The sequence below is a fragment of the Brevundimonas sp. genome (assembly GCF_024711105.1).
Taxonomy (GTDB): Bacteria; Pseudomonadota; Alphaproteobacteria; order Caulobacterales; family Caulobacteraceae; genus Brevundimonas.
Map to the genome: position 1 here is coordinate 1 of NZ_JANJTL010000032.1, position 41602 is coordinate 41602.

Annotated in this window: 51 protein-coding genes, 1 other RNA gene and 1 riboswitch; of the genes, 32 read left to right on the forward strand and 20 right to left on the reverse strand. The window is 69.1% G+C overall.

From position 1 onward, the window contains the following. The 5 genes from Q0M60_RS01965 to ssrS all read right to left on the reverse strand — a co-directional run. Window positions 1–261 (reverse strand): YmdB family metallophosphoesterase (locus tag Q0M60_RS01965; protein ID WP_296815260.1); only part of this gene is annotated, 261 nt, incomplete at its 3' end. Beyond that, window positions 262–864: a 5-formyltetrahydrofolate cyclo-ligase gene (locus Q0M60_RS01970; RefSeq protein WP_296815263.1), complete on the reverse strand. Its 603-nt coding sequence runs from the start codon at window positions 862–864 to the stop codon at window positions 262–264. 92 nt (window positions 865–956) lie between these two features. Beyond that, entirely contained in the window at window positions 957–1481 is a 525-nt protein-coding gene (locus Q0M60_RS01975; RefSeq protein ID WP_296815265.1) for a hypothetical protein, read from the reverse strand. A gap of 113 nt (window positions 1482–1594) precedes the next feature. Beyond that, window positions 1595–2776, reverse strand: a complete 1182-nt coding sequence (locus Q0M60_RS01980; protein ID WP_296815267.1) for a hypothetical protein — start codon at window positions 2774–2776, stop codon at window positions 1595–1597. Window positions 2777–2820: 44 nt separating this feature from the next. After that, window positions 2821–2978: non-coding RNA, 6S RNA (gene ssrS, locus Q0M60_RS01985), on the reverse strand. A 107-nt stretch (window positions 2979–3085) separates the two neighbouring features. Between ssrS and mnmA the strand changes: the two genes are divergently transcribed. The 5 genes from mnmA to Q0M60_RS02010 all read left to right on the forward strand — a co-directional run bounded on the left by mnmA (window position 3086) and on the right by Q0M60_RS02010 (window position 9445). Beyond that, entirely contained in the window at window positions 3086–4249 is a 1164-nt protein-coding gene (gene mnmA, locus Q0M60_RS01990) for a tRNA 2-thiouridine(34) synthase MnmA (protein WP_296815388.1), read from the forward strand. Between the two features lie 40 nt (window positions 4250–4289). Then, window positions 4290–4808: a hemerythrin domain-containing protein gene (locus tag Q0M60_RS01995; RefSeq protein WP_296815269.1), complete on the forward strand. Its 519-nt coding sequence runs from the start codon at window positions 4290–4292 to the stop codon at window positions 4806–4808. 912 nt (window positions 4809–5720) lie between these two features. Then, complete coding sequence (locus Q0M60_RS02000; protein ID WP_296815272.1) at window positions 5721–6722, forward strand: SDR family oxidoreductase; 1002 nt, start codon at window positions 5721–5723, stop codon at window positions 6720–6722. Between the two features lie 83 nt (window positions 6723–6805). Continuing rightward, window positions 6806–7444 (forward strand): DedA family protein, encoded by a 639-nt coding sequence (locus Q0M60_RS02005; protein WP_296815275.1) that lies wholly within the window; start codon window positions 6806–6808, stop codon window positions 7442–7444. A gap of 72 nt (window positions 7445–7516) precedes the next feature. Beyond that, window positions 7517–9445, forward strand: coding sequence for a S9 family peptidase (locus Q0M60_RS02010; protein WP_296815276.1), 1929 nt, complete (start codon window positions 7517–7519; stop codon window positions 9443–9445). On the opposite strand, the gene Q0M60_RS02015 is transcribed toward Q0M60_RS02010, so the two are convergent. Together Q0M60_RS02015 and Q0M60_RS02020 are read right to left on the reverse strand one after the other, a co-directional pair. Beyond that, window positions 9442–10308, reverse strand: a complete 867-nt coding sequence (locus tag Q0M60_RS02015; RefSeq protein WP_296815390.1) for a glutathione S-transferase family protein — start codon at window positions 10306–10308, stop codon at window positions 9442–9444. The genes Q0M60_RS02010 and Q0M60_RS02015 overlap by 4 nt on opposite strands. Continuing rightward, window positions 10191–10682 (reverse strand): helix-turn-helix domain-containing protein, encoded by a 492-nt coding sequence (locus Q0M60_RS02020; protein ID WP_296815279.1) that lies wholly within the window; start codon window positions 10680–10682, stop codon window positions 10191–10193. The genes Q0M60_RS02015 and Q0M60_RS02020 overlap by 118 nt, the downstream gene beginning before the upstream one ends. 177 nt (window positions 10683–10859) lie before the next feature. On the opposite strand from Q0M60_RS02020, the gene Q0M60_RS02025 reads away from it, so the two are divergent. From Q0M60_RS02025 to Q0M60_RS02040, 4 genes are read left to right on the forward strand one after another with little or no spacing between them, the layout of a single operon-like run. After that, window positions 10860–11684, forward strand: coding sequence for a thioesterase family protein (locus Q0M60_RS02025; protein ID WP_296815282.1), 825 nt, complete (start codon window positions 10860–10862; stop codon window positions 11682–11684). Window positions 11685–11732: 48 nt separating this feature from the next. Continuing rightward, on the forward strand, window positions 11733–12926 hold the full coding sequence (locus Q0M60_RS02030; protein ID WP_296815284.1) for an acetyl-CoA C-acyltransferase: 1194 nt from the start codon (window positions 11733–11735) through the stop codon (window positions 12924–12926). A 50-nt stretch (window positions 12927–12976) separates the two neighbouring features. Next, window positions 12977–13204, forward strand: coding sequence for a hypothetical protein (locus Q0M60_RS02035; protein ID WP_296815287.1), 228 nt, complete (start codon window positions 12977–12979; stop codon window positions 13202–13204). Window positions 13205–13206: 2 nt separating this feature from the next. Beyond that, on the forward strand, window positions 13207–14253 hold the full coding sequence (locus Q0M60_RS02040; RefSeq protein ID WP_296815290.1) for an SPFH domain-containing protein: 1047 nt from the start codon (window positions 13207–13209) through the stop codon (window positions 14251–14253). Here Q0M60_RS02040 and greA read toward each other — a convergent pair. The 4 genes from greA to Q0M60_RS02060 are packed head-to-tail and all read right to left on the reverse strand — an operon-like array spanning window position 14250 to window position 16306. Beyond that, window positions 14250–14726, reverse strand: a complete 477-nt coding sequence (gene greA / locus Q0M60_RS02045; RefSeq protein ID WP_296815293.1) for a transcription elongation factor GreA — start codon at window positions 14724–14726, stop codon at window positions 14250–14252. The two genes, Q0M60_RS02040 and greA, sit on opposite strands and share 4 nt — an antisense overlap. Window positions 14727–14764: 38 nt before the next feature. Further along, complete coding sequence (locus Q0M60_RS02050) at window positions 14765–15700, reverse strand: alpha/beta hydrolase (RefSeq protein ID WP_296815296.1); 936 nt, start codon at window positions 15698–15700, stop codon at window positions 14765–14767. A gap of 28 nt (window positions 15701–15728) precedes the next feature. Next, on the reverse strand, window positions 15729–15926 hold the full coding sequence (locus tag Q0M60_RS02055; RefSeq protein ID WP_296815298.1) for a helix-turn-helix transcriptional regulator: 198 nt from the start codon (window positions 15924–15926) through the stop codon (window positions 15729–15731). Next, window positions 15923–16306 carry a hypothetical protein gene (locus Q0M60_RS02060; protein ID WP_296815300.1) on the reverse strand — a complete coding sequence of 128 codons (384 nt, stop codon included), beginning with the start codon at window positions 16304–16306 and terminating at the stop codon, window positions 15923–15925. The genes Q0M60_RS02055 and Q0M60_RS02060 overlap by 4 nt, the downstream gene beginning before the upstream one ends. Before the next feature lie 175 nt (window positions 16307–16481). Here Q0M60_RS02060 and Q0M60_RS02065 point away from each other — a divergent pair, with 175 nt between their 5' ends. Further along, window positions 16482–16640, forward strand: coding sequence for a hypothetical protein (locus tag Q0M60_RS02065; RefSeq protein WP_296815303.1), 159 nt, complete (start codon window positions 16482–16484; stop codon window positions 16638–16640). 26 nt (window positions 16641–16666) lie between these two features. On the opposite strand, the gene Q0M60_RS02070 is transcribed toward Q0M60_RS02065, so the two are convergent. Further along, window positions 16667–16858: a hypothetical protein gene (locus Q0M60_RS02070; RefSeq protein ID WP_296815305.1), complete on the reverse strand. Its 192-nt coding sequence runs from the start codon at window positions 16856–16858 to the stop codon at window positions 16667–16669. Window positions 16859–17057: 199 nt separating this feature from the next. On the opposite strand from Q0M60_RS02070, the gene Q0M60_RS02075 reads away from it, so the two are divergent. The 16 genes from Q0M60_RS02075 to folP all read left to right on the forward strand — a co-directional run bounded on the left by Q0M60_RS02075 (window position 17058) and on the right by folP (window position 30863). Beyond that, the gene (locus Q0M60_RS02075; protein ID WP_296815307.1) at window positions 17058–17381 is read left to right on the forward strand and encodes a hypothetical protein; all 324 of its coding nucleotides are present in this window, start codon (window positions 17058–17060) and stop codon (window positions 17379–17381) included. 41 nt (window positions 17382–17422) lie between these two features. Next, the gene (locus Q0M60_RS02080; protein WP_296815309.1) at window positions 17423–17809 is read left to right on the forward strand and encodes a hypothetical protein; all 387 of its coding nucleotides are present in this window, start codon (window positions 17423–17425) and stop codon (window positions 17807–17809) included. Window positions 17810–17877: 68 nt separating this feature from the next. Further along, window positions 17878–18741 (forward strand): neutral zinc metallopeptidase, encoded by an 864-nt coding sequence (locus Q0M60_RS02085; protein ID WP_296815312.1) that lies wholly within the window; start codon window positions 17878–17880, stop codon window positions 18739–18741. A gap of 3 nt (window positions 18742–18744) precedes the next feature. Next, window positions 18745–19197: a tol-pal system-associated acyl-CoA thioesterase gene (gene ybgC, locus Q0M60_RS02090; protein WP_296815315.1), complete on the forward strand. Its 453-nt coding sequence runs from the start codon at window positions 18745–18747 to the stop codon at window positions 19195–19197. A gap of 123 nt (window positions 19198–19320) precedes the next feature. Then, on the forward strand, window positions 19321–20058 hold the full coding sequence (tolQ, locus tag Q0M60_RS02095; RefSeq protein WP_296815318.1) for a protein TolQ: 738 nt from the start codon (window positions 19321–19323) through the stop codon (window positions 20056–20058). Next, a complete protein-coding gene (locus tag Q0M60_RS02100; RefSeq protein WP_296815320.1) occupies window positions 20058–20546 on the forward strand; it encodes an ExbD/TolR family protein in 489 nt (162 codons plus the stop codon). Before tolQ ends, Q0M60_RS02100 begins: the two co-directional genes overlap by 1 nt. A 1-nt stretch (window position 20547) precedes the next feature. Beyond that, the gene (locus tag Q0M60_RS02105) at window positions 20548–21327 is read left to right on the forward strand and encodes a hypothetical protein (RefSeq protein WP_296815322.1); all 780 of its coding nucleotides are present in this window, start codon (window positions 20548–20550) and stop codon (window positions 21325–21327) included. A 120-nt stretch (window positions 21328–21447) separates the two neighbouring features. Then, entirely contained in the window at window positions 21448–22803 is a 1356-nt protein-coding gene (gene tolB, locus Q0M60_RS02110; RefSeq protein ID WP_296815325.1) for a Tol-Pal system beta propeller repeat protein TolB, read from the forward strand. Window positions 22804–22919: 116 nt separating this feature from the next. Then, on the forward strand, window positions 22920–23480 hold the full coding sequence (pal, locus tag Q0M60_RS02115; protein ID WP_296815328.1) for a peptidoglycan-associated lipoprotein Pal: 561 nt from the start codon (window positions 22920–22922) through the stop codon (window positions 23478–23480). A gap of 101 nt (window positions 23481–23581) precedes the next feature. Next, the gene (locus Q0M60_RS02120) at window positions 23582–24436 is read left to right on the forward strand and encodes a tol-pal system protein (RefSeq protein ID WP_296815331.1); all 855 of its coding nucleotides are present in this window, start codon (window positions 23582–23584) and stop codon (window positions 24434–24436) included. Window positions 24437–24457: 21 nt separating this feature from the next. Next, a complete protein-coding gene (gene tilS / locus Q0M60_RS02125; RefSeq protein ID WP_296815334.1) occupies window positions 24458–25663 on the forward strand; it encodes a tRNA lysidine(34) synthetase TilS in 1206 nt (401 codons plus the stop codon). Window positions 25664–25727: 64 nt separating this feature from the next. Further along, window positions 25728–27653, forward strand: a complete 1926-nt coding sequence (ftsH, locus tag Q0M60_RS02130) for an ATP-dependent zinc metalloprotease FtsH (protein ID WP_296815336.1) — start codon at window positions 25728–25730, stop codon at window positions 27651–27653. A 113-nt stretch (window positions 27654–27766) separates the two neighbouring features. After that, a complete protein-coding gene (locus Q0M60_RS02135; RefSeq protein ID WP_296815339.1) occupies window positions 27767–28978 on the forward strand; it encodes an acyltransferase family protein in 1212 nt (403 codons plus the stop codon). Window positions 28979–29040: 62 nt separating this feature from the next. Further along, entirely contained in the window at window positions 29041–29685 is a 645-nt protein-coding gene (locus Q0M60_RS02140) for a hypothetical protein (RefSeq protein WP_296815342.1), read from the forward strand. Window positions 29686–29688: 3 nt separating this feature from the next. Then, complete coding sequence (locus tag Q0M60_RS02145) at window positions 29689–29991, forward strand: transcriptional regulator (RefSeq protein WP_296815345.1); 303 nt, start codon at window positions 29689–29691, stop codon at window positions 29989–29991. A 59-nt stretch (window positions 29992–30050) separates the two neighbouring features. Next, a complete protein-coding gene (gene folP / locus Q0M60_RS02150; protein ID WP_296815348.1) occupies window positions 30051–30863 on the forward strand; it encodes a dihydropteroate synthase in 813 nt (270 codons plus the stop codon). Here folP and Q0M60_RS02155 read toward each other — a convergent pair. From Q0M60_RS02155 to Q0M60_RS02185, 7 genes are all read right to left on the reverse strand, one after another. Further along, on the reverse strand, window positions 30860–31339 hold the full coding sequence (locus Q0M60_RS02155; RefSeq protein WP_296815351.1) for a DUF1579 domain-containing protein: 480 nt from the start codon (window positions 31337–31339) through the stop codon (window positions 30860–30862). The genes folP and Q0M60_RS02155 overlap by 4 nt on opposite strands. An 11-nt stretch (window positions 31340–31350) precedes the next feature. Then, entirely contained in the window at window positions 31351–31779 is a 429-nt protein-coding gene (locus Q0M60_RS02160; RefSeq protein WP_296815354.1) for an SRPBCC domain-containing protein, read from the reverse strand. Then, window positions 31776–32240: an SRPBCC family protein gene (locus Q0M60_RS02165; protein WP_296815357.1), complete on the reverse strand. Its 465-nt coding sequence runs from the start codon at window positions 32238–32240 to the stop codon at window positions 31776–31778. Before Q0M60_RS02165 ends, Q0M60_RS02160 begins: the two co-directional genes overlap by 4 nt. Next, complete coding sequence (locus Q0M60_RS02170) at window positions 32237–32827, reverse strand: SRPBCC family protein (protein WP_296815360.1); 591 nt, start codon at window positions 32825–32827, stop codon at window positions 32237–32239. The genes Q0M60_RS02165 and Q0M60_RS02170 overlap by 4 nt, the downstream gene beginning before the upstream one ends. Next, complete coding sequence (locus Q0M60_RS02175) at window positions 32824–33135, reverse strand: metalloregulator ArsR/SmtB family transcription factor (RefSeq protein WP_296815363.1); 312 nt, start codon at window positions 33133–33135, stop codon at window positions 32824–32826. Before Q0M60_RS02175 ends, Q0M60_RS02170 begins: the two co-directional genes overlap by 4 nt. Window positions 33136–33197: 62 nt before the next feature. Then, a complete protein-coding gene (locus Q0M60_RS02180) occupies window positions 33198–33560 on the reverse strand; it encodes a TonB family protein (RefSeq protein ID WP_296815366.1) in 363 nt (120 codons plus the stop codon). Then, complete coding sequence (locus tag Q0M60_RS02185) at window positions 33560–34945, reverse strand: dicarboxylate/amino acid:cation symporter (RefSeq protein WP_296815368.1); 1386 nt, start codon at window positions 34943–34945, stop codon at window positions 33560–33562. The genes Q0M60_RS02180 and Q0M60_RS02185 overlap by 1 nt, the downstream gene beginning before the upstream one ends. 44 nt (window positions 34946–34989) lie before the next feature. Here Q0M60_RS02185 and Q0M60_RS02190 point away from each other — a divergent pair, with 44 nt between their 5' ends. The 6 genes from Q0M60_RS02190 (at window position 34990) to Q0M60_RS02215 (ending at window position 41318) form a co-directional block, all read left to right on the forward strand. Continuing rightward, entirely contained in the window at window positions 34990–35862 is an 873-nt protein-coding gene (locus Q0M60_RS02190) for a TIGR02587 family membrane protein (RefSeq protein WP_296815371.1), read from the forward strand. A 2-nt stretch (window positions 35863–35864) separates the two neighbouring features. After that, complete coding sequence (locus Q0M60_RS02195; RefSeq protein WP_296815373.1) at window positions 35865–36263, forward strand: hypothetical protein; 399 nt, start codon at window positions 35865–35867, stop codon at window positions 36261–36263. A gap of 32 nt (window positions 36264–36295) precedes the next feature. After that, a riboswitch (TPP riboswitch) is annotated at window positions 36296–36403 on the forward strand. Between the two features lie 58 nt (window positions 36404–36461). Beyond that, window positions 36462–36869: a hypothetical protein gene (locus tag Q0M60_RS02200; protein WP_296815375.1), complete on the forward strand. Its 408-nt coding sequence runs from the start codon at window positions 36462–36464 to the stop codon at window positions 36867–36869. Then, window positions 36866–38734 (forward strand): phosphomethylpyrimidine synthase ThiC, encoded by a 1869-nt coding sequence (thiC, locus tag Q0M60_RS02205; RefSeq protein WP_296815377.1) that lies wholly within the window; start codon window positions 36866–36868, stop codon window positions 38732–38734. The genes Q0M60_RS02200 and thiC overlap by 4 nt, the downstream gene beginning before the upstream one ends. A gap of 635 nt (window positions 38735–39369) precedes the next feature. Then, complete coding sequence (locus Q0M60_RS02210) at window positions 39370–40179, forward strand: hypothetical protein (RefSeq protein ID WP_296815380.1); 810 nt, start codon at window positions 39370–39372, stop codon at window positions 40177–40179. Beyond that, window positions 40176–41318 (forward strand): hypothetical protein, encoded by a 1143-nt coding sequence (locus tag Q0M60_RS02215; RefSeq protein WP_296815382.1) that lies wholly within the window; start codon window positions 40176–40178, stop codon window positions 41316–41318. The genes Q0M60_RS02210 and Q0M60_RS02215 overlap by 4 nt, the downstream gene beginning before the upstream one ends. A 60-nt stretch (window positions 41319–41378) precedes the next feature. On the opposite strand, the gene Q0M60_RS02220 is transcribed toward Q0M60_RS02215, so the two are convergent. Beyond that, a partial coding sequence (locus Q0M60_RS02220; RefSeq protein WP_296815384.1) for a DsbA family protein occupies window positions 41379–41602 on the reverse strand: 224 nt, incomplete at its 5' end.

Here is a 41602-nt window from a genome sequence, read left to right on the forward strand (position 1 = left end):
GCGCAGCAGGCGCGGCTCGCGCACGATGTAGGTCAGGGCCTCGCGCTGGTCCCAGCTGTGGTTGCCCAGCGTCAGGCAGTCGGCCCCCGCGGCGAACAGCTCGCGCGCGGTGTTCTCGGTGATGCCGAAGCCGCCGGCGGCGTTCTCGGCGTTGACCACCACGAAGTCGAGGCGCAGCCGCTGGCGCAGGTCGGGCAGGTGATCCGAGAGCCCGTCGCGGCCCGACTTGCCCACCACATCGCCAAAGAAACCCAGTCGCATTCAGTCCGCCTTTCCGGCGGGCATATAGCCGCTCTCTGTCAGAACGCCATGCAGCGGCATGTCGTGCCCTTCGGCGGGCAGGCGCTCGACCTGCTGGGCCGCCCAGGCCAGGCCGACGCGGACAGCGTCCGGACGAGCGGCGAAGGTGCGGTCGTAGTAGCCGCCGCCTTGCCCCAGCCGGTGGCCGAAGGCGTCGAAGGCGAGAAGCGGCGCGATGATAAGGTCGGGATTGACCTGCGGCGCATCCGGCAGGGGCGCCGCCGAGCCCACCAGGTCGGGCCGCAGCGCCTGACCGGTCGTCCAGGCGCGAAAGACGAGCGGGGCGTCCAGCCGTTCGACGACCGGCAGGCACAGATCGCAGGACAGGCCAATCAGCGCGCGGGCAAGCGGAGCGGGGTCAATCTCCGAACCCATGGGACGATAGAGGGCGACGGTCAGGCGGCGGCCGCGGCGGACTTCCTCCGGCCAGCCGCCCATCGTTCCGAACAGGGCGTCGAGCATTGTCTCGGCGTGGCAGGCGGCCCGCCCGGCGGCCCCGGGATCGGCGACGGCCAGCGCCTTGCGGCGCGCCCGGGCGGCGGAGCGGAGGTCGGCCTTCGACATGGTCCGGACTGCATAGGCCCTGACGCCCGGAAAAGCGAAGGCGCCGCCCGGGGCCGGACGGCGCCTCTCACCCCTGGGAGGGGACCCGCGGCCTAGTGGCCAGAGCGCCGGCTGTTGCGCAGTAGGCTCGGCACGGCGACGGCCGCGCCCTGGCCGGACTGGCCCTGGACCTGCGACGGCGCGCCCGGCTCGGCCTGCGACTGGGACGCCGCGGCCTCACGCACGCGCTGGACGGCCGGGAGCAGCAGGCCGGCCGTTTCGCCGTGATCAGGCCGCTCGATGTCGCGCGGACCGGCCTGACGGCCGTCAGCGCGGCCGTCGCCGTTCACATCGCCGGCGGCGACAAAGACGCCGCCCTGGTAGTCGTCCGAAGACTCGCCGCGCACGCCGTCGATCTCGAGCAGATAGTCGGTGGAGGCGGCCTGTTCCTCGTGATCGTCGCGGTCACGCGAGCCGAGCAGCCGGGCGCCCAGATCGATCAGGGCGACGACTTCGCCGACGCTGACCCCGTCGCGGCCGCGATCACGGTCGCGGCCGCGGCTCTGGGCCTGGGCGGCCTCGGCGGCGAAGCCGAGGGCGAGAGCGGCCACGGCCGCGGTGGTGATGAACTTGTTCATGTCTGTCTTCCTCTGTTGCGACACGGGTGCGTCAGGCAGCCGCGTTCGTGAGAGGGGTATGAGGCCCGCAAGGACCGGCCGCCTCCTCCGTTCGGAGGAGGAGAAAACAATGTTCAGGAAAGCGCGCGCAGCGCCGGATCGGTGACGATCGTGCGGACCAGATCAGCCTGCCGGTTGGTCCCCAGCTTGGCGAACAGGCCGTTCAGGTGCGTTTTGGCGGTGGTCACGGAGACGCCGGCGGACTCGGCGTAGGCCGCCAGGTTCTCGCCGGCGCAGAGCGCCACCGCCAGCCGCGCCTCGGCGGGGGTGGCGTCGAAGCGGGCGCGCAGCCCTTCTTCGGAGATGGCCTGCTGCTCGGCCGGATCGTGCACCAGGATGATGGCGAGCGGCCGGATCGCCGCGAAGATCGAGCGGCGGGGATCCGACGGCACGACCGAGACCGACAGGGGCGTTCGCCCGCCGCCGCGCGGTATGGCCAGCGAACTGGCGACCGGTCGTGGCCGGGTGGCGCGCTCGATCGCGGCCTTCAGTCGGGCGTCAGCCTCCGCGCGGACCGCCAGGAGCCTGCCGCCCTGATCGGTCAGGGTCCCGCCGCGCGCGAGCAGGCGCTGGGCCGCCCGGTTCGAGAACACGAGCTTACACCGGTCGTCGACGGTCAGCACGGCCGCGGCGAGGCGTTCGAACACCGCCAAGCTGGAGCGCGACTGGGCGTGCAGCAGGTCAAGCCGCTCGGCCATGTCGAAGGCCTGGCGCAGGTGTGGGACCAGCCGGTTGAGCACCTGGTTCTCGATGCCGTCGTAGGAGCCGAAGCGCTGGCCACGCATCAGCGCAAGGCTGACCCGGTGCCGGCCGCCGGTGACCAGGTTTAGGTTGACGGCGTGGTGAAGGCTCTGCGGCCGCATGTATTCGTTGAAGAACTCGCTGGCCTCGAGGGCGTCGCGCGCGACGACGTCCTCGGCGAGCAGCACCGGCGCGGTGTGACGCGCCGCGTTGAGGATCAGGACATTCCGGGGGTGCAGCTCCTCGCGATAGAGAGCCGCGTATTTGGGATCGAGCCCGCGGTGCAGCAGCGTCCGGTTGCGCCACGGCTCGTCGGTCGGATGGGCGTAGACGGCCACGGCCGACGACAGACGCCGCTCGCACATTTCGCCGAAGACCGGCCACAGCTCCGGGTCACCGGCCGCGGCGTAGGCGGCCTCGATCAGCTCGAGCGTGATCTCCGCCGCGGAGGGCGCGCCAAGAGGCTTGCGCGGGGCCAGGGTCGAGCTCCGTGCTGCGAAGCTGGACCGTAGCACAACCTGCAGACGAGGCCGAATCCGGATGACGTGTGGGGAAGGTGGCGGCGCCGCGAGGACCGGTCAGGACTGTTTATCCCCTCGACCTGGATAACCAGGTGGGCGCCGTGTGCCTGGGCCCTCGAGCCCTGACAGGGACAGCTCCCTTCGAGACGATTAAGGTCGCTGGGATAGATCGCCTTCGCGAGAACCGCAGCAGCCGCCGGGATTGAAGATAGGCGCGGCGCCTCGAAAATTCCACCTCAATGGACTACATGCGCGGCCATGACGCTGGCGGAAACCATCTGCCCGATCCCGGCCATCGCGCCCATGTCCGACGGGGACCTGGACGGCGCGGTCGCGGCCGCGCGCGCGGCCGTCGGCCTGCCGGTCGGCGCACGCGTCGTGGCGGCCATGTCCGGGGGGGTGGATTCCACCGTGGTGGCGGCCCTGCTGAAGAAGGCGGGCTATGACGTCGTCGGGGTCACGCTGCAGCTCTATGACCACGGCCAGGCGCTGAAGAAGAAGGGCGCCTGCTGCGCCGGCCAGGATATCCACGACGCCCGGCTGGCGGCCGAGACCATCGGCATCCCCCACTATGTGCTCGACTACGAAAGCCGCTTTCGCGACGCGGTGATCGACCAGTTCGCCGACAGCTATCTGCGCGGCGAGACGCCGGTGCCCTGCATCCGCTGCAATCAGACCGTGAAGTTCCGCGACCTGCTGGACGTCGCCCGCGACCTGGGCGCCGAGGCCATGGCGACGGGACACTATGTGCGCCGGGCGGTCACGGACGGACGGCCGCAGATGAGGAAGGCGATCGATCACTCTCGCGACCAGTCCTATTTCCTGTTCGCCACCACGGCCGAGCAGCTGGACTTCCTGCGCTTCCCGCTGGCCGATCTGGCAAAGCCGCAGGTGCGCGGTGTGGCCGCCGAGCTTGGATTGCGCATCGCCGCCAAGCCGGATAGCCAGGACATCTGCTTCGTGCCGTCGGGCGACTATCGGACCCTGATCGACCGGCTGCGTCCGCAGGGCCGCGAAGCGGGCGAGATCGTGCACCTGGACGGCCGGGTTCTGGGGACCCACGGCGGCATCACCGACTACACCATCGGCCAGCGCCGCGGCCTGAACGTCGCGGTCGGAGAGCCCCTGTTCGTCGTGCGGCTGGAGCCCGAGGCGCGCCGCGTTGTGGTCGGCCCGCGCGAGGCGCTGCTGACCGGATCGCTGACCCTGGACGAAACCAACTGGCTCGGCGACGAGCCGACCATAGAGGCGGCGGCGGACGCCGGTCGCCCGGTGCTGGCGCGCGTCCGTTCGACGCGGGATCCGTCGGCCGCGCGGCTGGCGATGCAGGATGGCGTGGTCTCGGTCGTGTTCGACTCGGGCGAGGAGGGCGTCGCCCCCGGCCAGGCCTGCGCCCTCTACGATCCTGCCGACCCCGACCGCCTGCTGGGCGGCGGCTTCATCAAGGCGACGACCGCTGTCGTCTGATCCCCGGTCGCTGGAGAGCCGCACCGGGCTGCCCGACGCCATGCGCTGTCTCCTGGCGGAGTTCCCGCGCGAGCACTGGGGCGCCGGCCTGCCCCAGACGGCGGCCTTCTGGCTCCAGATGCACGCGGGTTTCCGGGGCGCCCAGGCGCGGATGGCCGGGCTGGTCGCCGGCTGGCGGGCCGGCGAGACGGACGTGCGCGGCCTGCATGGGCGGCTGATCCCGGAGCTGCAGGCCTTCCTGCAGCACCTTGACGGCCACCACCGCATCGAGAGCGGCCATTACTTCCCGCAATTCCGGACGCTCGAACCGCGCATCGGCGAGGGCCTGGACCTGCTCGACCGCGACCACGACACCATCCACGCGCACCTGGAGGCGCTCTATCGATCCGGAATGGCGCTGCATCAGGCGGTCAGCGCAAATGCGCCGGATCAGTCCGAGGCGGCCGCGCGGCTAGCCGAGGCTCTGGACCGCGCCGGCGCACCGCTGACGCGCCATCTCGACGACGAGGAAGAGGTGGTCATCCCGCTCATGGCGCTGCGCGCGGCGGCGATCGACTGACCCGATCCGGGTCGCTTCGGTCTGGTCTCGGCGGCGCAAGGCTTTATAGGGCGCCCTCCCCGAAACAGCCGGACCATCTCGATGCCGCCGATGACCCTGGAAGCCGTCGCCGCCGACTTGACCGCGCTCGAAGCCGTGGTGCGGGCGATGGCGAGCGCACAGGCGCGCAAGTCCCCCACCGCGCTGGGCGACCTGTTGCAGGCGCTGGCTGCCGAAGCTGAGCAGATGACCGCCCAGGCCGAACTCATGGGCGACGAAGCCCGCGCCGAGGCCGGATCCGCCCGCGCCGTGGTCGAAGCCTGGATGGAAGACCTCAAGGACAGGGCGATGGCCGCCCAGAGGCCGTCGAACCGCGCCAGCTTGCCGGGCGCGGCGCTCAGCTCCTGGATCAGGGCATGGGAGAACGCGCGGTTCTTGCCGACGTGCATGGTGCCCTCCACCGAGCGAACTCCGCGTCCGTCCCGCACCAGCCACCCCCGGGCCACCAGCGCGTCGATCCGTCGACGCACGGACTCGCGCGGCAGGCCGGTCGATTCAGCGATCGCGCGACCGCTCGTGGGCCGAATGAACTGCTCGGGCAGGTCGTTCTCACCGAGAGACGCCAGGAGTTCGGGATCCCGCACGTGCGCGCCCACGCTGGCGCACACGACCGTCAGATAGACGATCACCGTCTCCAGGTCGTCATCGGGAAAGCAATCCCGCGCGTGCCGGACCAGCCGCAGCAGAACCTCGACGGCGACGAGGGCGCGGGCCCGCTCGCCGCCGGTGACAGGCTGATCCTTGTCCGGGACGGGGTTCATGCCGGTTCCGAATGTTGGCTAGCCAACATGAGGGATTTGGGTCGCCGCGGCCAGCGTCCGGAACAGGCGGTCGCGCGATCGTGTTGAGACGGCGAACCCGCAGGAGCACGCCATGGACCGCGCCGCCGACACCGCCTCGCCCACCTCCGACGCCCGCGCGGCGGCGCGCGAGGAGCGCGACATCCAGAAGGGCATCGACGCCAAGGACACGGCCAGCGCCGGCGATGAGAAGGATGGTGGCGCCATGCAGGCGGGCGCCCGCAGGTATCCCGAGCCTCCTTTCCCTAAACAGCACCCGTCCAAGCCGGGCGACGAGGCGGCGCTCGATCCCGCGCCCATGTACGACGCGCCCTACTGGAGGGGCTCCGGCAAGCTGGAGGGGTTCGCCGCCCTGATCACGGGCGCGGATTCCGGCATCGGCCGGGCGGTGGCGGTGCTGTTCGCGCGCGAGGGCTGCGACGTGGCCGTGGCCTATCTGACCGAGAAGAAGGACGCCGAGGAGACCAAGCGGGCGGTCGAGGCCGAGGGCCGGAGCTGCATCCTCATCTCCGGCGACGTCGCCGAGCCGGACTATGCGTCCAAGGCGGTCAAGGCGACGCTGGACGCCTTCGGCCGGCTCGACGTGCTGGTCAACAACGCCGCCTTCCAGGAGCACGCCTACAGGCTCGAGGACATCACCGACGAGCACCTGGACCGGACGCTGAAGACCAACCTCTACGGCATGGTCCGGCTGTGCCGCGAGGCGATCCCGCACATGAAGCCGGGGTCCTCGATCATCAACACGGGATCGGTCACGGGCATCGAGGGCCAGAAGATGCTCCTCGACTATTCACTGACGAAAGGCGGCATCCACGCCTTTTCCATGTCGCTGGCGGGCGCCCTGATCGAGAAGGGCATCCGGGTGAACGTGGTCGCGCCCGGCCCTGTCTGGACGCCGCTCAATCCCGCCGACCGCGACGCCGAGGGCGTCTCGGAGTTCGGCTCCAGCGTCGCGATGAAGCGCCCGGCCCAGCCCGAAGAGATTGCGCCTGCCTTCGTCTTCCTCGCTTCTCCGCAGATGTCGTCCTACATATCGGGCGAGATCCTGCCGGTCGTCGGCGGGCCAAATAGCTGACGCCACATAATTTCCACGAAGCGGCTGCATCCGGGGCGGGTGCGCATCGCCTCTGGTGAAGAGCGGCTTCATCGAGGACGGACGTGGACTCCTGGCTTAACGATCTCGGCGACTTCATCTCGCGCAACGCCTTCTGGGCGGGGCCGGTGCTGGGGCTGATCACCTTCGGCGAGTCCATGGTGCTGATCGGGGCCTTCTTCCCGGCCACGGCGCTGATGCTCGTCGCGGGCGGCCTGGCGGCGGCCGGGGTGGTGAACCTCTTCGAGGTCATCGCCTGGTGCGTGGCGGGCGCCTTCCTGGGCGACGCCGTGTCCTACTGGCTGGGCCGCAAGCTGGGGCCCAAGGCCTGGCGCCATCCGATCCTGAAGGGCCAGCGCCGCATCGCCTCGCGCTCGCGCCTGTTCTTCCGCAAGTACGGCGTGCTTTCGATCTACCTGTGCCGGTTCATGGGACCGGTGCGCGCCTTCGTGCCCCTGATCGCGGGCATCACCACCATGCCGCACCTGAGATTCCAGCTGGCCAACCTGGGCTCGGCGCTCATCTGGGTTCCCGTCATGCTGGCGCCGGGCTATCTCGCGGGCATCGGGGTGACCCTGCTGGGCGAGAACGAGCACGCCCTGGAGTGGATCGCCGGCGGCGTGGCCGTCTTCGTCCTGACCTATGTCGGCCTGCGCGCCTTCCTGAAGTCGCGGAAGGCCAGGCTCGCGGAAGCGCGGCATTAAATTCACGACAGGTTGCGTCCGTCGTGGTGAGGTGCGGCCTCTAGGGTACGTCACCCCCGCACGAGGAACACGATGCGCCGCACTGCCTGCCTGGTTTCCGCCTTCGCCCTTCTCGCCGGCCTGCCGGCCGCGCCCGCCCTGGCCCAGGAGGCGACGTCGGCCTCCGCCGAGCAACATCGCACCTACTCGGCGGCCCAGTTCTTCCAGACGACCAGCTACGGCCTGGCGGCGGCCGGCGGCCACGCCTTCTCGCCGGACGGCTCGCACGTCCTGATCTCGTCGGATCGCTCGGGCGTCTTCAACGCCTACGCCCTGCCGGTGGCCGGCGGCGAGCCGGTTCCGCTGACCAGCTCGACCGACAACGCCACCTTCGCGGTGTCCTACTTCCCGAACGACGGCCGGGTGCTGTTCACCGCCGACCGCGGTGGGGACGAACTCAATCACGTCTATGTCCGCAACGAGGACGGCTCGGTCACCGACCTGACGCCCGGCAACAATCTGAAGGCGGGCTTCCTCGGCTGGTCGGGCGACGGCTCGACCTTCTACCTGACCTCCAACGCCCGCAATCCGCAGGCCTTCGACATCGTCGCCTTTGACGCTTCGACCCTCGAGAGCCGGATCCTGTTCGAGAACTCCGGCGAGTTCTTCCCCTCGGCGGTGTCGCCTGACGGGCGCTGGATCGTCATCGACAAGGCCAACACCTCGGCCGACAGCGACATCTATCTGGTCGACCTGCTGGGCTCTGGCGAGCCGGAGCTGATCACCGAGCACGAGGGCGACGTCGCCTATGGCTCCTATGAGTTCACGCCGGATAGCGCGGCCCTCATCTACGGCACCGACGAGAACGGCGAGTGGAACCAGGCCTGGCGGCGGGACCTTTCGACCGGCGCTGTCACACCCTTGGTCCAGGCCGACTGGGACGTGATGTTCGTCACCTACAGCCCGTCGGGCCGGTATCAGGTCTCGGCGCTGAACGCCGACGCCTCGACCGACCTGACCATCACCGACACCACGACCGGCCGTGCGGTGACGCTGGACGGCGTGCCGGACGGCGACCTTTCCAGCATCCGCTTCAACGACGACGAGAGCCGCATCGCCTTCGCGGTCGTCTCGGACACCTCGCCGGCTGATGTCTTTGTCGCCGACCTCGCGACCGGCCAGGCCCAGCGCCTGACCCAGGCCCTGAACCCCGAGATCAACGAAAGCGACCTCGTGGAAGCCACCATCGTCCGCTACGAGGGCGAAGGCGGCGTGATGATCCCGGGCGTGCTGTACCGGCCGCGCGGCGCCTCCGCGGAGACTCCGGTCCCGGCCATTGTTCTGGTCCACGGCGGGCCGGGCGGCCAAAGCCGGCGCGGCTATTCGGCCATGATCCAGCACCTGGTGAACCACGGCTATGCGGTGCTGGCGGCCAACAACCGGGGCTCGTCGGGCTACGGCAAGACCTTCTTCCACATGGACGACCGGGCCCACGGCGAGGCGGACCTGCGCGACATCGTCGCTGGCGGGCAGTGGCTGCGCGATCAGGACTGGGTGGCCGACGATCAGGTTGCGGTCATGGGCGGCTCCTACGGCGGCTACATCACCGCCGCGGCTTTGGCCTTCCACCCGGAGGCCTTCGAGGCCGGGATCAACATCTTCGGCGTCACCAACTGGGTTCGGACCTTGGAATCGATCCCGGCCTGGTGGGGCGCCCAGCGTGACGCCCTGTTCGACGAGATGGGCGATCCGGCCACCGACGCCGAACGGCACCGCCGCATCTCGCCCCTGTTCCACGCGGACAACATCGTGCGGCCGCTGCTGGTCGTGCAGGGCGCCAACGATCCGCGCGTGCTACAGGTGGAGAGCGACGAGCTCGTCGCCGCAGTGCGGGCCAACGGCACGCCGGTCGAATATGTGATCTTCCCCGACGAGGGTCACGGCTTCCGTGGGCGCCAGAACCGGATCACGGCGCAGGAGGCCTATCTGGCCTTCCTCAACGAGCACGTGCGGGGGAACTAACCCCAGCTCATCGGGCCGCGCCTGGGGCGACCGCCGCCCCAGGACCGGTCCGAGGCCTCGTAGCCGAACGCGCGCATCCTGTCGGCCAGTTCGGCTGGCGGGGCGGCGAGCATGGCCCAGGCCATCTCGTTCAGCCGGCCAAGCAGCGTCTCCGCCTCCATCCGCTCAAGCCAGGCGACCAGCTTCGGCCAGGTGTCGCGCTTGGGCTTGCAGCGGGCGGCGCGGGCGTTGAGGAAGGCCGGGGCCATGGCGTAGTCGGCGCCGCAGGCCTGGTTTCCGCACAGGAACGGGCCGTCCCCCAGCTGCCGTTCCAGATAGCCGAAGACCTCGGGCGCCAGGGTTTCGGACCCGCGCTTCGCCCGCTCCAGATCGCCTTCCTCGCCCAGCACGTGGGGACGGACGATGCGCTCGAAGAAGACGTGGCCCAGGAGCACGTCGGCTAGGCGGGTGTCGGCGTACTCTTCGAGCCAGCGGGCCCGCGCCCTCTGCGCCAGGTCCACCGGCCAGATCGAGGGTTCGGGCCAGCGCTCTTCGAGGTACTGCAGGATCACGCTGGAATCCGCCAGCGTCACCTCGTCATCCATCCAGACCGGGATGCGCCGGAGCGGGTTGAGGTCGCTGAACGCGTCATTGCTGACGAAGGCCACGATCGGGTCGATGCGGACCTCGACGCCCTTCAGCGCGCACGGCGCCAGGATCTTGCGCACGAAGGGCGAGATCGGCGTGCCGATCAGAAGCGGCGGGCTCAGGCGGCTTCGTCCTTGGCCAGCACCTCGGCCACAGTCGGCCGGTCGGCGGTGAAGGTCGCCTCGATGTCGCGGCGCTGGACGATCTCGCCGCAGCAGGCGCAGGCCATGCGCGATTGCAGTTCGGAGCCGCAGGTCTTGTGGGTGAACACCACGCCCGCGTCCATGTCGCCGTAGAGGTGCTTGGAGCCCCAGCCGTGCAGGGTCAGCAGGACGTCGGACAGGTCCTTGCCCTTCTGGGTCAGGACGTATTCGTTCCGGGGCGGCCGCTCTGAATAGAGGCGCGGCTCCAGCACGCCGTGGGCGACCAGGGTCTTGAGCCGGGCGGCCAGAACGTTGCGGGCGACGCCGAGCCGCTCCTGCCACTGTTCGAAGCGGCTGACGCCCTGGAAGGCGTCACGGATGACGAGCAGGGTCCAGGGGTCGCCGATCACTTCGAGCGTGGCGGCGATCGAACAGCTCTGGCGTGAATAGTCGGCGGTGCGTCCCATGCGGATGAAAGTGACCTCGCGTCAGCGTTTTGACAAGTGGGTTGCGATTCGGAACGCAGCCGACTAGGTTTCTTTTCGCAACGATCTTCGGCCTACCCCGGTCGGACGTCTTGCGCCAACCTGCGAACTGGGGCGGAAGGGGCGGACCTTTCCGCCCTCTCTTTCGAAGGTTACCCGATGCCCCAGAGCCTGGACGACGCCCTTCGCCTGACGCCAGACGGCGCGCTGCTGACGGCGGAGCTGACCGGCGACTTCTCGAACGGACCGCAGAGCCAGCCGCCGGAGAAGGGCTTTCCCTTCGGAGGTCTGCTCGCCGCCCTGGCTGCGGGCGCGATGCGGCAGGGCCTCGGCCTGACCGCCCCCTTGCGCACCCTGACCGTCCAGTACCTCGCCGCCGCCCGCTTCGAACGCTCCGTCGGGTTCCGTCCGCGTCTGGTCCGGGGCGGTCGGACGGTGGCCTACGCCGCGGTCGAGGCCGGCCAGGGCGAGCGCCACACGCTCCACGCCATGGCGACCTATGGTGGGGACTCCGAGACGGTGCAGCTGCGTCCCCTGACCGCCGTCCCGCCCGCCTTCGACGGCCTCGATCCGTCCAAGCAGATTCGCGGCCCCATGGCGCCCTGGTTCACCCAGTACGTCGACTACCGCTTCGAAACCGGCCCCAACATCCTCGGCGGCAACGAAGGCAAGGACGCCGTCGAGCGCCTGTGGATGCGTACGAAGGACGGCAAGCCCCTCGACGAGGCGCGGCTTTGCTACCTGCTGGACGCGCTCTATCCGCCCGCCTGGACCGCCTTCCGGCGGCCGCCGATGATGACCTCGGTCGATCTGCGCTACGACATCCTGACCGATCCGACGCCCGAGACGGCGCCCGACGGATGGGCCTTCTTCGAGTACCGCATGCACGAGATCGGCGCGGGCTGGACCGTCGACGACGTCATCTGCTGGGGCGCGGACGGCACGCCGCTCGCTCTTGGTCGCCAGCGCCGCAAGCTGCTATGACGCACCGCAACATCGCCTGACTTCGTTCCTCCCCAAGGACATTAGACCATGACCCAGCCTTCCGATCCCGTCGTCATCTGCTCCTTCGCCCGCACGCCCATGGGCGGCTTCCAGGGCGCGCTGTCCAACGTGAAGGCGACCGAACTGGGCGCCACCGCCGTCAAGGCCGCGATCGAACGCGCCAAGGTCGATCCGGAGAAGGTCGAGCAGATCTTCATGGGCTGCGTGCTGCCCGCCGGCCTCGGCCAGGCCCCGGCGCGTCAGGCCGGCATGGGCGCGGGCCTGCCGCAGCATGTCGAAGCGACCACCGTGAACAAGATGTGCGGTTCGGGCCTGCAGGCCGCCGTCATGGCGCACGACGCCCTGCTGGCCGGCACCGCCGAGGTGATCGTCGCCGGCGGCATGGAATCCATGACCGGCGCCCCCTACGTCATGGCCAAGCACCGTGGCGGCGCCCGCATCGGCCACGACGTCATCTCGGACTCCATGTATCTGGACGGCCTCGAGGACGCCTATACGCCCGGCAAGCTGATGGGCGCCTTCGCCGAGGACACCGCCCGCAAGTATCAGTTCACCCGCGAGGCCCAGGACGCCTACGCCATCGAAAGCCTGAAGCGCGCCAACGCCGCCATTACCTCGGGCGCCTTCGAAGCCGAGATCGTGCCGGTGGCCGTGACCACCCGAGCCGGGACCGAGACCATCTCCACAGACGAACAGCCGGGCAAGGCGCGGCCCGAGAAGATCCCGACGCTCAAGCCCGCCTTCGCCAAGGACGGCACCATCACCGCCGCCAACGCCTCGTCCATCTCGGACGGCGCCGCCGCCCTGGTCATGACCCGCGAGAGCACCGCCAAAGCCATGGGCCTGAACATCGTCGCCCGCGTCGTCAGCCACGCCGCCCACGCCCACGACCCGGCCGAGTTCACCACCGCGCCGGTCCCGGCCATGCAGAAGGCCCTTCAGAAGGCCGGATGGTCGGTCGAGGACGTCGACCTGTGGGAGGTCAACGAAGCCTTCGCCGTCGTCCCCATGGTCGCCATGCAGGAGATGGGCATCCCGCACGAGAAGCTGAACGTGAACGGCGGCGCCTGCGCGCTCGGTCACCCCATCGGCGCCTCGGGCGCCCGGGTCATGGCCACCCTGCTCTCGGCGCTGCAGCAGCAGGGCAAGTCCAAGGGCGTCGCCTCGCTCTGCATCGGGGGCGGCGAAGCCGTGGCCATGGCGGTGGAGCTGGCGGCCTGATCATCATTGCGCCGGTCCCCTTTGCCGCCTTAAATCAAGGCGGAGGGGACATGGACCGCGAATTCCGCATCGCCATCGCGCTAACCGGCCTCGTCGCGGCCTGGTTCGTCGGGCTGGTCCTGCTCATCCGATACGCCGTGCCGATGGTGCTTGAGGCGCGCTTCACCGGCGCGATGTTCGTGGCCGTCGTGATCGGCGTCGCCGGCGTCCTGGGCCTCGCCTGGGCCGCCCTCCTCATCTACCGCTGGGCGCGCCGCGCCCTTGGCCGCCAGGGATAGACATGACGAGCACGGGCAACGGCTGGAACACCCGGCTTCCCATCGGACCGGCGCCGTCGATCGGCCGCACGCTGGGGCTGGTTATTGGCCTCGTCGCCCTGCTGGTTATCTCGGCCGTCACCGTGACCTCGTGCAGCGTCACGGTCGAGAGCGGCTACATGGGCATCAAGACGACCCGGTTCGGGGCCAACCCCGGGGTGCAGCGCGAGGAGTTGGGGCCGGGCTTCCACTGGGAAGGCATCGGCGAGAAGATCCGCACCTATCCGACCCTGCAGCGCACCTACAGCTACACACGCGAACCTAACGAATACGGCAGCGAGAACGAGGAGATCACCTTCTCGGACATCCTCGGCCTGCCCATGTCGGCTGACGTGGCGCTCACCTTCCGGGTCCGAGAGGACCGCGCCGCCGATCTGTTCGCGACCTGGCGGCAGGAATTCGACGCCTTCATCGACGGCCCCCTGCGCACCTCCGTCCGCGCCGCCATCGCGCGTGAAACGGAGAAGCTGCCGGTGGCCTGCAACGCGCAAGCGTCCGCCTCTCCGACGATCCAGCCCATCGCCCCGGCTCAGGGCGAGTCCCCCGCGACTGCGCCGACCGGAGACGATCCTGACTGCCCCGGCCAGCTCATCGGTCCCGGTCGGCAGGTGGCGCTCGGCGCCGCCATGCGGGCGCTGCAACGGGAGTGGGGGCCGCAAGGGCTCGAGATCATCCGGATGGAGTGGGTGGGGTCGATCCGCTATCCCGAGAGTGTGGTTCAGGCGATCCAGGCAAGAACCACCGCCGAACAGAACACGCGGGCCGCGCTGGAACGGGTCAATCTCGAGCGGGCCAATGCAGAGGCTCGCATCGCGCAGGCCCGGGGACAGGCCGAGGCCAACAGGCTCCTGGCGGAATCGATCCGGTCCAATCCGGAGGTCGTCCGCCTGCGCGAAATCGAGCGAACCCTGGGCATCTGCCCGCTCAGCGCCGACACCTGCGTCGTCGGTTCGGATGTGAATATCTCTGCGCTGATCGCGTCGCGGGACGGAGCCGCCGGCGACCGCTAGGTGACGTCTGTCACCTCGACCTCCTGGCCGTTGACCACGGCCGCATCCCCCGCCCGCTTGCCCAGCAGCGCCCGCGCCAGGGGCGAGACGTGGCTGACCGAGCCCTGCGCCGGATCGGCCTCGTCCTCGCCGACGATGCGCCAAGTCTGGACCCGGCCGTCCTCGCGTTCGATCGTGACCGAGCCGCCGAAGCGGACGCGGCCGTCCGGCTCGACCTCGGTCAGCTGGGCCGAGGCACGTCTGGCCGACCAGTAGCGCAGATCTCGCGTGGCCCGCGCCATGGCGGTGCGGTCCTTCTCGATGCTCCCCGCCGCCTGGGCCGCCGTATAGGCCGCCTTGGCCTCGGCCAGCTCGCGCTCGATGGCGTCAAGGCCCTCGCGGGTGACGAGGTTCGGATGCGGCGAGACCGGCCGGTCAGGCAGATCCGCCGCCGTGGCCTCGAGATCCTCTTCGCGAGTGAAGGCGACGCTCATGGGGCGTCAGCGTACGGGCGCCGCCTTCGTTCCGCCAGTCAGCGCCCCTCGGCCAGGAAGGCGTCGACCAGCTCGTTCAGCCGCTCCGGCTGGTCGGCCATGATGAAGTGGCGGCTGCCGTCCACCCGCTCCAGCCGGACGCCCGGCAGCCCGGCGTATTCGCGCGACCACATGGCGTCGGCCATGGCGGCGGGCGCGCCGCCGTCGGCGTCCGAGGCGTAGACGGCCCAGACCGGCGTGGTCATGGTCGAGAGCCGCGGCTTGGCGTCCGTGAGCATCACGTCGCGAATGGCCGACGCCAGGGCGCGGCGGTCCGAGGTGACGGACCATTCGACCATGGCGGCACGCGTGGCTTCATCGCGGGCCATGCCAATGGCGACCTGCTGCTGCCCGGCGCGGAAGGCGGCCTCGTCCAGGGCCAGCATGCCGCGCGCGGTCTGTTCGGCGTAGAGCCGGGCCGTCTCGACCGTCACCTGCGGCCCGTAGAGCACCGAAAAGAACGGCAGGCTGTCGACGCTCATCACCCGCGAGATGAGCTCCGGACGCTGCTGGGCCAGCATCAGGCCCGAAAGGCCGCCCATGGAGTGGCCGATCACGGCGGGCCGATCCAGCGTCGCCGCATACCGGGCCAGCTCGTCCAGCGCCGGCTGCAGGAAGGGGCCGTCGCCGTGGCGCCACGGCTCACCCGCGAACCCCGCCAGCTGGACCAGGTGCACTCGGTGCGTGGCCGACAGCCGCTCGGCCAGCGGCCGCCAGACCTCACGCGAGGAGGCGAAGCCGGGGATGAGGATGACGTCGGGGCCGGCGCCGATGACCTCGACGGACAGCCGGTCCGAGGCGAAGGCGGTCGCCGCGGGCTGGGCCCGGGCCTCGGTGGCGATCAGCAGGCCCACCCCGGCGATGAGGCCCACCAGGGCGGCGATGAACAGGGCGCGCAGCTGCGGCCCCGACAGGCGTCGGGCGATGTGGATCATGGTCGTGTCTCCGATTGGGTGCGCGGCCTCAGCCGTGCGGGTTCTCGAACAGGTCCTCGACCTTCAGGCCGAAGGTGGAGGCGAGGCGGAAGGCGAGGTCAAGCGAGGGATCGTGCTTGTCGCTTTCGAGCGCGATGATGGCCTGGCGCGAAACCCCGACCGCCCGGCCCAGGTCTTCCTGCGTCCAGCCGCGCTCGGCCCGCAGGACGCGGAGCCGGTTCTTCATCGCGCCGAGCTCCGCACGAACAGCGGCATCGGGCCCATCAGCGCCCAGAAGACGACATAAGCCCACCAGCCTTCCAGATGGGGCGCTCCGGCCAGCCGCTCGCCGAAGCCCCAGAAGACCGCGAGCGCCAGGGTCAGGCCCGCCGCGATGATGAAGCGCTTGGCGGTGACGCCCGCCACGAACTCGTCGCTGTCGCGGATGAAGGCGAGCGTCGCCCAGATCTGGCCTGCGACCGGCGCGGAAACGGCTGCGGCCAGCAGCCAACCGCTGACGCCGCCGATGGCGTCCAACGCCCCGCCGAGAGCGAGCATCAGCGCCACGACATAGCCGAGCATGAAGATGAAGGTTCGAAGGCTGTAGGCCTTGGCGGCGGACGTCATGTCAGCTCCTCCTGACGAAATGTCAGGTCAACATGACATGCGCGAAGTGTAAGGTCAACATGACATTTGGGGACGCGGAACGTGCAGCGCTCGGTTTCCGCCCAACGTTCTGTATTAAAACGGACTTATGTACGATCTCCGACAATTCTGCCCTGCGCGTGTGTTCTCGGGGCGGATGTTCGTCGAAACCTGCGAAGAGCGCGCCCGCGACTGCGAGGCGCGGGCGAAGGCCGACCCTGGTCAGCGGGAGATGTGGCTGAAGATGGCGGAGGACTGGCGCCGCGCCGCCCTGAATCCGGCGGCCAATGATCCTCAACTCCCGCCCGAAGCCTAGCTGTCGGGCCCGCCTGACGCGCGCGCCTAGGCCGCCGCGTCGCGCTCGATGCGCTCGATAAGGTCGTCACCTGCGTAAATCTCCGCGCTGACAGCCAGGGGCCGGTCGGCCAGCATCGCGTGAGCGAAGGCGCGCGCCTTGCTCAGATCCTCCTGCGGGAGGACCTCCATATGGTCGACGTCAGAACTTCGTGTTCGGACGTAGCAGATGTAAGTCATGGCGAGCTCCTTCAAGCCACACAGGCGGGGAGCATGAGCCGTCAGGCTGTCTCTCAGTCGCTGGGCGCCCCGGATAATGTCCCAGCAATGCGGTCAACTTAGCTCGACCTCGCCGGAGAAGCGAATCCTTGCCGATCACAGAATCGGGAGCGCGGAACCGCACATTGCGCGTCGCGTTCCGGCGCGTCACAAGACGTGCATGACCTCACAGTCTCCGGCCCGTGGCCGCTCCCTCTCGGATCCCGACGCCACCGCCTATCGCATGGAGCTGATGTCGCTCGATGCGAAGTTGCCCGTCACCGTCCTGACCGCCGCCGAGGACCCGGAAGCCGAGGCCTTCGGGGCGGAGGTCGCCGACTTCCTGCGCGACGCGGGACGCCAGGTGCAGGTCCAGGCCGTACGCTGCGACCCGCCGTTCCGTGGCCTTCAGCTCTATGCCGGCGAGGACAAGGTCCAGGTCGTGATCGGCCACAGCATGCGGCACGGCCCGTCCTTCCTGTGGCCGCTGGCGCCCAAGGCATAGCCACGCTTGGCGCCGGGCCGCGCTCGGCCCATCTTGATGGGATGAAGATCGTCCTCCTCTCGATCGCCGTGCTGGCGGCCGCGGGCGCGGCAGAGGCCCAATCCTGGCCCGCGCAGCAGCCCGACTTCGCCGCGGCGGCCCAGCGTGACCGGCTGGAACGCGACCGCTGGCGCGCCGGCATGGACCAGCGCGCGGCCGAAGCCCGGGCCGATCAGCGCCGCACGGACGCCGTCCTCTATGGGCTGCAGGCCTCACGTGGGCCCCTCGTCGCCCCGCCGGACGGGCCGACGGCGCCTCTCGAGCCCCTGACCGGACTGGCCGTGCAGGAGGCCTGGTCGGCTAGCGAAGCGCGCGGGCGCGCCGTCTCCGCCGACCAACGGCTTCAGGCCATGGACGCCTGGTTCGACCGCTCCCGGCGCGAGCCCTGAAACCGTACGCATCGGATTGCCGCCCTCGCGCGTTCGGCTAAGCTGGACAGGAAGCTTGCGAGGCTCAGATGCGGTGGCAGGGCGGACGGCGTGGCGGCGGGATCGATGACCGCCGCGGCATGGGCGGAGGCGTCATCGGCGGCGGCCTGGGAGTCGGGGTGCTGGCGCTCCTCGGCTATTTCATCTTCGGCATCGATCCGCAGATCACGACCCAGCTGGCCGGCGCGCTGGGCACGGGCCAGGGTCAGGGCGAGATCGGCTCGCCCGGCGACGAGGCCGGCGGCTTCGTCGATGTCATCGCCACGAACACGACCGATGTCTGGTCCAGCCTGATCTCGGGCTACGAGCCGCCGCGCGTCGTGCTCTACGAGGGCGGCACCGGCACGGCCTGCGGCTTCGGCCAGGCCCAGATGGGGCCGTTCTACTGCCCGCTCGACCGGCAGGTGTATCTCGACCTCAGCTTCTGGCGGACCATGCAGGATCAGCTGGGCGCCGGCGGCGACTTCGCCCAGGCCTATGTCATCGCCCACGAGGTCGGCCACCACGTCCAGACCCTGACCGGCGCGTCGGACCGTGTCCGCCAGATGCAGGCCCAGGCCCGCAGCGAGGGCGAGGCGAACCAGTGGTCCGTCGCGCTGGAGCTCCAGGCCGACTGCTACGCGGGCGTCTGGGCGGCCAATGCGGCACGCGTCTCGGGCGGCCAGGTGGCGCTGGAGGCGGGCGACATCGAGGAAGGCCTGAACGCCGCCTCCCAGATCGGGGACGACACCCTGTCCGGCGGCCGCGCCAGCCCGGAAACCTTCACCCACGGCACCTCGGCCCAGCGGGTCGAATGGCTGCGCCGCGGCTATCAGTCCGGTGACCCGAACAGTTGCGACACCTTCGCCGCCATGGGCGGGGGCGGCGCGGGCCAGCCGTCCAAGGGCGTCTGAGGCTTGACCGAACCGACCGCCGGAGCCTTCGACGGCCGCACCCACCTGCTACCCGTGCGCGTCTACTATGAGGACACGGATTTCACCGGCCTGGTCTATCACGCCAACTACCTGCGCTATTTCGAGCGGGGTCGATCGGACTTCCTGCGGCTGGTGTCCTCGGGCCATGCGGAACTGCTCGAGCGGGACGACCCGATGGCCTTCGTGGTCACGCGCATGGACATCCGCTTCCTGAAGGCTGCGCGCATCGACGACGCCCTGGTGGTCCGCACCGCGTATGAGGCGATCAAGGGGCCCCGCCTGATCATCCGTCAGTCCATCACGCGCGGCGACCAAACGCTGTGTGAAGCCGACGTCGAGGCCGCCTGCATCGACCTGAACGGCCGCCCGCGCCGCCCGCCCCGGGCCATGGCCGAAGCGCTGGGACCGTGGCTCCGCGACAAGGCCGCAGATTAGCCCTCAGCGCTTCGGCGATGACGTTTGCGTCATGCCATCAATCCGTCACTTCCCGCGGCTTGTCTCGCAGGCCCCGATCTTGCAAGCGGGGCCTGAATGCGCCGACCGCACCTGGAGACCTGAATGCCGCCCGAGAGCGCCGCTGACGCCCTGAATGTCGTCAACCTGTTCATGCATGCCGACTGGGTCATCAAGGGCGTGATCCTGGGACTGGCGTTCGCCTCCCTGTGGTCCTGGGCGGTGATCTTCGACCGGGCCGTGCGGTTCGGGGCCATGAATCGCCAGGCCAACGCCTTCGAGGAAGCCCTGGCCAGCGGCCGATCGCTGGAGGATCTGGCCAACCAGGCCGGCCCCAACCCGAACCAGCCCCTGCCCCGCATGCTGGTGGCGGCCATGCGCGACTGGCGCGACGCCCGCTCGGGCGGACCGCTGACCGAGGGTCAGGCCGGCCTGCTCATCGCCCGTGTGGACCGGACGCTGGACTCCATCATCGCCCGCGAGAGCGCCCGAGCCGAGGAGGGGCTGGGCGTGCTTTCGGTGGTGGCCACCTCGTCGCCCTTCATCGGCCTGTTCGGAACCGTCTACGGCATCATGCACGCCTTCGGCGACATCGCCGCCCAGGGCAACACCAACCTGACCACGGTGGCCCCGGCCATCGCCGAGGCCCTGTTCGCGACCGGCATCGGTCTGGCCGCGGCCATTCCGGCCTATATCGCCTACAACAAGTTCTCCATCGACGCGGGCAAGTTCACCGGCCGGCTGGAGCGCTTCGCCGACGACCTGCAGGCCGCCATCGCCAAGCGCCTGGCCGATCGCGCCGCGCCGGCCGCCCACGGCTACGATCGCCCCGGAGGGATCTGATGGCCCTGTCCGCCGGAGGATCAGGCGGTCACCAGCGGGGCCGCAGACGGGCGCGCAAGCGGCCCCTGTCCGAGATCAACGTCACGCCGCTGGTCGACGTCATGCTGGTGCTGCTGATCATCTTCATGGTCGCCGCGCCTCTGCTGACGGTCGCCGTGCCCCTGGAGTTGCCCAAAACGGACGCCGGCTCGGTCGACCAGGCCGAGGAGCCGATCAGCGTCTCGATCCAGCGCGATGGCTCCATCTTCGTGCAGGAGGACGCCGCCTCGCTCGACCAGCTCGGCCCGCGCATCTCGGCCATGGCCAGCAACAACTTCGAGCACCCGATCTTCGTCCGTGCAGACGGCCAAGCGCCCTACGAGGCCGTGGCCCAGGTGATGGCGCGGTTGTCCTCGGTCGGCTTCACGCGGCTGAACCTGGTGACCGACAGCGCCGGTCCCGCGCCGGCGGCCCCGGCCGCCGGGACCCAGGACACGGAGGCGCCCTGACGTGCCGCGCCTGACGCCGGCCATCGTGCTTTCGGCCCTGTTTCACCTGGGCCTGCTGGCGCTCGCCCTGATCGCCTGGCCCCGGCAGCCGGTCGATATCCAGCTGGGGGCCGTGCCGGTGACCGTGGTGTCGGACGTCTTCCAGGACGCCGCCCCGTCGCCCGAGACCGCCGACGATCCGCTTGAGGAAATCTCGCCCGAGCCCCTGCCGAGCGAGGCGGACACGCCGGAACCGCCCGCGCCGACGCCGACTCCGGCGCCGCCCCAGCCCACGCCGCCCACCAAGCGGCCGCCGACCACGACGGCCCAGCCGGACCGCACGCCGCAGCGTCCGCCTCAGCAACCGCAACAGCCGACCCAGACGCGCGAGGAGTCCTCGCTCGATCTCGACGCCATCGCCGGTGGGGGCGGCCCCCGCCGGCCGCCCCGGCCTCCCGGCCGTCCGCCAACGGAGTCCGGCTCGGGGCAGGCCGCGGTCCTGACCGGTCCGCAGGTGGCGGCCTTCGGCCGGCAGGTCGTTCCGCACTGGAACCTGACCTTCTGCAACATGGCCGGCGGCGATGACATGACGATCCGCATGCGCCTGACCATCGGCGCCAATGGCCGGATCAGCGAAGGACCGGTGCTCGTCCAGCAGCAGTCCGGCTCGGTCTACCGCGCCGCCTCGGAGAGCGCGCTTCGCGCCGCCCGCGCCGCCGAGCCCTACGACGTGCCGGTCGGCTATCGGACCAGTGAGATGACCTTCGTCTTCCTGACCGAACAGGCCTGCCGTGGGCGCTGATCCCGTCAGCCTTCGTCAGCCGCCTGCCGCATCGTCGCCGCATTCCCGCATTCACCTGTCCGAAAGGCGAAGGCCGCTTCTTGGATGCGCCTTCACCTCCATCTCGCCGCTGGAGCTCCCATGCGCCTGATCGCCCTGGTCGCCGCCGCCCTCGTGGGCCTGACCCTGATCGCCCCCGCAACCGCGGCACGGGCGCAGACACCCGAGGTCGTGATCGACGAGGGCGTCATCCGCGCCATGCCGATCGCCATCGCCCCCTTCCAGGGCCAGTACGGCAATGAAATCTCCGAGGTGATCTCGGCCAATCTGGAGCGGTCCGGCTTCTTCGATCCGATCGATCCGGCCGCCTTCATCGAGCGGTCGCCCAGCGTCGACGTCCAGCCGCAGTTCGCGTCCTGGACGGCCATCAACGCCCAGACCCTGCTGGTCGGACGCGTCAGCATCGGCCCGGACGGCCGTCTGCGCGCCGCCTTCCGCCTGTGGGACGTGGTCCAGCAGACGCCGCTGCTCGAATTCCAGTTCACCTCGACCCCCGAGAACTGGCGGCGCGTGGCGCACAAAATCTCGGACGCCGTCTATCAGCGCCTGACCGGCGAGCTCGGCTATTTCGACACCCGCATCGTCTTCATCGCCGAGGACGGCCGCGGACCGGGGCGCCAGACCCGCCTGGCGGTCATGGACCAGGACGGCTTCAACCCCGTCTATCTGGCGGCCACCGACGCCATCCTTATGACGCCGCGCTTCTCGGCGACGCACCAGCGCGTGACCTACATGGCGCTCGGTGAGGACTACACCCGCATCTACCTGCTCGACCTCGAGACCGGTCGGCAGGAGAGCATCGGCGAGTTCGACGGGCTGGTCTTCGCCCCGCGCTTCTCACCGGACGGACGCCGCATCGCCTTCTCGCTGGAGCGGGGCGGCAACTCCGACATCTATGTGATGAACCTGCAGAGCCGGCAGCTGTCGCGCCTGACGTCGGACCCGGGCATCGACACCTCGCCGTCCTTCTCGCCGGACGGGTCGCGCATCGTGTTCAACTCCGACCGGGGCGGGCGTCCGCGCCTGTATGTCATGAACAGTGACGGCTCGGGCCAGCGCGCCATCTCCGGCGGCTCGGGCAACTATCACACGCCTGTCTGGAGCCCCTGCGGCGACCTGGTGGCGTTCACCAAGCAGCAGGGCGGCCGCTTCCACATCGGCGTCATGAACCCGGACGGCACCGGCGAACGCATCCTGTCCTCCAGCTACTATCAGGAAGGCCCCAGCTGGGCCCCGAATGGCCGGTACCTGGTCTTCTTCCGCGGCGAGGCGGGCGAGTCGCCGCGCCTGTACACCGTGGACGTGACCGGCCGGATCCTGCGCCCGGCGCCCTACGCCGGCGCGGCCTCCGACCCGGCCTGGTCGCCCCTGCTCGATCCGCCGGCCGGCGACTTCTCCGGCGGCGGCTCGGGCGGCCGCTGCCTGGCCGGAAGCTGAGGCCCGGAAACCCGTGGCTCAACTTGTCGTTATCCCCATGGCGCCGTCAGAAACTGACAGCTAGGACCGTTCCAGCTTGGCCGTATGTGTACGACCTTGCCCATCAGGAGTTTTCGATGACCAAGACCGCTCTCCGCACCACCGCTATCGCGGCCATGGCCATTCTCGCGGCCGCCGCCTGCACCCGTCGTGAACAGCCCCAGCCGGTCGATCCGCCCCCCCCGGGCCCGACCCAGCCGACGAACCCGGGCTCCGGCCCGACGACCCCGCCGGTCACCGGCGGCCCGACCACCAGCGTCACCCCGGGCTCCCAGCGCGATTTCGTCGTCAACGTCGGCGATCGCGTCTACTTCGACTTCGATTCCTATTCGATCCGCTCGGACGCCCAGCGCGTGCTGGCCGCCCAGGCCGCCTGGCTGGCCCGCTATCCGCAGGTCCAGGTGCGCATCGAAGGCAACGCCGACGAACGCGGCACGCGTGAGTACAACCTCGCGCTCGGCGCCCGCCGCGCCGAGGCGGTGCGCAGCTTCCTGATCGCCAACGGCGTCTCGGCCGCCCGCATCGACACCATCAGCTACGGCAAGGAACGGCCGATCGCGATGGGCTCGAACGAGGAAGCCTGGGCGCAGAACCGTAACGCCCACACCGCCATCACCGGCGGCGCCCCGGCCCAGTAGGTCGGAGCTGAAATCGGGGGCGGAAGGTTCGCCTTCCGCCCCTTTTCGCGTCCGGGGCTTTCGCCCCTGTCCCGCCCCAAAGTCCGGACTATGCTTCGTCCATGACAGAGACCCGTCCCCCCCGCCGCCTGCCCCGCGCGCTCGCCACGGGCATCGGCGTCGCCCTCATCGGCGGCGCGGTGATCGCCCAGACCATCCCGGCCCCGCCGATCGCCTGGGACTCGCGAAAGCTGGAACGTCTGGACCGCAACGTCCGCAAGCTGGAGCGCGCCGTCTATCAGCGGAACGCGGCGGGCGATCCGATCATCATCGAGGCCGATCCCGAGGTCGTGGCCCTGATGGGGCGCGTCGACCTGATGGACCGGCGCCTGTCCGACCTGGAGTCGGCGTTGATCCGCGCCAACGGCTCGCTCGAGGACGCCTCGAGCGACCTGACCGCCGCCCAGCGGGCCAACCGCGATCTCGCGGGCCGCATCGACGCCCTGACCCAGCGCGTGGCCGAGATGGAAGCCGCGCAGGCGGCCGCCGAGGAAGCCGCTCAGCCGACCCAGCCGCGGTCGCCTTCCGGCAGCGAGGGCGGCGATTTCGACGCCGCCATGCGGCTGATGATCGACGGCGACTACGCCGCCGCCGGCGACGCCTTCGACCTGTTCATCGTGACCTGGCCGGACAGCGACCTGCTGCCCGAGGCCCACTATCGCCTGGCGGAAACCTTGTTCATCGCCGAGGACGAAGCGGGCGCCGCCCAAGCCTACGCCACTTCGCTGCGCGGTTGGCCGACAGCCGCCTGGGCGGCCGACGCCACGGTCAAGCTGGCCGACGCCCTGGTCTCGACGGAGCGCGCGCAGCAGGCTTGCCAGGCGCTGGGCGAGTTCGATCGCCGCTACGCCGCCCGCGCCAGCGCGGCCATCCGCAACCGGGCCCAGCAGATCCGCACCCGCGCCCGCTGCGCCTGACCGCGTGCTAGAGGGCCCTCCATGGGTCCCATTTTCGCCCAGCTCGATCAGCGCCTGTCGCGGCACGACGCGCGGCCGGTGGCGCTCGCCCTGTCCGGCGGAGGAGATTCCCTCGCGCTACTGCTGATCGCCGCCGACTGGGCGCGCGCGAACGGCCGCCGCCTGCTGGCGCTCACTGTCGACCATCGCCTCAGCCCCGAAAGCCCAGGCTGGACCGCCTTCGCAGAGGAGGCGGCCCGGCGGATGAGGGCGGACTGGCGCGGCCTCACCTGGATAGGGTCCAAGCCGACCAGGGGCCGACCGGCGGCGGCTCGCCAGGCGCGCCATCGTCTTCTGGCCGAGGCGGCGAGAAAGGCCGGGGCCCACGTCTTGCTGATGGCCCATACCGCTGACGACGTCGCCGAGAACGCCTGGATGCGCACGCAGGGCTCGACCCTGGGCCGCCTGACCGCCTGGTCGCCCTCCCCGGTCTGGCCGGAGGGCCGCGGCCTGATGATCCTGCGCCCCCTGTTGGGCGAGCGCCGGGAGGCCCTGCGCGATCTCCTGCGCGATCGGGACCAGCGATGGATCGAAGATCCCGCCAATGCCGACCCGGACCAGCTTCGAGCCCGGGCGCGGCGCGCGCTGGCCGGGCGCATCTCAACTCCGGCTCCGCCTCAGCCTGAGCCGCCGCCGCTCGATGCCGTGGTGGACCTGCTGGCCGGCTCGGCCCGGCTGCCAGCCGGCTCACCCTGGCTGGCCCACGCCATCGCCTGCGTTTCAGGTCGAGCCGACCTTCCGCGACGCGACCGGGTGGAGGCGGCGCGGGCACGGCTCTGCGCCGAAGAGCGAGCCACTCTCGGGGGTGTCGACCTGCGCGCTGAAGGGGACGGTCTGACCCTGACGCGCGAGCCGGGCCGCAGCCCCCCGTCGTCCATGCGCCTGCAGCCGGGCGAGACGCGGGTCTGGGACGGCCGCTTCGAGGTCTCCGCTAAAGAGGGCGGTTGGACTATCGCTCCGTCGAGGGGCCATGCGGTGCGGCTCGCCCCGACGGACCGGGTCCGACTCCGCGCTCTGCCCACTGCGGCGCGTCCGGCCCTGCCTGTGCTGTTTCGGGAAGGCGACGCCAGCCCGGTTCTTGCAAGCCCGGCGGTGTCCCTGCGCTGTCTCGTCGGAGACCGGCTTCGGCTGGCCTCGGGCGGCGCAAGGACGGAGGCCGACCTCATTTCGCCCGACATGGCGAATTAAGGATCGGTCCCCTATCTTGGATGGCCAGGACGGGCGCGCCCGACCACGACGTATCGAGGACCGAATGAACCTTCGCAATCTGGCCATCTGGGGCGTCATCGCCATGGTGCTGCTCGCCGTCTACGGCGTGACCAACCAGGCCGGCGGCGCCAATCCGATGGGCGCCCAGCAAAAGCGCCCGGCCGAGATCAGCTACACCGAGCTGCTGCGCCGCGTGGAAGCCGGCGAGGTGCAGAGCGTCACCATCAACGGAGACAAGGTCACCGGCGAGATGGAAGGCGGCGCCCGCTTCCGCTCCGTCGCGCCCTATCCCTACGACGCGCTGGAAGAGCGCCTCTCGGCCGCCGAGGTCGAGATGAACGTCGTGTCGCGCGAGCAGTCGCCCCTGTGGGGCCTGCTGTTGGGCTTCGGCCCGATCATCCTGCTGGTCATCCTCTGGTTCGTGGTCATGAACCGCATGCAGGGCGGCGCCCGCGGCGCCATGGGCTTCGGCAAGTCCAAGGCTCGCCTCCTGACCGAGCACAAGAACCGCAAGACCTTCGATGACGTCGCCGGCGTGGACGAGGCCAAGGAAGAGCTGCAGGAGGTCGTCGACTTCCTCAAGGACCCCGGCAAGTTCCAGCGTCTGGGCGGCAAGATCCCCAAGGGCGCGCTGCTGGTCGGCCCTCCGGGCACCGGTAAGACGCTGCTGGCCCGCGCCGTCGCGGGCGAGGCGGGCGTGCCCTTCTTCTCCATCTCCGGCTCGGACTTCGTCGAGATGTTCGTCGGCGTCGGCGCCAGCCGCGTCCGCGACATGTTCGAACAGGCCAAGAAGAACGCGCCCTGCATCATCTTCATCGATGAGATCGACGCTGTGGGCCGTCACCGTGGCGCGGGCCTGGGCGGCGGCAACGACGAGCGCGAGCAGACCCTGAACCAGCTTCTGGTCGAGATGGACGGCTTCGAAGCGTCCGAGAACATCATTCTGATCGCCGCCACCAACCGTCCTGACGTCTTGGACCCGGCGCTGCTGCGTCCCGGCCGCTTCGATCGCCAGGTCGTGGTGCCAAACCCGGACGTCTCGGGACGCGAGAAGATCCTGCGGGTCCACATGAAGGACGTGCCGCTGGCCGCCGACGTCAACGTCAAGACGCTGGCGCGGGGCACCCCCGGCTTCTCGGGCGCGGACCTGGCCAATCTGGTGAACGAGGCGGCGCTGGTCGCGGCCCGCAAGAACCGCAAGATGGTCACCCACCGCGACTTCGAGGACGCCAAGGACAAGGTCATGATGGGCGCCGAGCGCCGGTCCATGGCCATGAACGAGGAAGAAAAGCGCCTCACCGCCTATCACGAGGCCGGCCACGCCATCGTCGCCATGAACGTGAAGATGGCCGATCCCGTCCACAAGGCGACCATCGTCCCGCGGGGCCGCGCGCTCGGCATGGTCATGCAGCTGCCCGAGGGCGACCGCTATTCCATGAAGTACCAGCAGATGATCGACCGCATCGCCATCATGGCGGGCGGCCGGGTCGCCGAGGAGCTGATCTTCGGCAAGGACAACATCACCTCGGGCGCCTCCTCGGACATCGAGCAGGCCACCAAGCTGGCCCGCGCCATGGTGACCCGCTGGGGCTTCTCGGACGTGCTCGGCACCGTCGCGTACGGCGAGAACCAGGAAGAGGTCTTCCTCGGCCACTCCGTCGCCCGCAGTCAGAACGTCTCGGAAGAGACCGCCCGGATCATCGACGCCGAGATCAAGCGTCTGGTCACCGCCGGCTGGGACGAGGCGCGGCGCATCCTCGTGAAGAAGAAGGCCGACCACGAGAAGCTGGCCCAGGCCCTGCTCGAGTACGAGACGCTGTCCGGCGAGGAGATCGTCGCCCTGCTGAAGGACGGCAAGCTGCCCGACCGCGAGGAGACCGGCGACGTGGCTGTCGGCCCGTCGCTGGCCGTGCCGGTCACGCCGGTTTCCGACGGGACCGAGGTCGAGACCCAGCCCACCGTCCACTAAGCCAAAGGAAGCCCGCCCCGGAAACGTGGCGGAATTCCTTATGACGAACATGTTTGCATTTTAGACTAGTCTGTGTGATATCGCCGCTCGACCTGTTCCGAGGGGGAGCCGCGATGGCCGACCACACACCTGCCGAGCGCCTGCACGGCCTCGACGCCTTGAGGGGTGGCGCTCTGCTGCTCGGAGTGGTTCTCCACGCCGCCATGGCGTACCTGACCCTGCCGGTCTGGCCCGTCGGCGACGCCGCCAGCGAGCCGGCGGCCGATGCGCTGTTCTTCGGCATCCACCTCTTCCGGATGTCGGCCTTCTTCCTGATCGCCGGTCTTTTTGGGCACATGCTCCTGTCCCGGCGGGGCTGGGGCGGCTTTATCCGGGACCGGCTGTCGCGCATCGCCCTGCCCCTGGTCGTCTTCTGGCCGTTGGTTTTCGCCGGCATCATCGCCGTCATTCTTTGGAAGGCGGCTCTCGCCAACGGCGGGACCCTGCCGACGGGCGGCACGCCGCCGCCGCCCCTGACGGTGGAGACGTTCCCGCTCACCCACCTGTGGTTCCTCTGGGTCCTGCTGATCCTCTACGTCGGCTTGCTGGCCCTTCGCGCAGTCGTCGCGCTCAACCGGTCAGGCCTGCTGGGCCGTACGTTGGACAGGACCGCGGGCGGTGCCATCGGCCTCTGGAGCCCCGCCCTTTTTGCGGCGCCCCTGGCGCTGGTGCTGAGCGCTACGCCGGACTGGTACGCCTTCTTCGGCGTGCCGACGCCGGACTATGGGCCCGTCCCCAATGCGGCGGCGCTGACCGCATTCGGGCTCGCCTTCCTGGCCGGTGTCTTCCTCGATCGGAGACGTGACCTGCTCAAGCGTCTCGAGCGCGCCTGGGCGCCCTTGAGCCTTGTCGCAGTCCTTTCCGGCGTAGCGGCTTATGTGGCGACCGGCGGTTCCGCGCCGGTGCTGGAGCCCATCGAGGGGCAGGCGAAGGTGATCGCCGCCTGGACCTACGCCCTGGCGCTGTTCGCCTCGACCTTCGCGGTCACCGCCCTGGCGCTCCGCTTCGCCTCAGGCCACAGCCGGCTGCGGCACTACCTCGCCGACGCATCCTACTGGACCTACATCGTTCACCTGCCGCTGGTGATGGTCGGCCATGTGCTGCTCGCCGATCTCGCCTGGCCCTGGTTCGCCAAGCTTGCGGCGGTGACCTTCGGCGTGCTCGCGGTCTGCCTGATCACTTACGAGCTGCTGGTGCGTCACACCTTCATGGGCCGCTGGCTGAACGGCCGCGCCGTGCCCTGGGGTCGGCCCCGCCCCGCCGCCTCGCCGCTGCCCGCCGAATAGCTTGCCAAGCGCAGCCGGCTCGTCCACCCCGGACGGGTCGGCCGCCCATTCCGAGTCGTCCCATGACCCAGACCCCCCGCACCGCCGCCGAAGCCGACCTCGCCTTCATGCGCTCCATTGTCGAGGGCCGCACGACCGGCCGGTCGACCCTAACGATGGGCGTGGCCTACCTTGCCGGAGGGCTGCTCTACGGCATTCAGTGCCTGTTCCACATCGCCCAGGCGACCGGCCTGATCGCCTGGCCGGGACTCGCCAACCTGATTTTCCTGGCCTCCATCACCGTCGCCTTCCTCATCGTCCTGGCCTGGGCGGTGCGCGAGGACAAGAAGGCGGGCCCGTCCGCGCCGCTTGTGACCCGCACGCTCAACGCCGCCTTCAGCGGCGCGGGCATGGCCAACCTGGCCATCATCATCGTGTTCGGGGTCGGCTCGGCGCGGGATCAGGACTTCGCCGTCTGGCTCTACTACCCGGCGATGATCTTCGCCCTCCAGGCCGCGGCCTGGTACGTCTCCTGGTGCCTGAAGAAGAAGCCTTGGATGCTGGCGACATCGATCGGGGGCTGGCTGACGGCGGTCGGGCTGGGACTGCTCGTGCGCGAACCGATCGTCTACCTCGCGATCTGCACCGCGGCGCTGTTCCTCCTGTTCGCCGGACCGGGATGGATCATGGTGCGCGATGCAATGAAGTCGCGCGCGGCCGGCGCCTGACCGATGGGCCTGGCCGATCTCGGACGGCTGGACGAAGTCATCCACGGCCGCATGCGGCTGGGGATCATGGTCTATCTCGCCGACGCCGAGGCGGCCGATTTCACCGAGCTCAAGACGGTCCTCGAGGCGACCCAGGGAAACCTGTCGATCCACCTCAAGAAGCTGGAGGAAGCGGGCTACGTCGCCATCACCAAGAGCTTCGTGAACAACAAGCCCCTGACGCGCATCGCCATCACCCCCGAGGGCCGACTGGCCTTCGCCGACTATCTCGAGGCCCTGAGCCGGGTGATCGCAAGCCCGGGCTGAGGTCGCCGACGCCGAACCCGATTGACGGCCCGCAAGATCGCCGCCCAAAGCTGGGGGCGATGAGCCTTCAAGCCAGCCCCGCCCGCGTGATGGGCATCGTCAACGTCACGCCGGACAGCTTTTCCGACGGCGGCCGGCTGATCTCGCTGGACGCTGCGGTCGATCACGCCCTGCGGCTGGTGAAGCAGGGCGCAGACATTCTCGACATCGGCGGCGAGAGCACGCGTCCGGGGGCTGAGCCCGTGGCCGCCGAGGCCGAGATCGCGCGCGTCGTCCCCCTGGTCGAGCGAATCCGCGCGCGCTGGGACGGACGCATCAGCATCGACACCATGAAGCCTGAGGTCGTCCGCGCGGCCGTCGCCGCCGGCGCGACCATCTGGAACGACGTGACGGCCCTGTCCCACGCGCCCGATAGTCTTTCGACCGCCGCCGAGCTCGGCTGCGAGGTGGTGCTCATGCACATGAAGGGTGAGCCCCGCACCATGCAGGACGACCCGCGCTACGGCGACGTGGTCCCCGAGGTGGCCGCATTCCTGGCCGCCCGCGCGGAGGCGGCGGTGGAGGCCGGAGTGGCGTGCGAGCGCATCTGGCTGGATCCCGGCCTCGGCTTCGGTAAGACCGCAGCGCACAACCTTGAGCTCACCCGCCGCCTGGACGAGATCGCCGCCCTGGGCTTTCCGGTCCTCTATGGCGTCAGCCGCAAGCGGACCATTCAGGCCGTCGATCCGACCGCGACCGACCCGTTGGACCGGCTCGGCGGCTCGCTGGCGCTTGCCCTCGAGGCCGCCCGACGCGGCGCGGCGGTCATCCGCGCCCACGACGTGCGCGAGACGGTCCAGGCGCTGAAGCTTCAGGCGGCGGTCGGCGATTAGGTTTTGCGCCGATAGGTCGCGACCATGAACTCGCTCCACTGGCCGTCGGCGCCGCGCACCGTGCTGCGCAGCTTTCGCTCGTCGTCGGAGACGATTTCGATGACGTCCTCGTAGTCCGCCTCGCCAGGCGAGCCGTCCATGCGCGGCCCCCGGCAGGCCAGGCGTAGCAGACGACCGCCCTCGTCGAGGCGGCCCTCATAGCCCCAGAAGCTGGGCATGTGGGTCGAGACGAAGGAACCGACGAAGACGCCCCGAGTCGGGTCGAACCCGAGGGTGATGCGGCTCCTCGCCGGCTCTTGCCCGCCCATCCGGGCTTCTCCGTCGAATACGACCCAATAGTCGCCATAGGCGCTGACCGTCTCGACGCCGGTCGAGCGGTGTTCGGGCTTGTCCGGGATCGCCCGGCCCTCCACCGTCCAGTCACCGATCAACCGCTGGAGCCAGCGGTGTTCCTCGGCGGGTTCAGCCTTTTCCATCCCGGTCTCCGTCAGTCGGGCGCGACGACGCGCGCCAGGTTGTCGAGGATCATGGTCCAGCCGGCCGCCGTCCGCTCGGCGTAGGCGGCCCAGCCCGGCGCCAGGTCGTGGCTCAGGGTCACGACACACCCGTCGCCCTCCGGCGCGAAGGTGACGGTCACCCGCGTCGGGTCTTCCGGCGCCTCGTCCACCCAGAAGTCGAAGATCACGCGCACGGGCCTCTCGACCTCGATGAAGCGTCCGAAGTGGCGCGCCAGCATCTCCCCGCGCCGCTCGAAGATGGCGAACTCGCCGCCGGCCCTGGCGTCATAGTCAGCGCGCTCGAGGTCTCCTTCCGGCGTCCGGAACAGCCACTGGCCGACCGTCAGCGGATCGACGAAGGCGTCGAACACCCGCTCGCGGGAATGCCGGAACCGCTTCTCGACACGGACTTCGGTCACCGATCCCTCCATCCCTCGACCCGCCCGTCCGGATGCCGGTCGAGCACGAAGCGCGGCTCGATCCCGTGCTCCAGCCAGATCTTGGCCCCGGCCAGCACCAGGGCGAAGCCGCCCATGGAGTCCAGCGCCTCTGCGACCGGATCTGCGCCGTGGAAGCCCCGGTTGGTCACCGTCACCCAGGTGTCCTCGCCGCGCGGCTCGAACCGCCATTCGACTTCGGTCGGATCGTCCAGGTCCCAGTCGATCAGGATGCGCCCGCCGGGTTCGATCGCCTTGACCCGGACATCCGTGCCGACGCCGTACATCTCCCAGTCCCAGCGCACGACGGCGCCCGGCTCCAGCCGGCCGGAGCCTTTCGAGAACCAGAAGCGCGTCGTCACCGCCGGATCGACGAAGGCCTCGAACACCACCTTGGCCGGGCGGCGGATCAGCATGCCCGTGGTTGCCTCCGGCGCGGTCATCGCGTGGTCCAGTCGTTGGAGTAGTCGCCGGACGCCGCCGCCGCGCCGATGCGCTCGGCATAGGCGTCGCGCAGCGCGAACCAGCGGTCCCAGTCCCAGGCGTGCCGGACAAGACCGCAGGCGTCGTCCAGGCCCTCCATGTGGTGGTGCCAGCCGCTGAGCACGTTCTTGCGCGCGTCGGCCCAGCTCTCGGGCACGCGATGGACGAGCGTCAGGTGCGTGCCGTCGCCGTCGGGCGTCAGGGTCCAGGTGACCACAGAGTCCGGATTGCCACCGAAGGTGTGCTGGAACCGCTCGAACGGTCGGGCCTCCAGCACCTCGTTGGCCTGGATGCGGCGCTCGGGCACGTCCGGCATGAAGTCGTGGTCCGGCTGGCGAAAGTGCAGGTCCATCCGTCCGCCGGGCTCGGCCTCGATCTTCGCCTCCGCCAGCCAGCAGGCCAGCCCTTCGGGCGTGGTCAGCGCCCGCCAGACGCGCTCGGGCGAATGCCGCAGGCGGCGCTCGAAGCGCAGCTCCCAGCCGCCCTCCACGCGCCGCAAATCGCCGGCGTCTGGTCCCAGCCGGATCGGATTCATCACGTCGGTCATTGCGGAAACTCCCTGTCCAGATGCGCCTCCAGCGCGTCCAGCCGGTCGGTCCAGAGCCGGCGATAGCGGGCGAGCCAGTCGTCCAGCTCGGCCAGCGGGGCGGGATTGAGCCGATAGAGCCGCCGCCGACCTTCTTCGCGCACCGTCACCAGCCCGGCCTCGCGCAGCACCCGCAGGTGCCGCGACACGCCTGGCTGACTGATTCCCAGCAGCGGCGTAAAATCGCCAGCCGCCCGCTCGCCCTGGGCCAGGGTGTCAAGGATGCGGCGGCGGCCAGGCTCAGCCAGGGTTTCGAGGAGGGTGTCCATACGCAACGCATATCACATGCGTTATATAACGCAAGCGCGATGCTTTCCGTCGCTCTGCGAGGTCAGTCGGCGAGGATGAACCGCACCCGGAAGCGCACCTGTGTCCCGCCTTCGCCCTGAACCCGCGCGGCGCTGGACGCTCGCAGGGCCTCCTCGGCGAAGCCGTAGCCCTCGGGCGTCTCGCTCACGACCGAGCAGGCGTCGAGCCCGCCCTCGGCGGTGGTGACGCACCGCACCACGACCTCGCCGCCTGCGATCCCGTTCGAAAGCGCGCGGATCGGGAACTGCGGGACTGGGCGGATCGCCCAGCGCGGCTGCGAGATCGCCTCGTCAGACAGCGCGAGCGGCGGGACCGGCTCGGGGATGGTCAGGGCAGGCGGCTTGGTCTGGCCCATCAAAAGAACGGCGGCGATCAGCAGGCTCATTAGTCCTCGTCCGTCTCGATGACCGGCGCGGCCACTGGCGCGGGCGTTCCATTCAGCGCGGCGGCGAGCGCCTCGCGGTCCAGCGCCTTGTCCCAGCCGGCGACGACCAGGGTGGCCACCGCATTGCCGATGAAGTTGGTCAGGGCGCGGCATTCGCTCATGAAGCGGTCGATCCCCAGGATCAGCGCCATGCCGGCCACGGGCACGCTCGGAACCACCGCCAGGGTGGCCGCGAGCGTGATGAAGCCCGCCCCCGTCACACCCGCCGCGCCCTTGGAGCTCAGCACCGCCACCGCCAGCAGGAGTAGCTGCTCCGACAGGCTCAGCTCAATGTCGCAGGCCTGGGCGATGAACAGGGCCGCGAGCGTCATGTAGATGTTGGTGCCGTCCAGGTTGAAGGAATAGCCGGTGGGCACGACCAGGCCGACGACCGACTTCTTCGCCCCGGCCCGCTCCATCTTCTCGATCAGGCTGGGCAGGGCGGCCTCGGAGCTGGAGGTGCCGAGCACCAGCAGCAGCTCCTCCTTCAGGTACCGGATCAGCTTGAAGATCGAGAAGCCGTTGGCCGCGGCGACCGCGCCCAGCACGCCCACCACGAAGATCAGCGAGGTCAGGTAGAAGGTCCCCACCAGCGCGGCCAGGCTGATCACGCTCTCGATGCCGTAGCGGCCGATGGTGAAGGCGAAGGCCCCGAAGGCGCCGATCGGCGCGGCCTTCATCAGGATGTGGACCAGCTTGAAGAAGGCCTCCGACAGGCTCTCAAGCACGGTCAGGACCGGCTGGGCCCGGTCGCCGATGACGGCCAGGGACACGCCGAACAGGATCGAGAAGAACAGGACCTGCAGGATCTCCCCGCCCGCGAAGGCGCCGACCACCGTGTCGGGGATGACGTGCAGCAAAAAGCCCGTGATCGTCTGGTCGTGGGCGGCGGTGGCGTACTGGGACACGGCTTCCGGATCGAGGCTGGCCGGATCCACCCCCATGCCCGCGCCGGGCCGGACCGTGTTGGCCACCACCAGGCCGACGATCAGGGCGAGCGTCGAAAAGGTCAGGAAATAGGCGAAGGCCTTGCCGGCCACCCGGCCCACGGACTTCAGGTCGCGCAGGTGGGCGATGCCGGTCGCCACCGTCAGGAAGATCACCGGCGCGATGATCATCTTGACCAGCTTGATGAAGCCGTCACCCAGCGGCTTCAGCTGTTCGCCGAGGCCCGCGATCAGCTCGCCGTCGGGGCCCTCCACGCTCGGATAGAAGTGGCCGACCAGCCCGCCCAGGACGATGGCGGCGATCACCTGGACGTAGAGATGGGTCCAGATCGGCTTTCTCGCCGGCCGCTCACCCGGCTCCAGGGCGGGCGGCGAGACGCCCGGCGCGGCCTTGATCATGTACGTCCCCTCCGTCCGGCCTGTTGTCAGTGGCGCGCCGCGACTTGGCAAGCGGAGCCTTCGCCAAGCGTCAGCGTTCCTGCTCCATGGCGGTGACGGCGGCGGATGATCGTCAGTATGCGCGAAGCCTCGCCCGGGCCTTCGGCGGCGCCCTGCTGTTCAGCTTTCCGCTGCTGATGACTATGGAGATGTGGTGGCTGGGCTTCACGATCAGCCCCCTGCGGCTGGGCGTCTTCGTCCTGGTCTGCCTGCCGCTGCTCTACGGCCTGTCCTATTACGCCGGTTTCCGGAAGACCTATGGGCCGCTCGATGACGGGCTGGACGCCCTGGCGGCCCTGGCCATCGGCTTCGTGACCGCGGGCGTGCTGCTGACGCTGTTCGGGGTCATCCGGATCGGCCAGCCGGCCGACGAGATCCTCGGCAAGCTGGCGCTTCAGGCCTTTCCGGCCGCCATCGGCGCGCTGCTCGCCCGCAAGCAGCTGGCGGCGGACGGTGACGCCCAGTCCGACGGGCCCGATGGCGAGAACGCCCGCGACACCTACGGCTCGGAGCTCTTCCTGATGGCCGTGGGCGCCCTGTTCATCGCCTTCAACGTCGCGCCGACCGAGGAGATGGTGCTGATCGCGTACCGGATGACGCCCTGGCACGCGCTCGGCCTGGCGGCGCTGTCGATCGCGCTGCTGCACGCCGTGGTCTATTCGCTCGGCTTCGCGGGCCAGCATCCGCACGAGCGGCCGTGGCTGGCCTTCGCCCATTTCACCGTGCCCGGCTATGCGATCGCGCTGCTGGTCGGGCTCTACGCCCAGTGGACCTTCGGCCACATGGAAGGACAGGGGATCGGCCGGCTGGCCATGACTACGGTCGTCCTGGCCTTTCCCGGCGCGCTCGGCGCGGGCGCCGCCCGGCTTCTGGTGTAGCCATGGCCCAACGCAGGCGAACGCCGCCCAAGACCCCCGCCCCCAGCTCGCCGCCGCTGCTGGAGTGGGCCACCGCGGGCCTCGGCCTCGCCGTCGTGCTGGCCGTGCTGGGCCTGGTCGGCTGGCAGGCGGCGAGCGGCCGCGCCGGCCCGCCCGACATCCGGCTCGAGGCCGGGGAGATCAGCCGCGCGCACGACGGCTGGACCGTCGAGGTCCGCGCCCGCAACGAGGGCGACCAGACCGCCGCCCAGGTCCGGATCGAGGGCCGGCTGGGCGAGGAGACCTCCGACGCCGAGTTCGACTACCTCCCCGCCCACGGCCGCGCCTCGGCCACCCTGCGCTTCGACGAGGACCCCCGGCGGGGTCTGGAGCTGTCCGTCCTCGGCTGGCGCGAGCCGTAGGTTGCTTCGCTTGCCCGGCGCGCCTACCCTCCCGCCGTTCTCCCGGGGGCGGCGCCTGAGCCGCTGAGATTGGCGTGATCGCCTGACCGGCCGAACCTGATCCGGGTCATGCCGGCGAAGGGAGGGAACGCGAGCCGGCGTCCAAGGTCCGCGCAAACGCCCAGAGCCGACAGGCCCTCCGCAAAGGAGGCCTTGAGTATGGACCGTTCCCGTTTCCTCGCCGGCCTGATCGGCCCGACGCTCGCCGCCGTCGCGCTGAGCCTGCTGATCAACCCGACCCTCGTTCCCGAGATGACCGACGTCATCCAGCGGGACTTCGCCCTGATCCTGATCGCGGGCGTGCTCGCGCTCCTGGCCGGGCTGGCCATCGTCATGACCCACAACGTCTGGAAGGGCTGGCCGGGGATCATCACCGCCTTCGGCTGGCTGGCGATCCTGGGCGGGCTGGGCCGCATCCTGTTTCCCGCCCAGATCGCCCGGCTGGCCGCCGGCATGGTCCGCGACGCCTCGCCGGCCGTCATGATCCTGGCCGTCGTCCTGCTCCTCCTGGGCCTGTTCCTGTCCTTCCAGGCCTTCCGTCCCCGCCCCTCAGAAAGTCCCCGATGAACGTCCACGTCACCCCCGAAGAGCCGAACGTCGAACTCCCGCTGGCCGAGGCCAAGAAGCGCGTGGAGGCGGCGGCCGGCTCCATCCCGACTGGCCCGCGTCCGGGGCGGAGGAAGGTCTATGAGCCGGGCGTCCTGTGGCCGGACATCCGGGTGCCCTTCGCCGAGATCGCGGTCCATCCCAGCGCCAACGAGCCGCCGGTGACGGTCTATGACCCGTCGGGCCCCTACACCGACCCGGACGCGAGCATCGACATCGGGCGCGGGCTGCCGGAGGTCGTCAGCCTCGACTGGCGCGTCCAGCGCGGCGACGTGGAGCTGGAGCCGGCCAGGCGTCAGGTGAAGCCCGAGGACAACGGCCATGCGGCCGGGCGGCACCTGGCCCCCGCCTTCGACGACAGCCGGCGCGCGGTCTGGCGCGGCGTCAGCGGCCGGCCGGTGACCCAGCTGGAATACGCCCGGCTGGGGGTCATTACCCCGGAGATGGAGTACGTCTCGATCCGCGAGAACCTGAGGCGCGAGCAGACGCGGGAGTGGCTGCGCGACGGCGAGGACTTCGGGGCCGAGATCCCGGACTTCGTCACGCCGGAGTTCGTGCGCGACGAGGTCGCGCGCGGCCGCGCCATCATCCCGGCCAACATCAACCACCGCGAAGTCGAGCCGATGGCCATCGGGCGCAACTTCCTGGTCAAGATCAACGCCAATATCGGCAACTCGGCGGTGCTGTCGTCGGTGGCCGACGAGGTCGACAAGCTGGTCTGGGCGACCCGCTGGGGCGCGGATACGGTCATGGACCTGTCGACGGGCCGCAACATCCACAACATCCGCGACTGGATCATCCGGAACAGCCCGGTCCCCATCGGCACCGTGCCCATCTACCAGGCGCTGGAGAAGGTCGGCGGCGTGGCCGAGGACCTCAGCTGGGAGGTGTTCCGCGACACCCTGATCGAACAGGCCGAGCAGGGCGTGGACTATTTCACCATCCACGCGGGCGTGCGCCTGCCCTTCGTGCCGCTGACGGCCAAGCGGGTGACGGGCATCGTGTCGCGGGGCGGCTCGATCATGGCCAAGTTGTGCCTGAGCCACCACAGGGAGAGCTTCCTCTACGAGCACTTCGCCGAGATCTGCGAGATCATGCGGGCCTATGACGTCTCGTTCAGCCTGGGCGACGGCCTGCGGCCCGGGTCCATCGCGGACGCCAACGACGAGGCCCAGTTCGCCGAGCTGAGGACCCTGGGCGAGCTGACCCGGGTCGCCTGGGACCACGGCTGCCAGGTGATGATCGAGGGCCCCGGCCACGTGCCGATGCACAAGATCAAGGCCAACATGGACGAGCAGCTCAAGCACTGCGGCGAGGCGCCCTTCTATACGCTGGGGCCGCTGACCACCGACGTGGCGCCGGGCTATGACCACATCACCAGCGCCATCGGCGCGGCCATGATCGGCTGGTTCGGCACGGCGATGCTCTGCTACGTTACGCCCAAGGAGCACCTGGGCCTGCCCGACCGGCAGGACGTCAAGGACGGGGTTATCACCTACAAGATCGCGGCCCACGCCGCCGACCTGGCCAAGGGGCACCCGGCCGCCCGCGCCTGGGACGACGCCCTGTCACGCGCCCGCTTCGAGTTCCGCTGGGAGGACCAGTTCAACCTCTCGCTCGACCCCGAGACGGCCCGCGAATACCACGACGAGACCCTGCCCAAGGAGGCGCACAAGACCGCCCACTTCTGCTCCATGTGCGGGCCCAAGTTCTGCTCGATGAAGATCAGCCAGGACATCCGCGACGCCGCCCAGGCCGAGGCAGGCATGGCGGAGATGAGCGACAAGTTCCGCGCCGGCGGCGGCGAGGTGCTGGTGAAGGTCTAGGCCCCGGGTGGCAGTGCAGGCCGGAAAAAGGACTGCTGCACTGCCATTTCCTGCCGACGCGGCGGGGGCTAGGGGGCTGCGGATGGACGGTGAGAAAGACCGAGGGCGGTATCGTAGGGCCGTCTGAGCGGGCGGGGGTTCGCGGTGGGCAATTCTCGCTTCGCGGCCTGAGATATCAGGCGGTTAGCCAGCCGCGATACGGGATTTCCCTCTCCCATTGGGAGAGGGCTTGAGCGCCCGAGAGCCTTCAGGCGATCGGCTGCGCGAGCCGAAGGCCAGCGCGGAGCCTGAAAGGGTGAGGGTCGAGTCCGAGCCATACCTGGCGCCATCCGACCCTCATCCCCCGCACTGGCCTCCGCTTGCGCTCCGGCATGCGGGACCCCCCTCTCCCACCGGGAGAAGGATCACGCGCGCCGCCCACCACCATCAGCCCCACGAACGCCATGGAGGCCCACATCACCGCCAGGTCGGCAGCGATGAAGACGTTCACCAGGCCGCGGATGAAGCTGTCGTTGTCCATCCCGGCAGGGTGGACGGGAGGCGGTTAGGAGGGGGTGAAGGCGAAACGTGTAGCCTCCGTGACCCCCCATGCTACCTTCCTTGAAAGATTATCGAGGCGGATCAGGATCTACGTCGTGGCTCCCTTGGACAAAGCATCCGACAGACCGGAATTCCGGGACTGGGTTGACCGGCAACCTGCTTCACTTGAGCCTCTTCTTCCCGTCATGCACACGGCTAAGGCTCTGATTGCAAGGGACATCGTGCGACAAGGCGCAATAGTTCCGCGTGAATGCGAGGTTTTGGGAAAGGCGGTCGCATACTTTTTCTATGGTCGTCCCGCATATCGGTTATCCGACAACGGCACCGTAACACAGAATTTGATGTGCCCAATTTGTTTTGTGTTCTCGCCCGAGTTGCTGGCAAACGCGAGCAACATACACCCTTTTGATACTGGCGCATTTTACAATCGACTCTATCGGCATGCGATGATAGAGGACATAGAAATCCCTAATTTCGACCTTGTGGGGGATATCGACCGAATTCCAAAGCTTATAGCGCGCGTATTTTCAAATAATACTACCTATTTTGATGGGGACCGCTTCGCAATCCGACGAGCGGCTCATGATGCCGAACCTGACGAATACCTCGCTCAGTCGTATATAGACTTAATTACATCAAAGGGTCGAAATGAGCCTGACGATCGAGTATCGACGATAGAAGTCGCCATTGATAAGACGGCTTCCCTAGAGCCGGGCCTCCTAGCCGTTGTAGTTCCAGACAACATTTGGAGCGCGGAATATTCGTCTGACTGGCTCAGGCCATTGTCGGATGGAGGGGTCGAGATTCTCCCCTACCGACACGTGATGGGCCGGGAGCCATCACATTATCGCGACGCGATAGAAGTTCAGGTTCGGGCATTTCTACTCGGCAGGGGCCTGATTTGACCGTCACCACACATAAACTGTGCGGCTTTGCGACGTTGAGTCCGGAAGCTCCGTCAATGGCCTTGCCACTTTTTGGCGACACCGCCTCGGGAGACCTGAACGTTCAAATCTACCAGATGAACGGACCAATAACGGCCTTCGCTCGAGTCGCCGAGACGATCTCCGTTCCACTACCCCAGGGAACTGAAATATATGCTGAGGTCGGAGGCGAACCGCTCATCGCCGTTTTCGATGAATATGGTGCCTTACGATACGGACCTCGTTCGGACTTGGGAGTGGTTGTCAGGCAGTGCGCATCTCATCCCAAGGCAAGCGATGCCTTTAGGATAAGCGCTTACGAGGTTGTGGGAGACATTGATCAAGTCAGAAGGCATCGCCAACGCGCTTGCGAAAGCATCACCAAATTTTTGGGAATGCAGTCGAGCCGATATTTCAAAGATTCCGTCGCCACCGATATATTTTGGAACCTATTAGAACAAAATGCGCGGAGTGCAGAAGCGGCATCGCGATTTCGAACGGTGCGAGGGACGGCAAGTGCACGGATGCACGATGGCAGATCCCTGGTTGATTTCGGGCTGATTGATCCGTCCGATTTCACTATCGAGAGTAGAGATTTCGAGGCCCTGATTGATCGAGAGATGGTCGGGTTAGCGTCCGCGGGTGTCCGCTTGAAGAAGGCAGATTTGTCGGGCTATGGCGGCTCTGCGCCCACCTACGGTGAGTTGATTGCTGCCATCGCAGCATCCCCGCGGCAGGAAGAGCGCGTGGCGATCTTGATGCGAATCATGATCCTTTTCCCGAAGGAGGGGATTAATGTCGCGCAGTATTATCCGCATCACTCCGCATATGAAAAAGCGGCGGCGGGAAAACTTTTTGCTGCGGTGTACCTCGAGCGCGATATTACATCTAATGTAATGGAGCGTATATTATCCGGCCTGACTAGGCAGCTTATTAGCGATGCATACCCGATGCGTAAGGGGGAGGTAATATTCTATTTTGCATCGCACCTTTCGGACTTCCCCCTTGTGCGCGGACAGATACTTGACTCATTTACCCGGAGTAATGCGTTGAGCGTAAATATGTTATCCGAGCAAATCAATAACGCGCTGTTCGGAAGTAAATATAGGCGACCTACTTAGCGGTTCCGCCATTCGGCCGCGCGCAGCATTGCAAGCAATCGTAAATGGCAGTCTCGTGCTTTAAGACAGGTTCCATATCCGCCGCAGCGCCTGCTCGAACACCTCCGGCGGCTGGCCGCCGCTGATGAGCCACTTGTCCTCCACCACCACCGCCGGGACCGAGTTGAGCCCCCGGCCGAGCCACAGGCGTTGCTCGGCGCGGACGGCCTCGGCGTAGCGGTTCCCGGTGAGGACGGCCCGGGCCTCGGCGCCGTCCAAGCCCGCGGCCTCGGCCGCGGCGACCC

What these genes read in the sequence shown, in the direction of transcription:
- Q0M60_RS01970 (WP_296815263.1), bottom strand. Translation starts at nt 864, where the DNA reads ATGTCGAAGGCCGACCTCCGCTCCGCCGCCCGGGCGCGCCGCAAGGCG.
- Q0M60_RS01975 (WP_296815265.1), bottom strand. Translation starts at nt 1,481, where the DNA reads ATGAACAAGTTCATCACCACCGCGGCCGTGGCCGCTCTCGCCCTCGGC.
- mnmA (WP_296815388.1), top strand. Translation starts at nt 3,086, where the DNA reads ATGTCCGACGGGGACCTGGACGGCGCGGTCGCGGCCGCGCGCGCGGCC.
- Q0M60_RS01995 (WP_296815269.1), top strand. Translation starts at nt 4,290, where the DNA reads ATGCGCTGTCTCCTGGCGGAGTTCCCGCGCGAGCACTGGGGCGCCGGC.
- Q0M60_RS02000 (WP_296815272.1), top strand. Translation starts at nt 5,721, where the DNA reads ATGGACCGCGCCGCCGACACCGCCTCGCCCACCTCCGACGCCCGCGCG.
- Q0M60_RS02010 (WP_296815276.1), top strand. Translation starts at nt 7,517, where the DNA reads ATGCGCCGCACTGCCTGCCTGGTTTCCGCCTTCGCCCTTCTCGCCGGC.
- Q0M60_RS02020 (WP_296815279.1), bottom strand. Translation starts at nt 10,682, where the DNA reads ATGGGACGCACCGCCGACTATTCACGCCAGAGCTGTTCGATCGCCGCC.
- Q0M60_RS02025 (WP_296815282.1), top strand. Translation starts at nt 10,860, where the DNA reads ATGCCCCAGAGCCTGGACGACGCCCTTCGCCTGACGCCAGACGGCGCG.
- Q0M60_RS02030 (WP_296815284.1), top strand. Translation starts at nt 11,733, where the DNA reads ATGACCCAGCCTTCCGATCCCGTCGTCATCTGCTCCTTCGCCCGCACG.
- Q0M60_RS02035 (WP_296815287.1), top strand. Translation starts at nt 12,977, where the DNA reads ATGGACCGCGAATTCCGCATCGCCATCGCGCTAACCGGCCTCGTCGCG.
- Q0M60_RS02040 (WP_296815290.1), top strand. Translation starts at nt 13,207, where the DNA reads ATGACGAGCACGGGCAACGGCTGGAACACCCGGCTTCCCATCGGACCG.
- greA (WP_296815293.1), bottom strand. Translation starts at nt 14,726, where the DNA reads ATGAGCGTCGCCTTCACTCGCGAAGAGGATCTCGAGGCCACGGCGGCG.
- Q0M60_RS02050 (WP_296815296.1), bottom strand. Translation starts at nt 15,700, where the DNA reads ATGATCCACATCGCCCGACGCCTGTCGGGGCCGCAGCTGCGCGCCCTG.
- Q0M60_RS02055 (WP_296815298.1), bottom strand. Translation starts at nt 15,926, where the DNA reads ATGAAGAACCGGCTCCGCGTCCTGCGGGCCGAGCGCGGCTGGACGCAG.
- Q0M60_RS02060 (WP_296815300.1), bottom strand. Translation starts at nt 16,306, where the DNA reads ATGACGTCCGCCGCCAAGGCCTACAGCCTTCGAACCTTCATCTTCATG.
- Q0M60_RS02065 (WP_296815303.1), top strand. Translation starts at nt 16,482, where the DNA reads ATGTTCGTCGAAACCTGCGAAGAGCGCGCCCGCGACTGCGAGGCGCGG.
- Q0M60_RS02070 (WP_296815305.1), bottom strand. Translation starts at nt 16,858, where the DNA reads ATGACTTACATCTGCTACGTCCGAACACGAAGTTCTGACGTCGACCAT.
- Q0M60_RS02075 (WP_296815307.1), top strand. Translation starts at nt 17,058, where the DNA reads ATGACCTCACAGTCTCCGGCCCGTGGCCGCTCCCTCTCGGATCCCGAC.
- Q0M60_RS02080 (WP_296815309.1), top strand. Translation starts at nt 17,423, where the DNA reads ATGAAGATCGTCCTCCTCTCGATCGCCGTGCTGGCGGCCGCGGGCGCG.
- Q0M60_RS02085 (WP_296815312.1), top strand. Translation starts at nt 17,878, where the DNA reads ATGCGGTGGCAGGGCGGACGGCGTGGCGGCGGGATCGATGACCGCCGC.
- tolQ (WP_296815318.1), top strand. Translation starts at nt 19,321, where the DNA reads ATGCCGCCCGAGAGCGCCGCTGACGCCCTGAATGTCGTCAACCTGTTC.
- Q0M60_RS02100 (WP_296815320.1), top strand. Translation starts at nt 20,058, where the DNA reads ATGGCCCTGTCCGCCGGAGGATCAGGCGGTCACCAGCGGGGCCGCAGA.
- tolB (WP_296815325.1), top strand. Translation starts at nt 21,448, where the DNA reads ATGCGCCTGATCGCCCTGGTCGCCGCCGCCCTCGTGGGCCTGACCCTG.
- pal (WP_296815328.1), top strand. Translation starts at nt 22,920, where the DNA reads ATGACCAAGACCGCTCTCCGCACCACCGCTATCGCGGCCATGGCCATT.
- Q0M60_RS02120 (WP_296815331.1), top strand. Translation starts at nt 23,582, where the DNA reads ATGACAGAGACCCGTCCCCCCCGCCGCCTGCCCCGCGCGCTCGCCACG.
- tilS (WP_296815334.1), top strand. Translation starts at nt 24,458, where the DNA reads ATGGGTCCCATTTTCGCCCAGCTCGATCAGCGCCTGTCGCGGCACGAC.
- ftsH (WP_296815336.1), top strand. Translation starts at nt 25,728, where the DNA reads ATGAACCTTCGCAATCTGGCCATCTGGGGCGTCATCGCCATGGTGCTG.
- Q0M60_RS02135 (WP_296815339.1), top strand. Translation starts at nt 27,767, where the DNA reads ATGGCCGACCACACACCTGCCGAGCGCCTGCACGGCCTCGACGCCTTG.
- Q0M60_RS02140 (WP_296815342.1), top strand. Translation starts at nt 29,041, where the DNA reads ATGACCCAGACCCCCCGCACCGCCGCCGAAGCCGACCTCGCCTTCATG.
- Q0M60_RS02145 (WP_296815345.1), top strand. Translation starts at nt 29,689, where the DNA reads ATGGGCCTGGCCGATCTCGGACGGCTGGACGAAGTCATCCACGGCCGC.
- folP (WP_296815348.1), top strand. Translation starts at nt 30,051, where the DNA reads ATGAGCCTTCAAGCCAGCCCCGCCCGCGTGATGGGCATCGTCAACGTC.
- Q0M60_RS02155 (WP_296815351.1), bottom strand. Translation starts at nt 31,339, where the DNA reads ATGGAAAAGGCTGAACCCGCCGAGGAACACCGCTGGCTCCAGCGGTTG.
- Q0M60_RS02165 (WP_296815357.1), bottom strand. Translation starts at nt 32,240, where the DNA reads ATGACCGCGCCGGAGGCAACCACGGGCATGCTGATCCGCCGCCCGGCC.
- Q0M60_RS02170 (WP_296815360.1), bottom strand. Translation starts at nt 32,827, where the DNA reads ATGACCGACGTGATGAATCCGATCCGGCTGGGACCAGACGCCGGCGAT.
- Q0M60_RS02175 (WP_296815363.1), bottom strand. Translation starts at nt 33,135, where the DNA reads ATGGACACCCTCCTCGAAACCCTGGCTGAGCCTGGCCGCCGCCGCATC.
- Q0M60_RS02180 (WP_296815366.1), bottom strand. Translation starts at nt 33,560, where the DNA reads ATGAGCCTGCTGATCGCCGCCGTTCTTTTGATGGGCCAGACCAAGCCG.
- Q0M60_RS02185 (WP_296815368.1), bottom strand. Translation starts at nt 34,945, where the DNA reads ATGATCAAGGCCGCGCCGGGCGTCTCGCCGCCCGCCCTGGAGCCGGGT.
- Q0M60_RS02195 (WP_296815373.1), top strand. Translation starts at nt 35,865, where the DNA reads ATGGCCCAACGCAGGCGAACGCCGCCCAAGACCCCCGCCCCCAGCTCG.
- Q0M60_RS02200 (WP_296815375.1), top strand. Translation starts at nt 36,462, where the DNA reads ATGGACCGTTCCCGTTTCCTCGCCGGCCTGATCGGCCCGACGCTCGCC.
- thiC (WP_296815377.1), top strand. Translation starts at nt 36,866, where the DNA reads ATGAACGTCCACGTCACCCCCGAAGAGCCGAACGTCGAACTCCCGCTG.